The sequence below is a fragment of the Streptomyces sp. NPDC050842 genome (assembly GCF_044456565.1).
GTDB lineage: Bacteria > Actinomycetota > Actinomycetes > Streptomycetales > Streptomycetaceae > Streptomyces.
Window position 1 is genome coordinate 509,086 of the sequence record NZ_JBITGA010000007.1, and the last position, 50,269, is coordinate 559,354.

Sequence of the window (50,269 nt, forward strand, 5' to 3'; positions counted from 1 at the left end):
GCACCCCCTGCCCCTTGTGTCCCGCTCCGAACTCCACCCCCCTCTCTCCAGAAGGACGACATCACCATGGCCGCCAACCGCTCCTCCAACGCCGACCGCCGCGCCCGAATAGAGGAGATGCGCCGCGCCGAGCAGGCCCGCGAGCGCCGCAACCGCTTCCTCACCATCGGCGTCTCCGGAGTCGTCGTCCTCGGCCTCGTCGGCTTCGGCACCTTCGTGCTGATGAAGAAGTCCGACGAGCAGGACGCGAAGGAGGCCGCCGCCAAGGCCCCCATCAAGGCGGAGCAGACGTGGGACGCGAAGAAGCTCGGCCGCAACCACGTCGAGACCGCCGTGAAGTACGACATGAAGCCGCCGGTCGGCGGTGACCACCACCCGGTCTGGATGAACTGCGACGGCGTGGTCTACGACAAGGCCGTCAGCGAGGTGAACGCCGTGCACTCGCTGGAGCACGGCGCCGTCTGGGTGACGTACAACAAGAAGGCCGACAAGGCCGACGTGGCGAAGCTGTCCGAGAAGGTCGGCAAGACCAAGTACACGCTGATGAGCCCCGTGGACGACCAGGCCGGGGCGATCATGCTGTCCGCGTGGGGCAAGCAGGTGACCGTGGACAGTGCCACCGACCCGCGGATCGACGCCTTCTTCACGAAGTACGTGCAGGGTCCGCAGACCCCCGAGCCGGGCGCTGCCTGCACCGGCGGGGTCGGTCAGTGACCGAGGTGAGCGGGGAGGCCGAGGAGGAGTTCGTGCCGTCCGTGCGGCGCGGGCCCGGGCGGACGCAGTGGGCGGCGATCACCGCCGTCGCGCTCGCGCTGCTCTTCGCCGGGGGCGCCGTCACGGTCGCCTCCGCCGAGCGCGACGAGGCGCCGCGCACCCCGGCCACGGACTCCGCGGACGCCGGCTTCGCCCGGGACATGTCCGTCCACCACCAGCAGGCCGTCGAGATGTCGTTCGTCGTCCGGGACCGCACCGGGGACGAGTCGGTGCGCCGTCTCGCGTACGACATCGCCAACACCCAGGCCAACCAGCGGGGCATGATGCTCGGCTGGCTGGACATGTGGGGGCTGCCCAAGCTCCAGTCCGGGGTCGAGCCGATGACCTGGATGGGCATGGGTACGGGCGGTGGTGCGGACGGCGCGCTGATGCCCGGCATGGCGACCAACGCGCAGATGGACGCCTTGCGCAAGGCCAGTGGCCGGGAGGCCGAGGTCCTGTACCTGAAGCTCATGACCGAGCACCACAAGGGCGGGGTCCACATGGCGCAGGGCTGCGTGCAGAAGTGCGCCCCGGGCGTCGAGCGCGATCTCGCCCAGGGCATGGTCGACGCCCAGCAGTCCGAGATCCTGCTGATGGCGGACATGCTCAGGAAGCGCGGGGCCTGATCCCGCGGAGCGCGCGGGCTGATCCCGCCGAGCCGTGCGGGCTGATCCCGCCGAGCCGTGCGGGCTGATCCCGCACGGCCGTCCGGCCCCCGTGACCTGCTGCGGTCGCGGGGGCCGTGCCGTGCGCCGACAATGAGTGGGCTCGGGGACGTTCGTGTGACGACGTTCGACGAAAGGTACGCAGCTCATGACCACGGCGAAGGACATCATGCATCCCGGGGCCCAGTGGATCCCGGCACACGAGACGCTCGACCGCGCCGCGCAGATGATGCGCAACCTGAACGTGGGCGCGCTGCCCATCGCCGACGAGAACGAGCGGCTCTGCGGCATCATCACGGACCGCGACATCGTGATCGGCTGTGTGGCCATGGGCCACGATCCGGCCAAGATCACCTGCGGCGACATGGCGAAGGGCACGCCCCGCTGGGTCGAGGCCGGCGCCGACGTGGGCGCGGTCCTGGAGGAGATGCAGAGCCACCAGATCCGTCGGCTCCCCGTCATCGAGGGCAAGCGGCTCGTCGGCATGATCAGCGAGGCCGATCTGGCCCAGCATCTGTCGGACGAGCAGATCAAGGCGTTCTGCACGAGCGTCTACGCCGCGACCTGACCTGGGTGCAGCACCGCTCGGGCCACCGCGTCCGGGCGGTCCACCATGACCAGATGGCCCGACGGCACGACCGCCTCGTAGGAGGCGTCGAGCCGTCGGGCCAGCGCGCGTTGGCGGCGCTCCCAGCGGGCGGATCCTTCGGGGGCGGCGAGGACGGTGACGGGGAGGCCGGGCGGGAGGGGGAAGCGGTCCCGGAGGTCGAGGAGTCCGGCGGCGACGGCGCCGTAGTGGGCGTTCTCCAGGAGGATGCCCCGCAGGACGCGTGAGGTGCGGTAGACGCGGCGGATCAGTGCGTCGGGCGCCGGGTCCCTTCGTACGGCCGCGCGGCGGACCGCCGGGCCGAGTGCGGCCGGTGCCCCGGCGGCGGAGAGCGCCCTGCCGAGAGCCTGGGACACCGCGGTCGTACGGGAGGGGCGGGGGTGCTCCTCCACCGAGGAGTCGACGAGGACGAGTGCGGCGGTACGGGTGGGGTGGAGGCGCGCGAAGGCCTCCGCGTGGAAGCCGGCGAGGGAGTGGCCGACGACGGTGACGCGGTCCTGGTGGCCGTCGAGCGCGCCGAGCCGCCCGTCGCGTGCGCCCGGCGCGCCCAGTGCGTCCAGGATCGACGCGATCCGGTTCGCCTCGCCCGCCGCCGTCGGCGGGGCCGCCGCGGGGGCGGAGAGGCCGTGGCCGGGGCGGTCGAAGCGGACGACCGTGCGGTACGGGGCGAGCAGCGGCACGACCGGGTCCCAGTCGAACCAGCTCAGGCCGAGACCGGCGCTCAGGACGACGACGGGCCCCGAGCCCTCGACGACCACGTGGTGGGCCACTCCCCCGATCCGTACGAAGGTCATCGCGCCCGCCTCCTCGCGAGGGAGCCGGCGAGGACCGCGAGCCACACGGCCACCAGGAGGACCTGGAGCCGCTGGCCGACGCCGAGCGACCACGTGCCCCTGCCGGCCTCGAAGGCGGCGACGGCCGCCAGGGTCCAGACGGTGGCGGCGAGCTCCAGGACGACGAGGGCGGGGCCGGTACGGGCGAGGGGGCCCCAGTGGCCGTACCGGCGGGCGGCCACGGTCAGGGCGACCATCGCCGCGACGGCGCCGGTCATGGCGAGGCTCGAACTGACGGCGTGGGCCGTGTGGGTGGCGGGCACGAGGCCGGCGGTCTCGCGCGCCGCGCACTCCGGGTCGGCGGTGGGGGCGCAGCTGAGCGGGAGCTGCGAGTCGGCGGCCGTGGCGGCTCCGAAGACGGCGAGGGCGATCCATCCGCCGAGCGTCCAGGGGCCGTGTCTCCGGGTGACCGCGAGCCCGGTCAGCGCGCCCGCGAGGACGAGGAGGCCGGCCACCAGGTCGGTGGCGCGGAAGAGGCCGCCGAAGGGCTGGTCGGCGGCGGCGAGTTCGGAGACGTACGTCCGGACCGGGTCGAGCCCGGTCCGGACGAGGACTTCGAGGAGCCAGGCGGTGTACGCGAGCGCGCCGAGGCCCAGCAGGACCGCCGCCGCTCTCGTCGCCCTTCCGGGCACCTTTCCGGGCACGGTGGTTCGAACGTCAGGACGTACCGGAAGGTTCCCCGTGGTCGGCCCCTTGGTCGGCCCTGTGATCGGGGTGGACCCAGCTGGGCTTGCGGTACTTGAGGAGCGCGGCCGGGATGGCGATGCCGAGGACGAACAGACCGCCGCCGACGATGAGCAGGTAGCGCCAGAGCGGCTGGTCGCCGAACTGGTCCGGCGGGACGAAGCCGATGACGAGCGCGGCCACCGAGGCGACGAAGCCGATGCCGGCGACCCACTGGACGGCGGGGACGCGGAAGCCGCGTTCGACCTCCGGCCGGCTCCTGCGGAGCTTGACGACGGCCACGAACATCAGCAGGTACGCGATCAGGTAGATCTGCACGGTGATGACGGAGAACATCCAGTAGGCGCTGGAGACGTTGTCGCTGAAGGCGTACAGGACGCCGATCAGGGTGGTGACGACGCCCTGCGCGATCATGATGTTCTGCGGGACGCCGTTCCCGTTGAACTTCTGGAGCGCGGGCGGCAGGTAGCCCTCCTGCCGGGAGAGCAGGACGAGGCCCTTCGCGGGTCCGGCGAGCCAGGTGAGCATGCCGCCGAGGGCGGCGCAGACCAGCATGATGCCGACGACCTTGGTCATCCAGCCGATGGAGAAGTGGTCGAAGAAGGCCTGGAAGGCCTGCATGAGACCGGCGGTGAGGCTGAGCTGCGCGGAGGGCATGACCCAGGCGATGGCGAGGGCCGGAAGGATGAAGATCAGCAGGACGAGGCCGGTCGCCAGGAACATCGACTTCGGGTACTCGCGCTTGGGGTCGCGCAGCGAGGAGACGTGCACGCCGTTCATCTCCATGCCCGCGTAGGACAGGAAGTTGTTGACGATGAGGACCAGGCTCGCGAGGCCGGTCCACGGCGGGAGCCAGTGGTCTGCGGTCATGGGCTGCGCGGAGGGATTGCCCTGGCCGAGGAACACCATGCCGAGGACGACGAGCAGCACGCCGGGGATGAGGGTGCCGATGATCAGGCCGAAGGAGGAGAGGCCGGCGATCGTCTTCGTACCGCGCGAGGAGATCCAGACGCCGCTCCAGTAGATGACGATGATGACGATCGCGACGTAGACGCCGTTCTCGGCGAGGGACGGGTCGATGACGTACGCGAAGGTCGAGGCGACGTACGCGAGCAGGCTCGGGTAGTACGCGATGGTCATGGCGAACTGGCACCAGACCGCGAGGAAGCCCAGCGGCTTGCCGAGGGCCTCGCTGACCCAGCGGTAGATGCCGCCCGACCAGCCGGAGGCGAGCTCGGCGCCGACGAGGGCGGTGGGGAGCAGGAAGACGATGGCCGGGAGCAGATAGAGGAAGATCGCGGCGAGGCCGTAGATGGCCATCGACGGCGAGGGCCGCAGGCTCGCGACGGACGCGGTGGTCATGAAGGCGAGCGTCAGCCACGAGATGAACTGCCGCTTCGTGCCGTCGTCCTGGACCGTCACGGTGTCGCCGGCGGCGGGCCGCGCCGACTCCGCCGGGTCGTCAGTGGTCGTCATGGGCCCATGATCAGCGGGGCGGGGGCGGGCCGCATGTCGAGCGAGGGGCGAACGGATACCGGGCGCGGGGCGGGCGGATACCGAGGCGCGGGGCGAACGGATACCGGGCGCGGGGCGAACGGATACCGGGCGGGGGGCGGGTGGATACCGAGGTGCGGGGCGAACGGATACCTGGCGCGGGGCGGGCGGGTAGCGGGCGCGGGGCGGGCGGATACCGGGTGCGGGGCGGGTGGATAGCGAGCGCGGGGCGGGCGGATAGCGGGCGCGGGGCGGGTGGATACCGAGGCGCGGGGCGTTTTCCGGGACATCGCGTCGGTGTGACGATTACACTGGCCGGGTGCCTCAACTACGCCTCGCCCTGAATCAGATCGACTCGACCGTCGGAGACATCGCCGGGAACGCCGAGGCGATCGTCCACTGGACCCGGCACGCCGCCGGACAGGGCGCGCATCTCGTCGCGTTCCCCGAGATGGCGCTGACCGGCTACCCCGTCGAGGACCTGGCCCTGCGGCCCTCCTTCGTCGAGGCCTCCCGGGAGGCCCTGCGCGGGCTCGCCCGGCGGCTCGCGGACGAGGGCTTCGGCGAGCTGCCGGTCGTCGTCGGCTACCTCGACCGCTCCGAGCGGGCCGAGCCGAAGCTCGGCAGGCCCGCCGGCTCGCCGGAGAACGCCGCGGCCGTGCTGTACCGCGGCAAGGTGGCGCTGCGCTTCGCCAAGCACCACCTGCCCAACTACGGCGTCTTCGACGAGTACCGCTACTTCGTCCAGGGCGACACGCTGCCGGTCGTCCGCGTCCACGGCGTCGACGTGGCCCTGGCGATCTGCGAGGACCTCTGGCAGGAGGGCGGCCGCGTCCCGGCGGCGCGCGCCGCGCGGGCCGGGCTGCTCCTGTCGGTCAACGCCTCGCCGTACGAGCGGAACAAGAACGACACGCGGCTCGAACTGGTCCGCAGGCGGGCCCGCGAGGCCGGCTGCGTCACGGCGTACCTGGCGTCGACGGGCGGTCAGGACGAGCTGGTCTTCGACGGCGACTCGATCGTCGTGGACGCGGCGGGCGAAGTGATCGCGCGCGCCCCGCAGTTCGTCGAGGGCAGTGTGATCGTCGACCTGGAGCTGCCGGCGGCCGACCCCGAGGCCCCTGAGGGTGTCGTCGGCGACGTCGACGCGTTGCGGATCGACCGGGTCGTGCTCTCCGAGAAGCCGCTGCCCGCGTACGAGCCGGAGCTCGCGGGCGGGTACGCGCACCGGCTCGACGCCGACGAGGAGGTCTACTCGGCCCTGGTCGTGGGGCTGCGCGCGTACGTCGCGAAGAACGGTTTCCGCTCGGTCCTGATCGGTCTCTCCGGCGGCATCGACTCGGCGCTCGTCGCGGCGATCGCCTGCGACGCGGTCGGCGCGGGGAACGTGTACGGCGTGTCGATGCCGTCCAGGTACTCCTCCGACCACTCGCGCGGCGACGCCGCCGAGCTGGCCCGCCGCACCGGCCTGAACTACCGCACGGTGTCGATCGAGCCGATGTTCGACGCGTACATGGCGTCGCTGGGTCTCACCGGTCTCGCCGAGGAGAACCTCCAGTCCCGGCTGCGCGGCACGACGCTGATGGCGATCTCCAACCAGGAGGGTCACATCGTCCTCGCGCCGGGCAACAAGTCCGAGCTGGCGGTGGGCTACTCGACGCTGTACGGCGACTCCGTCGGCGCGTTCGGGCCCGTCAAGGACGTCTACAAGTCGACCGTCTTCCGGCTCGCGCGCTGGCGCAACCGGGCCGCCGAGGAGCGCGGCATGACCCCGCCGATCCCGGAGAGCTCGATCACCAAGCCGCCCAGCGCCGAGCTGCGCCCCGGCCAGGTGGACACGGACTCGCTGCCGGACTACGACGTCCTCGACGGGATCCTCGCGCTGTACGTGGACGCGGACCGCGGCAAGGACGAGATCGTGGCGGCCGGTTTCGACGAGGAGGTCGTCGCGCGCACGCTGCGGATGGTGGACGCGGCGGAGTACAAGCGGCGCCAGTACCCGCCGGGCACGAAGATCTCGGCGAAGGGCTTCGGCAAGGACCGGCGGCTGCCGATCACGAACCGCTGGCGGGAGACGACGCCGTCCCGCTGACCGCCCTGTCGGTGTCGAGGGGGCTTCCCGCCACGACGCGGGAGGCCCCCTCCGCCGTACCGGGGGCGCGGTCGAGGAGCCCCGCGACCGCCGCGATCGCCAGGCCGACGACGGTGAGGCCCGCGCCGACGAGCGCCGGGGAGGTCCAGCCCCAGCCGGCGGCGACGGCGGCCCCGCCCGCCCAGGCGCCGCCCGCGTTGGCGAGGTTGAAGGCGGAGTGGTTGGAGGCGGAGGCGAGCGTCGGGGCGTCCTTGGCCTTCCGCATGACCAGCATCTGGAGCGGGGTGGTGGTCATGAAGCCGACCGCGCCGAGCACGACGACCGTGACGAGGGCCAGCCACGGCACGTGGACGGTGAAGCGGAACGCGACCAGGGCGAGGACGAGGGCCGCGAGCGAGCCGTACAGGGTCGGGCGGAGCGCCCGGTCGGTCAGCGGGCCCGCGGCGAGCGCCCCGCCGGTCATGCCGAGGCCGAAGAGGGCGAGGACGATGGTGACGGTGGAGTCGCCGAAGCCCATCACCTCGGTGGTCATCGAGGCGAGGTACGAGTAGACCGCGAAGACGCCCGCGAAGCCGAAGACCGCGGTGAGCAGGCCGAGCAGCACCTGCGGGCGGCCGAGGGCGCGCATCTCGCGGCCGAGGCCCTGCCGCTCGTCCAGGGGGACGTACGGGATCAGGCGGGCGAGCGCCGCCATGGCGAGCAGGCCGATGACGGTGACGACGAGGAAGGTGGCCCGCCAGCCGAGGTGCTGGCCGAGGAGGGTCGCGGCCGGTACGCCGAGGATGTTGGCGACGGTGAGGCCGAGGAACATCGTGGCGACCGCCCGCGCCTGCCGGTCCTCGGGCACGAGGCGGGCGGCGACGACCGCGCCGACGCCGAAGAAGGCCCCGTGCGGGAGCCCGGCGAGGATCCGTCCCGCGACGAGCCAGCCGAAGCCGGGGGCGAGCGCGGAGGCGAGGTTGCCGACGACGAACAGGGCCATCAGCAGCAGCAGCATCCGCCTGCGCGGGATCCGGGAGCCGAGGGCCGTGAGCAGCGGGGCGCCGACGACCACGCCGATCGCGTACGCGGAGACGAGGTGCCCGGCGGTGGGGACGGAGGTGCCGAGGTCGTCGGCGACGTTGGGCAGGAGGCCCATCATCACGAACTCGGTGGTGCCGATGCCGAAGGCGGAGACGGCGAGCGCGAGCAGCGCCAGGGGCATGGGGAGAGCCTTTCCAGAATGTCCCGAAGATAGTTCTTCGTCGGAACAAAGACTCTCAGGTGGATTCTTCCCCGCGGCTTCCGGGGGATGAAGGGAAGGTTTCGACCGGGATCCCGGATCTCAGAGTTTCACGCGGGCGGCGATCGGGAGGTGGTCGCTGTCCGTCTCCGGCAGCGCCCAGGACGACATCGGTTCCACGCCCCTCACCATGATCTGGTCGATGCGGGCCATCGGGAACGAGGCCGGCCAGCTGAAGCCGAAGCCGTCGCCCGCGGCGCCCTGGGTGGAGCGCAGCTGCGAGGTGACGGCGTTGAGCGAGCGGTCGTTCATGGTGCCGTTGAGGTCGCCGAGGAGGACGATCCGCTCGTGCTTGTCGCGGGCGATGGCCTCGCCGAGCGCGTTGGCGCTGTTGTCGCGCTGATTGGCGGTGAAGCCGGCGTTCAGCTTGACCCGGACGGACGGCAGGTGGGCGACGTACACCGCGACCTCGCCCTGGGGGGTCACCACGTCGGCGCGCATGGCGCGGGTCCAGCCCATCCGGATGTCGACGGGCTGCGCGGCGCGCAGGGGGAGCTTGCTCCAGAGGCCGACCGTGCCCTGGACGGAGTGGTACGGGTACGCCTCCGCGAGGCCCCGCTCGTACGTCGGGACCATGTCGCCCTTGAGCTCCTCCAGGGCGAGCACGTCGGCGCCGGACGCGGCGAGCTTGCGGGCGGTGCCCTCGGGGTCCGGGTTGTCGGCGTTCACGTTGTGGGTGGCGACGGTCAGGTCGCCGCCGGGGGTCGACTTGTCGGCGACGAGGCCGCCGAAGAGATTCAGCCACACCACGGCCGGCAGCAGCAGGGCGATCAGGGCGGTGGCGGAGCGGCGCACCAGGGCGAGGACGAGGAGCAGGGGCACGAAGAGACCCAGCCACGGCAGGAACGTCTCGGTCAGGCTGCCGAGGTTGCCGATCGTGTTGGGGATCTCGGCGTGGAACACCATCAGGAGGGTCAGCGCCACCGCCGTGGCGGCGATCAGGATGCCCCGGCGCCAGATGCCGCGGTCGCGCCGGAGGCCGTCGAGGGCGGTCCGGAACCGGGATCCGGAACCGGGACGCCCGGTCCCGTCGCCGCCGTGTTCGGTCTCCGTCATGTCCACCCGCGCCATCGCACTGTCCTCACTGCTGCCTTGCCGTCTTGCGTGACCCGGTGCCGACACTAGGCGATCCCGGGTCCGTCGTACTCCCCCAGGGACGAGACTGGTGCGTGGCGGGTTCCTGCAGGTGGCACGGGTGGCGCCCCTGTGACAGAACGCGCACATTCGTACGGGCAGGGTGCGCGTGGGGTGAGGATCGGGTGAGGGTCCGGCCGGACGCGGGGCGGGGGTCCGGTCAGGTGCGGGGGCGGAGGCCTTCGAGGACGGTGTCGACGATCCGCTCGGCGAGGCCGGGCTCCAGGGTGCCGCCGGGGCGGATGACGGTACGGAGGAGCAGGGGGCCCGTGAAGAGGTCGTTGACGAGCTCGACGTCGAGGTCGTCGCGGATCTCACCCCGCTCCATCCCCCGCCGCACCGCGTCCAGGCCGAGGCGGCGGCGCGGTTCGATCACGGTGTGGTGGTACGTGTTCCACAGCTTCGGATAGAGCTGCATCTGCGAGAACACGTTGTGGAGGAGGGCGGAGGTCCGCTTGGCGAGGCCCCGCTGCCGGATCGACTCCAGGAGCGTGACGAGGTCGTCCCGGGCCGAGGTGCCGGGCAGCACCGGGTCCGGGAGCTCCACGGAGCGGAGCAGGTCGACGAAGAGCTCCTCCTTGCCCGGCCAGCGCCGGTAGATGGTGGCCTTGCCGACGCCGGCGGTGCGGGCGAGCTTCTCGATGGACAGCTCGGCGAGCGGGGTGCCGCCCTCCAGGAGCGCGATGGCCGCGTCGAAGATCGCCTGCTCGGCGGCCTCGCTCCGCGGCCGGCCGCGCCGGGCGGGCCCTGCCTCGGGGCCCGGGCCTCCGCAGCCCACGGGGCGCGGCCCGTCGTCGTGGGGTTCCGGGGTCCCGCCGTCCTGCAGCGACACGTGCGCTCCGCCTCTCCTCCGGTGACCGTCCGTCGGCCTGTCAGCCTGTCGGCCTGTCGGCCTGTCGCCTCGTCGACCTCCGGGCCTGTCGGCCTGTCGGTCTATCGACGGGCCGATTCTCCCGCCTCGGCGCCGGGCGCGGGTACGGAGGCCCGCCGGGCGCCGCCGTCCGGAGCCGCACGGTCCGGAGCCGCACGGCCCGGCGCGGCACTGTCGGACGCGACGCTGCCGGGCGCCGCACGGTCCGGCGCGGCACTGTCGGGCGCGACGCCCGGCGCGGCGCCGGCCGGCGCGGCGCCCTGTGGCGTACGGCCCGGGAGGAAGGCGGCCACCACGGCCGCGCCGAGGAGGGCGATGACCGCCGAGGCGATCGCCGTGACGTGCATGGCGTCGAGGAAGGCGTCGTACGCGGGGGCCACGAGGTTCCGGCCGGCCGGGCCGAGCTTCTCCGCGACCGCGAGCGTCGCCTCGATGGACTCGCCCGCCGTGTCGCGCAGGGCCGCCGGGACGCCGCCGAGGTGTCCCTCGATCTCCCCGCGGTACGTGGAGGAGAGCACCGAGCCGAGGACGGCCACGCCCATGGCGCCGCCGACCTGCCGGAAGGTGTTGTTGACGGCCGAGCCCGAGCCCGCCTTCTCGCGGGGCAGCGCCTGCATGATCGCGACCGTGACCGGCGGCATGATGTGCGCCATGCCGGCGCCCTGGAGGAAGAAGACGACCTCCAGCGCCCAGATCGGCGTCGAGGCGTCGAAGAGGGCGAAGGCGGCGAGGCCCGCGGCGACGAGCAGCATGCCGACGGCGCACACGGCCTTCGCGCCGAAGCGGTCCACGACGAGCCGCGCCCGGGGCGCGAACACCATCTGGGCGACGGCGAGCGGCAGAATGAGCAGCCCGGACTGCAGCGCGCTGTAGCCGCGCACGCTCTGCAGGTAGAAGGCGGAGAAGAAGGTCACGCCCATGAGGGCGAAGAAGACGAGCGCGATCGCGGCGACGGCCGCCGAGAACGCGGGCTTCCTGAAGTACGCCATGTCGATGGCCGGGTGGTCGCTGCGCCGCTCGTGCAGGACGAAGAGGGCGAGGACCCCGAGGCCGCCGAGGACCGGGGCGAGGACGGTGAGGTCGGTGAAGCTCGCCAGCTCGCCGCCGCGGATGATCCCGTACACGAGGAGGACGAGTCCGAGGACGGAGAGCAGCACGCCGGGTATGTCGATCCGGCCCGGCTTCGGGTCCCGGGAGTCGGGGACCAGCCACATCATGAGCGCGAGGGCGAGGAGCACGACGGGCACATTGACGAGGAAGATCGATCCCCACCAGAAGTGTTCGAGCAGGATGCCGCCGGTGATCGGTCCGATCGCGATGGCGAGGCCGACGCTGCCTGCCCAGATGCCGATGGCCTTGGGCTGCTCGTCCCGCTCGAAGACGTTCATGAGGACGGCGAGGGTCGCGGGCATGACGAACGCGGCGCCGAGGCCCATGACGGCCCGGTAGGCGATGAGCTCGCCCGGGGAGCCGGAGAAGGCGGCGAGGGCGGAGCCGATACCGAAGACGGTGATGCCGAAGAGCAGCACCTTCTTGCGGCCGAGGCGGTCGCCGAGCAGGCCGGAGGTGAAGAGGAGGCCGGCGAAGACGAGCGTGTAGGAGTTGATCGACCACTCCAGCTCGCTCTGGGTGGCGCCGATGCCGGTGGGCGCGGGGGCGGCGATCGTCTTGACCGCGACGTTCAGGATCGAGTTGTCGAGGACGACGATCAGCAGGCTGAGCATCAGGACGCCGAGGACGGCCCAGCGGCGCCGGTGGACGGCCTCGGGGACTCGGGGCGGGGCGAGGGCTGGGGAGGGACCGGGAGCAGGGGACGGCTGCGACATGCCGACCACCCTAGACCCATTTCGATACGAGACCGTCTCGTATCGAAAAACCTGGCAGAGGCTTTACGTTGCGCCGACACGTTGCACGCGTGTGAAGAGCGCCACTCCGGCCCACTTCCCCGCCCGCCCGGCGAAGTGCCACCATGGATGTGGTCCGGGGACGCCGTCAGGGCGCCTCGAGATGACGAAGGAGCCGTTTCCCATGACGCTTCAGGCTGCCCAGAAATCGCCCGCCGACAGCAGCAAGGCGCTGTACGGCGGCAAGGGCACGCGCCGCATCACCGTCCACGACATCGCCGCCGCCAAGGCCCGCGGCGAGAAGTGGCCCATGCTCACCGCCTACGACGCGATGACCGCCTCCGTCTTCGACGAGGCCGGCATCCCCGTGATCCTCGTCGGCGACTCGATGGGCAACTGTCACCTCGGCTACGAGACCACCGTGCCGGTCACGATGGACGAGATGACGTTCCTCTCCGCCGCCGTCGTCCGGGGCACGAAGCGCGCCCTCGTCGTCGGCGACCTCCCCTTCGGCTCGTACCAGGAAGGGCCCGTCCAGGCCCTGCGCAACGCCACCCGGCTGATCAAGGACGCGGGCGTCCACGCGGTCAAGCTGGAGGGCGGCGAGCGTTCCCTGGCCCAGACCGAGCTGCTCGTCCAGGCCGGCATCCCCGTCATGTCCCACCTCGGCCTCACGCCGCAGTCCGTCAACACCATGGGCTACCGGGTGCAGGGCCGTACCGACGAGGCCGCCCACCGGCTGCTCAGCGACGCCAAGGCGGCACAGGACGCGGGCGCCTTCGCGGTCGTCCTCGAACTCGTACCGGCCGAGCTGGCCGCCGAGGTCACCCGCTCGCTGCACATCCCGACCATCGGCATCGGCGCGGGCGCCGGCACCGACGCGCAGGTCCTCGTCTGGACCGACATGGCCGGCTTGACCGGCGGCAAGGTCCCGCGCTTCACCAAGCAGTACGCCAACCTCCGCGAGACGCTCGGCGACGCCGCGCGCGCCTTCGCGGAGGACGTCTCCGGCGGGGAGTTCCCCGCCGAGGAGCACACCTTCCACTAGATCCGAGGCGTGTCCGGATCCGAGACACGTCCCCCCGGAGCCACTGCGGCACCTCCGACAGCCCGCCGACATCCCCCATCGGCGGGCTGTCGGTCGTCTGTCGGGGGATTGTCGGTGGCGGCTGATGTAGTACCGCCATGACGCGATCACACACCAACGCCGTCGAGGTCCGGGGCCTCGTGAAGCACTTCGGCGCGACGAAGGCCCTCGACGGGGTCGACCTGGACGTCCGGGAGGGCACCGTCCTCGGGGTCCTCGGGCCGAACGGCGCCGGGAAGACCACCCTCGTCCGCTGCCTGTCCACCCTCCTCGTCCCGGACGCCGGGACCGCCACCGTCGCCGGCTACGACGTGGTGAAGCACCCCCGCCAGCTGCGCCGCACCATAGGCCTCACCGGCCAGTACGCCTCGGTCGACGAGAAGCTCTCCGGCTGGGAGAACCTCTACATGATCGGGCGGCTGCTCGACCTGTCCCGGCAGGACGCCCGCCGCCGGGCCGACGAGATGCTGGAGCGCTTCTCCCTCACCGACGCCGCCAAGCGCGCCGCGATGACCTACTCCGGCGGTATGCGCCGCCGGCTCGACCTCGCGGCCTCGATGATCGGGCAGCCGTCCGTCCTCTACCTGGACGAGCCGACGACCGGCCTCGACCCGCGCACCCGCAACGAGGTCTGGGACGAGGTCCACCGGATGGTCTCCGAGGGCGTCACCGTCCTGCTGACCACGCAGTACATGGAAGAGGCCGAGCAGCTCGCGAGCGAGCTGACCGTCGTCGACAAGGGCAAGGTCATCGCCAAGGGCGGGGTCGACGAGCTCAAGGCGAAGGTCGGCGGCCGGACCCTGAAGATCCGCCCGGTCGACCCGGACCAGCTGTCCGCCATGGCCGCCGCGCTCCGCGAGACCGGTCTCGACGGCGTCGCCGGCTCGACCGTCGTGCCCGACGAGGGCGCGCTGTACGTGCCGATCCTCACCGACCAGCAGCTGACCGCCGTCGTGGCGCTGCTCGGCGCGCGCGGCTTCGGCATCGCCCACATCGGGACCCATCTGCCCAGCCTGGACGAGGTGTTCCTCGCGATCACCGGCCAGAAGACCGACGTGTCCGACGCGATCAGCGAGGAGGTCGCCGCATGAGCACGACCACGACCACGACCACCGTCACCAAGTCCCCCGTCGACGGGCCGAAGACGGCTCCGGCGCGCCCCGCGCCGTCCGCCGAGGGCCGGATCGGACTGCGGGCCAATCTCCGCCACATCGGCGCGCTGGCCCGCCGCAACGCCCTCCAGATCAAGCAGGACCCGGAGTCGATGTTCGACGCCGTCCTGATGCCGATCATCTTCATCCTGCTGTTCGTGTACGTCTTCGGCGGCGCCATCTCGGGCAAGGGCAACAACGACGTCTACGTCAACTACGTGACGCCCGGCCTGATGGCGATGATGGGCATGAACATCGCCATGGCCGTCGGCGTGGGCATCAACGACGACTTCAAGAAGGGGGTCATGGACCGGTTCCGGACGATGCCGATCGCCCGGTCCTCCGTCCTGATCGCGAAGATCGTCGTCGAGGTCGGCCGGATGCTGATCGCCACCGCGATCCTGCTCGGCATGGGCTTCCTGCTCGGCATGGAGATCCAGACCTCGGTCCTCCACCTCTTCGCCGCCATCGGCCTCTCGATGGTCTTCGGCGCCTCGCTGATGTGGATCTTCATCCTGCTCGGGCTCACCCTCAAGACGGCCCAGGCCGTCCAGGGCATGGCCATGATCGTCCTGATGCCGCTCCAGTTCGGCTCCTCGATCTTCGCCCCGACGACGTCGATGCCGGGCTGGCTGGAGACCTTCACCGACTACAACCCGCTGTCGAACCTCGCCGACGCCGCCCGGAACCTGATCAACGGTGGTCCGGTCGCCCACTCTGTTTGGATGGTCCTCGGCTGGGCGCTGCTGATCACGGTCGTCACGGCGCCGCTCGCGGTCACCAAGTTCCGCAAGAAGACCTGAGCGGATCCCCGGGTCACGGGGGTACCGGGGTTCAGGACTCGGCGCGCTCACTGATCGCGTCGGCGGCGCGGCCGAGCAGGGCGGCGGTCTCTTCCAAGGAGAGACCGCCGCCTTCGGCGTGTGCCGCGGCGAACTCCTCCTCGCCGAGGACGGAGCGGGTCAGCTCCGTGGCCGTGGCCAGGTTCTCCTGCTCCAGCGGCGGCGGCAGGTGGCCGGGCGGGAGGAGGCTCTCGCCGGCCCCGAGGAGCGTGGCCGCGATACGCGTGCCGGGACCGCCGAGGCCGGCGAGCGCCCAGGCCGCGACGACGACGTGGACCGCCGGCATCTGCGGGGCGACCATCATCGACAGGGCGCCGAGGGAGCGCTCGTACGCCTGCGCGGCGAGGGCGAACGCGGGGTGGTACCGCCCCTCCAGGTTGTCCAGCCAGGCCAGGCTGCCGAGGGTGAAGCCCTCGAAGATGGAGAGGGTCTCGGAGCCGAACTCCGCTCGCAGCGCGTGCAGGTGCTCGCGGGCCTCTCCGGTGCGACCGCTGCGGCCGAGCGCCATGGCGAGGAAGATACGGGCGCCGAGCAGGGGTTCGTGGCCCCAGCCGTGGTGCCCCTCCACGATCTCGCGCAGGATCGCTTCCCCCTCGTCGAGCCGCCCGGTCTCGACGAGCGTCCCGGCGTAACGGGCCCGCAGCAGCGCCATCTGCGACTGGGCGCCGATCCGTTCCGCGTAGTCGATGGCGGCGGCGAAGTCCTCGGCCGCCGCAGCGAACTCGAGCCGCCGCTCGTGGGCCTCCGCGCGGGAGGAGAGCGCCTCGGCCGCACCCCAGGCGTCACCGAGCCGGGCGAAGATCTCCAGGCTCTCGTCGGCGTCGACGGCCGCCTGGCCGGCCAGGTCCGCCCGGTTGGCGGACATGTTGGCGCGCATCTGGAGGGCGTTGGCGAGCTCCCAGTCGTAGCCGTGCCGGCGACAGGCCGCCACCGTCGCGTCGAGGAGTTCGCGGAGCCGGCCGGCCTCTCCCATGATGAGGACCGCGAAGACGGCGAAGGAGCCGGGCAGCCGGCAGGTCTGAGGCAGCCCGGGCTCGTAGACGGCGGTCATCTCGCGGAGCCGGTGCACGCCCTCGGAGCTGGTCCAACGCCCGCTCTCGTGGTCCATGTTGAGGAGCTCCACCAGCCGCACCCCGCGCCGGGCCTCCCAGCGCTGCTCCTCGGAGAGCGGCGGAGGCGTGGCCGTGCACGGCTCGTGGAGGGGGACGACGGGGGCGGCGGGCGGTGTGAACGGGTCGGGTCCGAGGTCGGCGGCGGCCCGGGCCCAGTGCAGGGCGTCGGTGCGCAGGTCGCGCATCTGCCAGTACCAGAGCAGGGAGTGGACGAGGACGAGCGCCTCGTCCTCGTCGCGGGCGGCGACGGCCCGGCGCAGGGCGGTGCGGAGGTTGCCGTACTCGGTCCCGAACCGGGTGATGGCGGCGACCTGTCCGGAGCCGCGGAGCTCGGGATCGGTACGGCGGGCCAGCTCGCGGTAGTACGCCAGATGCCGCCGCTCGGTCGCCGACCGCTCCCCCGCCTCGTCCAGCCGCTCCCCCGCGTACTCCGCCACCGTCTCAAGCAACCGGAACCGCATCCCCGCACCCTCGGGACCCGGCCCCGCGACGACGAGCGACTTGTCGACAAGAGCACCCAGAACGTCCAAGACGTCCGCCCCCGCGCCCTCGTCGGCACAGACCGTCTCCGCCGCCACCAGATCACACCCGCCCGTGAACACCGCGAGCCGCCGCAACACCGCCCGCTCCGCCCCGTCCAGCAACTCCCACGACCAGTCCACCACCGCCCGCAACGTCTGCTGACGCGGCAACACCGTCCGCGCCCCCGACGTCAACAACCGGAAACGATCATCAAGACGGTCCGCGATCTGCCGCACCGACAACATCCGCAACCGCGCCGCCGCCAACTCGATCGCCAACGGCAACCCGTCCAGACGACGACACACCTCCCCCGCCGCCCCCACGTCGTCCGCCACCCGGAAACCCGGCCGCGCCGCCGCACCCCGCTCACCCAGGAGCCGCAACGCCATGTCCACCGGCAACGGCCCCAACGGACTCAGCACCTCCCCCGGCACCCCCAACGGCTCCCGGCTCGTCGCCAGGACCCGCAGTCCGGGGCAGCGGGCGAGAAGGGCCTCGGCGAGTTCGGCGGCGGCCGCGACGAGGTGCTCGCAGTTGTCGAGGAGCAGCAGCATCCGCCGCCCCGCGCAGTGCTCGACGAGCCGGTCGAGCGGGTCGGCCCCGCCGCGCAGCTCCTCGGCTCCCGCGCCGCGCAGCACGGTCTCCCGGGCGCCGACGGCCGCGAGTACGGCCTCGGGGACGGCCTCCGGGTCGGTGACGGCGGCGAGCTCGGCCACCCACACGCCGTCCGGCCAGGCCTCGGCCCCGCGCTCGGCCGCCTCCTGCGAGAGCCGGGTCTTCCCGGCGCCGCCGGGCCCGAGGAGGGTGACGAGCCGGGCCGTCCGCAGGGACTCCTGGAGGGCGGTGATGTCCTCGTCCCGCCCGACGAAGCTGGTGAGCCGGGCGCGGAGGTTCCCTGGCACGGGCGGCTTCGGCTGCTTCGGCGCCTCCGACTTCGCGGGCGGCGCGGGCGGCGCCGGGGCGAGCAGCTCCGCGTGGAGGGCGCGCAGGGCCGGGGAGGGGTCGGTGCCGAGGCGGTTGGCGAGGGCGCGGCGGACCGACTCGTACGCGGCGAGCGCCTCGGCCGCGCGGCCGGTGTCCCGCAGGGCCCGGATACGGAGGGCCTGGAGGGGCTCGTCGAGCGGGTGGGCGGCGCTGAGGGCGGTCAGTTCGGGGAGGGCGGCATCCGCCTCGCCCAGGGCCAGGGCGGCGCCGAGCCGGGCGCGGCGGGCGTCGAGGCGACGGGCCTCCCAGCGGCCGGCCTCGGCGTCCCGGTCCGGCAGGTCGGCGAGGGCGGGCCCGCGCCAGAGGCCGAGCGCCTCGTCGAGGAGCGCGGCGGCCCGCACGGCGTCCCCGCCGGACAGGGCGGCCGAGCCCTCGACGGCGAGCCGGTCGAAGCGGTGGGCGTCGACGTCCTCCGGCCGGGCGTCGAGCCGGTACCCGCCGTCGGCCGAGATCACCGCGGCACGGCCGAGGGCCCGGCGCAGCCGCCCGACGAGCGCCTGGAGCGCGGCGACCGCGTCGGCGGGCGGCTCGTCGCCGTACCAGACCTCGTCGACGAGGTCGGGCACGGGCACGGTGCGGCCGGCCCGCAGGGCGAGGACGGTCAGCAGCGCGCGCACCCGCGGGCCGCCGACGGTCACGTCGGCGCCGTCGGGCGTATGGGCGAGGGTCGGGCCGAGCAGGGAGTAACGCACGCCCCCATTCTCCGCGAGAAGCCCCCCGCCCCCGGAACCAGGGCGCGCGAACGGCGGGGCACGCGCCACGGGAACGGGCCGGGGGTCCGGGACCCGAACCCGTTCCCGTACCGGCACCCCCTCCCGTACCGGCACCCGTTCCCGTACCCGCACCGGAACCCGCGCGCCGGAACCCGGCCGGGACCCGGTACGTTTCCCGCACACCAGCCCTCCGGCCCACGGGAGTCTCCGCGATGAGCACGGCCACCACTCGGCGTCACGAACGGCGGATCAGTCCCGTCTTCCTGGCGATCCTCGCCGTCATGGCCGTCACCGGCTGGGCGGTGTGGACGGACTTCGCCGCCTCGCCCGGCCTGGCGGTGTTCCTCTTCGTGACCTCGGCGTGGGTGGTGTCGCTCTGCCTCCACGAGTACGCGCACGCCCGCACCGCCCTGCACGGCGGGGACATCACGGTCGGGGCCAAGGGCTATCTGACCCTGAACCCGCTCGCGTACACGCACGCGTGGTTGAGCATCATCCTGCCGGTGCTGTTCGTGATCATGGGCGGGATCGGTCTCCCGGGCGGGGCCGTCTTCATCGAGCACGGCCGCATCAAGGGGCGCTGGAAGCACAGCCTGATCTCGGCGGCGGGCCCGCTGGCGAACGTCCTGTTCGCGCTGGTCTGCACGGCGCCGTTCTGGCTGGACGCGCTGGACGGCGTGCCCGTGGCCTTCCGGTACGCGCTGGCGTTCCTGGCGTTCCTCCAGGTGACGGCGGCGCTCCTGAACTTCCTGCCGGTGCCGGGCCTCGACGGCTACGGGGTCGTGGAGCCCTGGCTCTCGTACAAGCTGAAGCGGCAGATCGAGCCGTACGCGCCGTACGGCTTCTTCATCGTGATCGCGCTGCTGTTCGTGCCGGCGGTCAACGGCGCCTTCTTCGACGCGATCGACGCGCTGATGCGGTCGCTCGGGGTGCCGGAACTCTCCCGCTACTGCGGCTCGCAGCTGTTCCGGTTCTGGCAGGAGACGCCGGAGTTCTGCCAGGTCTAGCTCTGCGCGGCTGCGGCTGCGGCTGCCTGCTTCTCGACCTTCGCGCGGCGGATGTAGTACCACGCCATGTTCGAGGAGAGGCCCGCGAGGAGGACCCAGATCACGCCCAGGAAGCTGCCCTGGACGAAGGAGACGACGGCCGCGGCGACGGCCAGGGCGCAGACCACGAGGGCGTAGAGGGCGAGGCGGGGCATGGGGGACGGCTCCTGTCCGGGTACGGCTGCTGGTGCCCGTCCAGTGTCCCCCATGCCGCGCGCCCGGCCGGGACCGGCTCAGATGTCGGTGACCCGGAGTCCCGCGTGGGCCTTGTAGCGGCGGTTGACCGAGATCAGGTTCGCGACGAGCGACTCGACCTGGTGGGCGTTGCGCAGGCGGCCGGCGAAGACGCCCCGCATGCCCGGGATGCGGCCGGCGAGGGCCTGGACGAGCTCGACGTCGGCGCGCTCCTCGCCGAGGACCATGACGTCCGTGTCGATCTCGTCGAGGGAGGCGTCCTGGAGGAGGACGGCGGAGAGGTGGTGGAAGGCGGCGGCCACCCGGGAGTCCGGCAGGAGCGCGGCGGCCTGCTCGGCGGCGGAGCCCTCCTCGGGCTTGAGGGCGTAGGCGCCCTTCTTGTCGAAGCCGAGGGGGTTGACGCAGTCCACGACGAGCTTGCCCGCGAGCTCCTCGCGCAGGGACTCCAGGGTCTTGGCGTGCCCGTCCCACGGCACCGCGACGATCACGATGTCGCTGCGGCGGGCGCACTCGGCGTTGTCGGCGCCCTCGACGCCGAAGCCGAGCTCGTCGGCGACGGCCTGCGCCCGGTCGGCGGCGCGGGAGCCGAGGATCACCTTCTGGCCGGCCTTGGCGAGCCGGTAGGCGAGGCCGCGGCCCTGCTCGCCGGTGCCGCCGAGGACGCCGACGACGAGCCCGGAGACGTCGGGGAGGTCCCACGGGTCCTTGGGGGCGGGCTTGGAGGCAGCGGCGGTGGAGTCGGTCGAGCCAGTCGAGGAAGTCATGGCCCCGACATTACCGACCGGTCGGGGCGCGGGGGCCCGTCCCGTACGGGTGGAACCGACCACAATCGGCCACGCTGCGGGCGCCGCTGGTGCAGGATGCCACCCCATGGATGCCGTACGGGTCGCGTTGCTGCGGGAAGTGCTCGCCGGGACGGAGTGGCCGCGGGCGGCCCGCCGCTTCGCGGGGGCGCTCCGCTCGTCGGTCGTGCCGCACCGGGGCGGGCTGCTGCTCGTCGGCACGGAGGAGTACGAACCGTGGCACCTGGCGGCGCACCTCGTCGACGAGGCGGCCTGGTCGGGGCTGCCGGAGCTGGCCCCCACGCTCGTACGCCACCGGGTGCGGGCGGGTGATCCGGCGCATCTGGCGGTCGGCCTCGGCCGTCTGGAGGCGGCGGGGCGCGGGGCGACGCTGCTGATGGTGGCGCCGGAGCGGCCGGACGCGGGGCTGCTCCAGCGGATGCACGACGCCCGGCGGGCGGGGGCGACGGTGCTCTCGCTCGACGGCGGCGACGCGGAGGTGCGGGGGCTCGCCCACGAGACGCTCACGGTGGCGGAGGGGGCGGAGGTCGACCTGGACACGGTGCAGCACCTGGTGAGCGCGGCGGCCGGGGAGAACAGCCTGCCGTCGCCGCGCGGGAGCCGCCGCTTCCGTGACCGGCTCTCCGACCTCGCCGACCGTCTGACGGCACCGCCGCCCAGCCGCTGGTAGCGGGAGCGCGGCTCCGGGCCCGGTGGGCCGCTGACCGGCTTATTCGGTTGCCCCGGGCGTCTTCCGGTCGGAACATGGCCCCTCGTGTCCTCTCCCTTCTCCAAGCTCTCCGCCCTCCTGCCCGACCTGGCGCCCTGGCGTACGTCGCGTGACTTCCGGCTCCTGTGGAGTCAGGGGCTCGTGACCTACTTCGCCAGCGCGATGGCGATGATCGCCCTGCCGCTCCAGATCAAGGAGCTGACGAACTCGCCGCTCGCCGTCGGGGCGATGGGCGCGGTCGAGCTGGTGCCGCTGATCGTCTTCGGGCTGTACGGCGGCGCGCTCGCCGACGCCGTGGACCGGCGGAAGGTGATCGTCGGGACCGAGGCGGGTCTCGGCGTGCTCGCCCTGCTCCTGCTGCTCAACGCGCTGCTGCCGGAGCCTCTGCTGTGGCCGCTGTACGTGGTCGCGGCCGGCGTCTCCGCGCTCGCGGGGCTCCAGCGCCCCGCGCTCGACTCGCTGCTCGCCCGGATCGTGCCGCACGAGCACCAGACCGCCGCCGCGGCCCTCAACTCGCTGCGCTGGCAGATCGGCTCGATCGCGGGCCCGTCGATCGCGGGTCTCGTCGTCGCGTTCGCGGGTCACGCCCCGGCGTACGCGGTGACGATCGTCGGCTTCGCCGCCTCGGTGCTGATGTGCCGCCGGCTCTCCCCCGCGCCGCCCGCGCACGACGCGGAGAAGCCCTCGCTGCGGGGCATCGCGGAGGGCGCGCGGTACGCCTGGTCGCGGCCGGTGCTGCTCGGCACGTACGCGATCGACCTCGCGGCGATGTTCTTCGCCTTCCCGAACACGATCTTCCCGTTCCTCGCGGACGAGCTGGACGCGGACTGGTCCCTCGGCCTGATGTACGCGGCGGGCTCGGTCGGCTCGCTCGTGCTCGGCCTGACCAGCGGCTGGACGTCGAAGGTGCGGCGGCACGGGCTGCTCGTGGTCGGCGGCGCGGCGGGCTGGGGCCTGGCGATCGCGGCGGCCGGCTGGTTCGGGAACATCTGGCTCGTCCTGCTCTGCCTGGCCTTCGCGGGCGCCGGCGACATGCTGAGCGGTCTCGGCCGGGCCACCATCTGGAACCAGACGATCCCGGAGGAGCTGCGCGGGCGGCTCGCCGGCATCGAGGTGCTCTCCTACAGCGTCGGCCCGCAGCTGGGCCAGGTCCGGGCGGGCGTGATGGCCGGGTGGACCGGCACCAGGGCGGCCGTCTGGTCGGGCGGTGTCGCCTGTGTCGCCTCGGTGGGGCTGCTCTGCCTGGCGCTGCCGAAGCTGCTCACGTACGACTCCGAGACGGACGAGGACTCGCTGCGCCGCAAGGCCCAGCAGGAGGCCGCCGCGGCCAAGGAGGAGGCCGGGGCCGCCTGAGCGGTCCCGGCCTCCTGCCGAGGCCACGCCTCGGGGTCACGCCTCGGGGTCACGCCTCGCGGCTATGCCTCGGGGTTCTCGTCCGGGCGGCCGCCCTCGTGCCAGCGCGGGTCCGTCTCCCACTCCAGGTTCCGCTCGCGGGCGGTCTCCATGGCGTGGGAGGCCTCCTCACGGCTGGCGTACGGGCCGAATCGGTTCTTCGCCGGACACTCGGGACCCTCCTCGACCTTCTTGTGCTCCAGGCAGTAGTACCACTCGCCCGGTTTGCCCGCGGTGCGCTTCTTGAACAGGGCCATCGTCGTCGGCTCCTTCCTCCGAGACCATGCTGCCCCAGACGCGGTCGTTAGACTCGCTGACATGTCTGGCCAGTCGCTTCTCGTTCCGGGGGAGCTCTCCCCCCACCGCTCCGTCCCGGGCTCCATCCGCCGCCCCGAGTACGTCGGGAAGCCCGCCCCGGCCCCGTACAGCGGGCCCGAGGTGCAGGATTCCGACACCATCGAGCGGATGCGGATCGCCGGCCGCATCGCCGCACAGGCGATGGAGGAGGCCGCCAAGCTCATCGCTCCGGGTGTCACCACCGACGAGCTCGACCGGGTCGCCCATGAGTACATGTGCGACCACGGCGCCTATCCCTCGACCCTCGGCTACCGCGGGTTCCCGAAGTCGCTCTGCGCCTCGATCAACGAGGTCATCTGCCACGGCATCCCGGACTCCACGGTGCTGCGCGACGGCGACATCGTGAACCTGGACGTCACGGCGTACATCAACGGCGTCCACGGCGACAACAACGCCACCTACCTCTGCGGCGACGTCGACGAGGAGTCGCGGCTGCTCGTCGAGCGGACCCGGGAGTCCCTGAACCGGGCCATCAAGGCCGTGCGGCCGGGCCGCCAGATCAACATCATCGGGCGGGTCATCGAGTCGTACGCCAAGCGCTTCGGCTACGGGGTCGTCCGCGACTTCACCGGGCACGGCATCAACTCGTCGTTCCACTCCGGCCTGATCGTCCCGCACTACGACTCCCCCCACCACACCACCGAGATCAAGACCGGCATGACCTTCACGATCGAGCCGATGCTGACCCTCGGTACGCACGACTACGACATGTGGGACGACGGCTGGACCGTGGTGACCAAGGACAGGAAGCGGACGGCGCAGTTCGAGCACACGCTCGTCGTGACCGAGAACGGGGCCGAAATCCTTACGTTGCCCTGACCTCTCGAACGGGTACGTTTTTACCGACAGGACGTCGGGAACCAGTTGACTTAGGTATGCCTAACTTGGCAGTATCAGCACTGGTTCCCGTCCCATCGGTCCCGGAGGCACGCCTTGGACACGCCCTTCTCCACGCTCATCCGTACGGCCTCGCACGAGCAGCACACGGAGGCGGAGACGTCGTCCTTCATGGGCGACCTCCTGGGCGGACGTCTGGCCGTCGACGCCTACGCCCGCTACACGGAGCAGCTCTGGTTCGTCTACCGCGCTCTGGAGGAGGGGGCGGAGGCGCTGCGCGAGGACCCGGTCGCCGGGCCGTTCATACAGGCCGAGCTGTTCCGCACGGCCGCCCTGGAGCAGGACCTGGCCCACCTGCGGGGCCCCGACTGGCGCGCCGGGGTCTCCCCGCTGCCCGCCACCGTCGCGTACGCCGAGCGGGTCGCGGAGTGCGCCCGTGACTGGCCCGCGGGGTACGTGGCCCACCACTACACGCGCTACCTGGGCGACCTGTCGGGCGGTCAGATCATCCGTGACAAGGCGGAGCGGACCTGGGGCTTCGCGCGCAAGGGCGACGGCGTGCGCTTCTACGTCTTCGACGAGATCTCCAACCCGGCCGCGTTCAAGCGGACCTACCGGGAGCTGCTCGACGCGGTGAACGCCGACGACCTGGAGAAGCAGCGGATCGTCGACGAGTGCAAGCGCGCCTTCGACTTCAACAGCGCGGTCTTCCACCAGCTGGGCGGCGAGTTCCCGCTCAGCGCGTGAGCCGTAAGCCGTAAGCCTTCGGGACCCCCGCGCGCGAGTGATCAGCGCGTGAGGGTTCCCTCCAGGCGGACTCGTCCGCCCAACTCCACGATGCCGTCAGGGCCGGGGGCGGTGAGCAGCTGCGAACCCCGGCCCTGCGTGATGTTCAGGGCCCGGCCCAACTGCGCCGTCAGGAGCAGCGCCGCCGCGCCGGTCGCCTCGTCCTCGTCGATGCCGTCGCCGCGCCCGGGGAACGCCCGCGCCCTGACGCGGCCCGCGGCCTCCTCCTGCCAGGCCCAGGCGTAGATCCACTCGCCGGGCTCGGGGACCTGCAGGGCGTCCACCTCGGCGGCCGAGCCGTACCGGCGCAGGGTCCGCGGCGGCGCCCACTCGGCGCGCGCCTCGATCCAGGTGAACTCCCCGTCGCCGCGCACCCACACCTCGCCGGCCGGCGGGTGGACGACCTCCAGGTCGAGCAGCCAGGCGGCGCCGACGAGCGGGTGTCCGGCGAACGGCAGGCGCAGGCCGGGGGTGTAGATGTCGACGTGACCGCGCTCGGGGTCGTCCACGAACACCGTCTCGCTGAAGCCGAGCTCCTTGGCGAGCGCCTGCCGGGAGGCCTCGTCGGGGTGGTGACGGGGGTCCCGTACGACTCCGAGGGCGTTGCCGTGGCGGCCGTCGCCCGCACAGAAGACCCGGAGGACGTCGACGTCAGTGGCGGTCGTGTTCATGGCGGAATTGAAGCATCCGAAGCCGGGTTAGTGTGCCGACCGCGCGTGTTCCGTCGGGGAACACCACGGAGGGGGATTTGTCATGCCCAGGTGGGGACGTGGCGGTCACGTCACGGGAGTGCTGGCGGCGGGGTTGCTGCTCGTCGGTCTGGTGCCGCAGCAGGCAGCGGCGGCGACCGTACCGAACGGCGAGGTCGTCGCCGCGACGATCGTGAACCGGCCGGTCGACGCCCGCTGGTCGGCGCGGCTGACGGAGACGGACGGGACGACGCACTACACGCGGGACGCGGCCACTGTCGAGAACGGTACGAGCGGGGTGCCGAAGGTCGGCATCGGCACCGTGCTGAACGGTCTGAACCGGACCGGACGCCCCCTGTGCCACGCGACCAACGCGGCGGGCGCGCAGGGCTTCTGCTGGGACGCCGCCGACGACGTGGCCACCGGGTACACCCACGTCGCCCAGGGCCTCACGGGCTCCGGCGAGGCGCCGGAGAACGCCGCGCTGGTGAGCGGGCGGCGGATCGTCGTCACCAGTTGGTACCCGAAGACGGCCGGAGGGACGATCCGGGTCACCTTCGCGGACGTGACCGATCCCGCGCAGGTGAAGTACCGGCATGTCGCGCTCGTGAAGCCGACCGCCACGGGCTACACCGCGCTGACCGGCCACGCCCACTCGGTGACCTGGTACAAGAACCGCCTGTACGTCTCCACCGGCGCCGGCATGGCGCTCTTCGACCTCACCCGGTTCTGGGACACCAACGCGGGCGGCACCGCCTTCGGCGTCTCGAACGGCACGTACTACACCCCCGGGTACGAGTACGCGCTGCCGCAGCTCGACGAGTTCCGGTACGCGGACTACACGTCCGGCAGTTGCGGCACCTACGCGACGCCGACCCCCGCGCCGCCGTGCTTCACCGGCGCCTCGCTCGACCTGAGCGGCCCCGAGCCGGCCCTCGTCACCGTCGAGTTGTACGGGGTGAAGAAGGACCAGCAGCAGCAGTTCCTGGACCCGGGGGTGATCCTGCGCTGGCCGCTGGACGCCACGGGACTGCCCCGGATGGTGAAGGAGCAGACCGGCCAGGACCCCGTGGTCGAGGTCGAGAGGTCCCGGCCGTCCGCCGCGTACACCTCCACCGTCAGTGGGGCGCAGGGCATCGCGATGAACCGGGGACGGTTCGTCGTCTCCGCGCCGTGCCCCGAGTTCATCGAGGGGAAGGTGAACATCCCCAGCTGCCTCTACCACGCCTGGCCCGGTGAGCCGGTGCGCCTGTGGACCCGTACCGGCATCAACAACGAGAACGTCTCGTACTGGCCCGCGACCGACGAGCTGTGGACCGTCAACGAGGCCCCGGGGAACCTGACCGTCTTCCACATCCGGTGGCCCAGGCCCGAACTGCCGGTGCGCTCCCTCACCGGCCTCGGCGGGAGCCTGACCGGAAGCACCCTGCCGGACGTGATCGCGATCCGGCCGAAGGCGTCGGCAGCGGCGGGCGCGGGTTCCGGCAACCTCGTCCTGTATCCCGGGGCCGCGGGGGGCGTGGCCGCCCGCTCGTCCATCGGCACCAGCTGGGACTCCATGCGCCTCGTGGCCGGCGTCGGCAACCTCGACGCCGACCCCCGCCCGGACGTCCTCTCCGTGGACGAGGGCGGGGCCCTGTGGTTCTACCCGGGCGCCGCCAACGGTCTCGGCAGCCGCACGTCGGCCTCGCCCTCGGGCTGGGGCGTCGTGACGCGGATGACGGGGGTCGGCAACATGACCGGCGACGCGAACCCGGATCTCATGGCGATCTGGGAGAACGGCGACGCCTACCTCTATGAGGGCCGGTCTGGCGGTCTCGGTACGAGTCACAGGATCGGGACGAGCTGGCACACCATGCGCCTGGTGACGGGCGCGGGCGACCTGACCGGCGACGGCCGGCCCGACGTCCTCGCGGTGGACGCCGCCGACGGAAAGTTGTGGCTGTACCCGGGCAACACGTCCGGGGGCCTCGGCGCTCGCACGGAGCTGTCGACCGGCTGGGGCGTCGTGCGGACGATGGCCGGTGTCGGCGACCTGACCGGTGACGGCCGGCCGGACGTCCTCGCCGTCTGGGAGGACGGCACGGCCCGGCTCTACCCGGGCCGCCTCGACGGCCTGGGCGCCGGCAGCCCGGTCGATCTGGGCTGGGGCGCCCGCTAGACAGGGGCTGACGGACGGCAGGGCCGCACCCGAACGATCGGGTGCGGCCCTGCCTTTTTTTGGGGGGTGGCGGTAGAGGGGTGTCGGTCAGGACTCCATGGCGCGGCGGCGGACGGCGATGACGACGGCCGCGCCCGCGCCGGCGATCAGGCCGGAGGCGCCGAGGAGGAGGCCGGTCGGGGTGCCCGAGCCGGTGGCGGCGAGGGCGCCGGAGCCGCCCGTCGCGGACGAGCCTCCGACGGTGCCCGCGCCCCCGACCGTGCCGGAACCGCCGACCGTGCCGGAACCGCCGACGGTGCCGGCGCCGCCCGTGGTGGACGAGCCGCCGGCCGAACCCGAGCCTCCGGTGCTGCCGGAGCCGCCCGTCGTCGAGGAGCCGCCGGTGGTCGACGGCAGCGAGGCGTCCTTGTCGGCCGCGAGGGTCACGGTCACCGGGTCCATCTCGGTGCCCGCCGGGTAGCCGCCCTGGCCGCCCGGGGCGCTGAACGTGGCGGAGCCGGCCGCGGTGAGCTTCGCCGGGATGTCGGCGAGGGTGACGAGCCCCTTGGTCACGGTCCAGTCGGCCTTGGACAGGTCCAGGTCGACCAGGGCCACGTCGTTCTTGGTGCCGGTGGCGCTGGTGACGTCGGCGGTGAGGGTGCCGGTGGTGCCGGTCGCGTTGACCTTCAGGTCGGCGACGGTCCAGTCGATGCCGTGCGCGTCGCAGACGAAGGCGAGCTTGCCGGAGAAGGCGGCCTCGGCCTTGCGGGCGTCGGCGTCCAGGTCGGCCTTGCCGAAGCCGAAGTCGTAGGCGGAGCCCCGCTTCACGGCGCCGCCGGAGGCGGTGACGGAGCCGCCGCACATCTCGCCGACGTACCGCTGCCAGCTCTGCTTGACGCCCCAGGTCAGCCTGCCGTCGACGACGCCGGCGGGGTCGGTCGGCGGCTGCGTCGCGGGAGCGGTGGTGGGGGCGGTGGTCGTCGGGGCCGGGGACGTCGGGGCCGTCGTGGTGGGGGTCGGGGACGTCGGGGCCGTCGTGGTGGGGGCCGGGGACGTCGGCGCCGTGGTGGTGGGGGCGGGGGACGCCGGCGCCGTCGTCGTCGGTGTGACGGGCGGGGTCGTCGGGGGCGCGGTGGTCGGCGGCGGCGTGGTCGGGGGCGCGGTGGTCGGCCGGGCGCCCGCCTTCACGGTGAGCGTGGCGGCGTCGAGCTGGTCGCCCTCCTTGTAGAAGCCCGCGAAGGCCTCCGCGCCGCCCTTCGTCAGCTTCGCCGGTATGTCCTTGAACACCATGGCGCCGCCGGCGCCCTGGGCCGGCCGGACGCCGGTCATGTCGAGCGCGGCGAAGGAGACGTCGTCGCGGGTGCTGACCGTGCCGTCCTTCTCCTTGGTGACGACGTCGGCGGTGATCTCGCCGGTCGGCGCGGCCGTGCCCTTCGTCGTCAGCCTGACGTCCGAGATCCGGATGTCGAGGGCGCCCGAGTGGGCCTCGAAGCGGACGCCGCCCTTGAAGGAGTTGGCGGTGCCGTGGGTCCCCATGTCGTAGGTGCCGGTGCCGTCGACGAAGGTGAAGACGCCGTTGTTCGCGGCCTGCTCGGCGCCTCCCTCGAGCGTGGTCTTCCCGTGCGCGAAGGGCTGGGCGAGGTACGAGCGGAAGGACTGCTTGATGCCCCAGTCCAGGGTGCCGTCGCTCAGCGTCATCGGGGGCGGGGCGTCGGCCGCCGAGGCGGGCAGCGCGAGGGCGACGGCGCCCGTGCCGAGGGCGGCGGCCGTGGCGACGGCGGCGGCCAGGGTGACGGATCGGCGCAAGGGGGTGGCCATGTCGGGGGCTCTCCTAGGTGGTGCGCGGGGGCGGCGCAGGGGGTGCGCGCGGGGCGGGGCGTGGGGGTCAGTCCGTGGAAGTGCCGGTGCCGGTGCCGGTGCCGGTGCCTGTACGGCGACGGCGTACGGCGACGAGGACCGCGAGCGCGGCGGCGAGGAACACGCCCGCGCCGATCGCGACGTACGTGCCGGTGGAGCTCGTGGAGGCCGTGGAGGCCACGGCCGGGGAGGGCGCGGACGAGGCGGCCGGTGCGGGCGCCTTCGTCGGGGCGGCGGAGGACGTGACCCCGCTGCCGAGGTCCGGGAGCGCGGGCAGCTTCGCCGTGGCGTCGACCGTGACGGCGAGCGACACGGGGTCCATCGCGGTCCCCGCCTTGTACATCCCGCCGAAGGCCTTGGCGCCGCCCTCGGTGAGGGTGGCGGGGGCCTCGGCGACGGCGGCGAGTCCGTTCTTCGGGGTGAAGTCCGGGGCGGTGAAGGTGACCAGGGGGACGGCCTTCGTGGTGGTCCCGGCGCTGGTGACGTCGGCGGTCAGCGTGCCCTTGCCGTCGGTCACCTTCGCGGTGACCTCGGCGAGCGTGAGGTCGAGGTGGGCGCCGGTGAAGCGGACGCTGCCCGCGAAGGCCGCGTCGAGGGTCTGCTTCCTCGCGTCGTACGTGCCCTTGCCGCTCGGGAAGCGGAAGAGCGCACCCCCGTCCTGGGCGCCGTCGGCGAGGGTCCACTTGCCCTGGGCGGTGGCCCCGGTGACGTACTCGCGGAACGTGCGGCGGACACCCCAGTCCACGGCGGCGGTCCTGAGGGTGCCGGTGCTCGCCGGCGCGTTGGGGGAACTCGCCGTGGGCGACGAGCCCGTGGGGGTTGCCGTCGCCTGCTTGCCCGTCGGCGCGGTGCTCGGTGCGGTGGTCGGTGTCGTGCTCGGCGTGGCCTGCTTCGGGTTCTGGACGTCGACGGTGAGGCTGACGGGGTCGAGCGGCGTACCGGCCGGGTAGTAGCCGGCGAAGGCCGCCGCGCCCTGCGTGGTGAGCGTGGCGGGCACGCCGTCGAGGGCGACGGGGCTGCCGCCGCCGCGCATGTCGATGCCGCCGAGGTTCAGGGCGGCCAGCGGCACCTGGGCCGTGACGCTCATGCGGCCGCTGCCCTTGGCCTTGCTCGCCATGTCGGCGTAGAGGGTGCCGCGGCCCCCCTGGATGACGACGCGGGGGCGGCTGATGGTGAGGTCCAGCTCGTTCGTGCCGTCCGCCTTCCGGTGGCCCGTGAAGCGGACGCCGCCGGAGAAGGCCGCCTCGAAGGCGCCGGTCCCGGGGTCGTACGAGCCCTGCGCGGAGTGAAAGCGGAACTGGCTGCCGCCGACCGTGGCGGCGCCGCCGGTGAGCTCCCAACCGCCGTGCGCGATGGGTCCGGTGACGTAGCTCTGGAAGGAGGACTTGATGGCCCAGTCGAGCCGTCCGCCCTGCACCGTGCGGCTGTCCGCGTGGGCGGCGGAGGCCGGGATCAGGGCGGCGAGCAGGGCCGTGAAGAGGCTCACGGCGAGCGCGCGGGTGGGTCTGGACAGCAGCATGGAACCCCTCCGAGGGCTAGCAAGTGAGGTAAGGCTAACCTAAGCTGCATCGAGCCTCGGCCGGAACCCCTCCGACCCGAGAGCACGGCAGAACGCAACAGAACGTCACAGAACGACCGACAGGACGGTGTCCGGTGCGCAGAACTCGCCTCGCGGGAGCGCTGACAGCAGTGCTCGCCCTCGCCCTCGCGGCGACCGGCTGCGGTGACGGAAGCGGCGACGCAAGCGGCGGTGCGGGCGGCGGTGCGGGCGCCCCGGCCTCCGCCGAGGCCGCCACAGCCCCCGACCGGGTCGAGCCGCTCGCCGACCCGGCCGGGCCCCGACTGCCCGTCACCGTCCCCTCGGCGGACGGGCGCACCGTCACCGTCGCCTCCACCGAGCGGATCGTGCCGCTCAGCGGCTCCCTCAACGAGATCGTCTTCACCCTCGGTCTCGGCGGGAAGGTCGTCGCCCGCGACATCACCGCCACCTTCGAACAGGCCGCGAAGCTCCCGGTGGTGACCCGCGCCCATGACGTCTCCGCCGAGAGCGTGCTCTCGCTGCGGCCCACCGTCGTCCTCGCCGAGTCCACCACCGGACCGGCCGAGGCCGTCGCCCAGATCCGGGACGCGGGCATCCCCCTCGTCGTCGTGAAGCCCGCCAAGGACCTCGCGGACGTCGGCACCCGCATCGACGCGGTCGCCGCCGCCCTCGGCGTACGCGACTCCGGCACCGCGCTCAAGAAGCGCACCCAGGAGCGGATCGACGCCGTACGGAAGGGGATCCCGGCCCGCGAGGAGAAGCCGCGGGTGGCCTTCCTCTACGTCCGCGGCTCGGCCGCCGTCTATCTGCTCGGCGGCGCCGAGTCCGGCGCGAGCTCCCTGCTCGAAGCGACCGGCGCGATCGACGCGGGCAAGGAGTCCGGACTGAAGAAGGACTTCACCCCCATCACCAGCGAGGCCCTGGCGCAGGCCGCGCCCGACGCGATCCTCGTCATGCGCAAGGGGCTCGACTCGGTCGGCGGGGTCGACGGCCTGGTGAAGATCCCGGGCGTCGCACAGACCCCGGCCGGCGCCGACAAGCGGGTCGTCACCGTCGACGACGGCGTGCTCCTCAACTACGGCCCGCGCACCGACCAGGTCCTGCAGTCCCTCGTCGGCCAGCTGTACGGGGAGAAGAGGTGACGGCGCTCCAGGATTCCCCGCCGCACACGGAGAAGCACACAGGGAAGGCGGTCAAGGCGGGGAAGGAGGATCCCGCCTCCGCCCCGCGTCCGCGGCGCGGCCGGTCCACCGTCCTCACCGTCTCCCTCCTCGCCGTCCTGCTCCTCCTCTCCCTCCTCTCCGCGGGGATCGGGGCGTACGAGATCCCGCTCGGCGACGTCCTCGCCTCCGTTCAGCACCGGATCGGGCTGGGCGGGCGCGCGCTCGACCGCACGGCCGAGAGCGTCCTGTGGAACATCCGGCTCCCCCGCGTCGTCCTCGCCGTCCTCGTCGGCGCGTCGCTCGGCTGCGCGGGCGCCCTCATGCAGGGCGTGTTCGGCAACCCCCTCGCCGAGCCGGGCGTCATCGGCATCTCGGCGGGCGCGGCCGTCGGCGCGGTCGGCGCGATCGCGCTCGGGCTCACCTTCCTCGGGAACTGGACGGTGACCGTCTGCGCGTTCGTCGCCGGCCTGGTGACCGTGTTCCTCGTGTACGCGATGTCCCGCTCGGGCGGCCGCACGGAGGTGGTGACCCTGATCCTCACCGGCATCGCGGTGAACGCCTTCGCGGGCGCGCTGATCGGCCTCTTCATCTTCTTCGCCGACAACGCGCAGATCACCCAGATCACCTTCTGGCAGCTCGGCTCGCTCGCCCAGGCCACCTGGCCCAAGGTCCTCGCCGTGCTGCCCTGCGCGCTCCTCGGTCTGGCCGTCGCCCCCTTCCACTCCCGCCGGCTCGATCTGCTCGCGCTCGGCGAACGGCCCGCCCGGCACCTGGGCGTGGACGTGGAGCGGCTGCGGATCGCGCTGATCCTGGTGGTGGCGCTGCTCACCGCGGCGGCGGTCGCGGTCGCCGGGATCATCACCTTCGTCGGCCTGCTCGTCCCGCACCTGCTGCGGATGGCGAACGGCCCCGGCCACCGCTTCCTGGTGCCGGGCAGCGCGCTCGGCGGCGCGGTCGTCCTGGCGGCCGGCGATCTGGCGGCCCGGACGGTCGCCGCCCCGGCCGAACTCCCCCTGGGCGTCCTCACCGCCCTCCTGGGCAGCCCCTTCTTCTTCTGGCTGCTGCGCAGGACCCGTCGTCGGCAAGGTGGTTGGGCATGACATCCATGGCATCCGTACGCTGGAAGGCCCTGCTCCCGACCCGGAGCACGCGCGCCCTCCCCTCCCCCGCCGCGCGCGGCGAGCTCGTCGCCGAGGCGCTCGGGCTGCGGGTCTCGCTCGGCGGCCGGGCGGTGCTCGACGGCGTCGGGATCGGGGTGCGGGCCGGGGAGGTCCTGGCCCTGGTGGGACCCAACGGCGCCGGGAAGTCGACGCTGCTCGCCGCGCTCGCGGCCGATCTCGCCCCGAGCGACGGGGAGATACGGATCGGGGGGCGGCCCGCCCATGACTGGTCGGCCGGTGAACTCGCCCTGCGCCGGGCGGTGCTGCCGCAGGCCGCCGCGCTCTCCTTCCCCTTCCCCGTCGCCGAGGTCGTCCGGATGGGCCGGGCGCCCTGGGCCGGGACCGAGCGGGAGGACGAGGACGAGGCGGCCGTCGCGCTCGCGATGGCCGCGACCGAGGTCGAGGCCTTCGCCGGGCGCCCGTTCTCCGCGCTGTCGGGCGGCGAGCGGGCCCGGGTCGCCCTGGCCCGCGTCCTGGCCCAGCGGACCGGGCTCCTGCTGCTCGACGAGCCGACCGCCGCGCTCGACCTGCGCCACCAGGAACTGGTGCTCCGGGTCTGCCGGGAGCGCGCGGCGGCCGGGGACGCGGTGGTCGTCGTGCTGCACGACCTGGGGCTCGCCGCCGCCCACGCGGACCGGGTCGCGGTGCTGCACTGCGGCCGGATCGAGGCGGACGGCCCTCCCTCGGAGGTGCTCGACGCGGAGGTCCTGAGCCGGGTCTACCGGCAGCCGGTGGAGGTCTTCCCGCACCCGCGGACCGGGGTCCCCCTCGTCGTGCCGGTCCGCGGGGACTCCTGACCCGCCAAACGGACAATTCACCTTCCTTGACTGGCTCTTGACCCTGCCATGAGGACTCCATAGGGAGCCCGTGACTCGCCTGTGTCCGTCGTGTCGGAGCTGAGAGCCGAATCACCGAACGAGCGGGTATGGCTGAGGTAAGCCTCGGTTAAGTTAGGTCCGCCTCACCCCGCTTCACCGCGCGTCCCACCCCTTGTCCCCGCGTTCCTGGAGTCCCCATGCGAGCCGTCCGCCTCTCCGTCGTCACCGCCGCCGCGACCGCGGCCGCCCTGACCGCCGTCACGGGCTGCGCCGAGAAGAGCGACGCCAAGGGAGCGGACGGCGCGGTCACCGTGATCGCCAAGGACGACTCCTGCGAGGTGTCGAAGAAGGAGTTCCCGGCCGGTCACGTGACGCTCGCCGTCGAGAACCGCGGCTCCAAGGTCACCGAGGTCTACGTCCTCCACCCGGACGACCGGATCGTCACCGAGCGCGAGAACATCGGCCCCGGCACCAAGGCCACGATCACCGCCGAGATCAAGGCAGGCGACTACACGATCGCCTGCAAGCCCGGCATGGTCGGCGACGGCATCCGCCAGCAGGTCACGCTCACCGGCGCCGGTGCCGCGACCGCCAAGCGCTCCCCGGAGATGGACGCCGCCGTCGCCGCCTACCGCCAGTACGTCCAGGCGCAGGCCGACGCGACCCTCCCCAAGGTGAAGGTCTTCACCGACGCCGTCCGCGCCGGTGACATCGAGGCCGCGAAGAAGGCGTACGCCGAGTCCCGCATCGGCTGGGAGCGCACCGAGCCCGTCGCCGAGTCCTTCGGCGACATCGACCCCAAGGTCGACGTCCGCGAGGACGGCCTGGAGGAGGGCCAGGACCCGGCGAAGGACTGGACCGGCTGGCACCGCCTGGAGAAGGCGCTCTGGAAGGACAAGAAGCTCGGCGCCGCCGAGAAGCAGCTCGCGGACACCCTGGACAAGGACCTCGCGGACTGGGTGAAGCGCGTCGGCAAGGCCGAGATCACCCCGACCTCGATGGCCAACGGCGCCAAGGAGCTCCTGGACGAGGTCGCCACCGGCAAGGTCACCGGCGAGGAGGAGCGCTACTCCCACACCGACCTCGTCGACTTCAAGGCGAACGTCGAGGGCGCGCAGAAGTCCTTCGACCTGCTCAAGCCGGTCGCCACGAAGAACGACCCGAAGCTCGTCGCCGAACTCGACAAGCGGTTCGCCGCGCTGAACACGCTGCTCGACAAGTACCGCACGGACAAGACGAGCTACGTCTTCACCTCCTACGAGAAGGTCGGCCCGGCCGAGCGCAAGGAGCTGTCGGACGGCGTCAACGCGCTGGCCGAGCCGCTCTCCAAGCTCGCCGCCGCGGTCGTCAAGTAGCGGGACGGGGGCAGAGGACATGTCCGAGGAGCAGGATCTCCCGGTGCGGGGCGCCTCCCGCCGTACGGTCATCGGCTGGGGTGGTGCCGGGCTCGCGCTCGGTGCCGCCGCGGCGGGCGGCGCCGTGGCCCTGGCCCGGGGCGGGGACGGCACCGCGCCGGTCGCCGACTCCGGCGCCGCCGTGCCGTTCCACGGCGCGCACCAGGCCGGTATCGCGACCGCCGTCCAGGACCGGCTGCACTTCGCCGCCTTCGACGTGAAGACGACGGACCGCGCGGAGCTGGTCCAGCTCCTCAAGGACTGGACGCGGGCCGCCGAGCGGATGACGGCCGGCGCCGAGGTCGGCGACGGCGCGTACGGCGGGCCGGCGGAGGCGCCGCCGGACGACACGGGCGAGGCCCTCGGCCTCAAGCCGTCCCGTCTGACCCTCACGATCGGCTTCGGCCCCACGCTCTTCGACGGGCGTTTCGGGCTGAAGGGCAAGCGGCCCGGGGCCTTGGTGGAGCTGCCCAAGTTCCCGGGCGACAACCTGGATCCGGCGCGCAGCGGCGGCGACCTCTGCGTCCAGGCGTGCGCGGACGACCCGCAGGTCGCCGTGCACGCCATCCGGAACCTCGCGCGGATCGGTTTCGGCACGGTCGCGGTGCGCTGGTCGCAGCTGGGCTTCGGCAAGACGTCCTCGACGACCCCGGACGCCCAGACCCCGCGCAATCTCTTCGGCTTCAAGGACGGCACCCGCAACATCGCGGGCACCGAGACCGAGCGGCTCGCGCAGCACGTGTGGGTCTCCGGCAAGGACGCGGAGGGTCCGGCGGCGTGGATGGACGGCGGTTCGTACCTCGTCGCCCGCCGCATCCGCATGAACGTCGAGACCTGGGACCGCACCTCGCTCGGCGAGCAGGAGGACATCTTCGGCCGCGACAAGCGCGAGGGCGCCCCGGTCGGCAAGGCCAAGGAGCACGACGAGCCGTTCCTGAAGGCGATGAAGCCGGACTCGCACGTCCGGCTCGCGCATCCGGACACCAACGCCGGGGCGACGATCCTGCGGCGCGGCTACTCCTTCACGGACGGTACGGACGGCCTCGGCCGGCTGGAGGCGGGCCTGTTCTTCCTCGCGTACCAGAAGGACGTCCGGACCGGCTTCATCCCCGTACAGACCTCGCTCGGCCGCGCCGACGCCCTCAACGAGTACATCCAGCACGTGGGTTCGGCGCTGTTCGCGATCCCGCCGGGCGTCCGGGACAAGGACGACTGGTGGGGCCGGGCGCTGTTCTCGTGACGCTCCACGCAACCCCGGGAGGGAACCGACGTGTTCGGTAACTATCTGATCGGCCTGCGCGAGGGCCTGGAGGCGAGCCTCGTCGTCTGCATCCTCATCGCGTACCTGGTGAAGACCGGGCGCAGGGACGCGCTGAAGCCGATCTGGATCGGCATCGGCGTGGCCGTGGGGGTGGCGCTGGCCTTCGGCGCGGGCCTCGAGTTCGGCTCCCAGGAGCTGACCTTCGAGGCGCAGGAGCTGCTCGGCGGCACGCTGTCGATCGTCGCGGTCGTCCTGGTGACCTGGATGGTCTTCTGGATGCGGCGCACGGCCCGGCATCTGAGGGCCGAGCTGCACGGACGCCTCGACGCGGCCCTGCAGATGGGTACGGGCGCGCTGGTCGCGACCGCGTTCCTGGCGGTGGGGCGCGAGGGCCTGGAGACGGCGCTCTTCGTGTGGGCGTCGGTCCGGGCCTCCTCCGACGGGTCGTACGCGCCGCTGGCCGGCGTCGTCCTCGGCCTGCTCACGGCGGTGCTGCTGGGCCGGCTGTTCTACCAGGGCGCGGTCAGGATCAACCTGGCGAAGTTCTTCACCTGGACCGGCGGGATGCTGGTCGTGGTGGCGGCGGGCGTCCTCGCGTACGGCGTGCACGACCTCCAGGAGGCACGCTTCCTCGACGGCCTCGCGGACAAGGCCTTCGACGTCTCGGCGACGATCCCGCCGGACAGCTGGTACGGCACGCTCCTCAAGGGCGTCTTCAACTTCCAGCCGGACCCGACGGTCCTTCAGGTCACGGTGTGGGCGCTGTATCTGATCCCGACGCTCGCGCTGTTCCTGGCCCCGATAGGGTCGGGTCCGTCCGTGCGGGTGGAGAAGCAGAAGGCGACCGATGAGCAGGCTGAGGCTGAGGCGAGCGCCGAGACGACCGGTTGAGCGCTTCGCGGCGCGACCGGTGAGGGCGCTGGCGGCCACCGCGGCGACGACCGTGCTGGCGCTGACCGCGAGCGGCTGCGTGACGGTCCACGGTGAGACGGCGCTGCTCCCGGCGGTGACGACGTCCGAGGCCGCGCAGGCCCTCGCCGACTTCACCGCCGCCTACAACCGGGCCGACAAGGCCAACGACCCCGCGCTCGACTCGGACCGGGTCACCGGTCCGCTCGGGGCGATCAACCAGGCGGGCCTGCGCTCGCGGGCGGTCACGAGCCCCGGCGGCAACCCGGACCACCGGGCCCTCGAACTGAGCGACGCGCGGTTCGTCGTGCCCCGCAAGGCGGGCTGGCCGCGCTGGTTCGTCGCGGACACCGACTCGAACCACGACGTCGACGAGGGCCGCGCCGACCAGCGCTGGGTCCTCGCCTTCGTACGCAACGGGCCCGACGAGCTGTGGGAGGTCGCCCACCTGGTGGTCCTCAGCGCGCGGGCGGTGCCCGTGTTCGCCGAGGAGGAGGGGTACGCGGTGCCGGTCGCCGCGGATACCGACGCCCTCGCGGTCGCGCCCGGGGACCTCGGGGCGGAGTACGTGGCGTATCTGCAGGAGGGGAAGCCGGGGCCGTACGCGGCGGGGCCGCACACCTCGCTGTGGCGCGAGGAGCGGCAGAAGACCGCGAAGCGGCCGGGGCTCGCCACCCAGTACATCGACCGCGTCGCGGACCAGGGGGACTTCGCCCCGCTGGGGCTGCGGACGAAGGACGGCGGCGCGTTCGTCTTCTTCGCGACCCGGTACTTCGAGCGGCAGACGGCGGCGCAGGGCTACCGGCCGAAGGTCGGCCCGGACGTCAAGGCGCTGCTGACCGGCGAGGTGAAGAACACCGTCACCAAGGAGTGGGTGTCGAACCTGGCGGTCCTGGTGAAGCCGGCGGGCACGGACCGCGACGGCGTCACGATCGCGGGCCGGCTCCAGGGCGTGGTGGGCGCGGAGGGCTCGTAACCGGTCCCCCGCGACAGGCCGGGGGCTCGGCGGGTCGGGGACTCTGCGGGTCGGGGACTCGGCGGGTCAGGGACTCGGCGGGTCGGGGGCTCGTCGGGTCAGCGGGTCAGCGGGTCAGCGGCCAGGCGATCTCGTGGGCCGTGTGCTCCCCGTCGCTCTCGGCCTCCCGTGCGGCCGCGTGGCGCGCGCAGGCGTCCTGGAGGGTCTCCAGGAGGTTCAGCGGGTCCGGCAGCGGGTGCTCGGGGCCGCGGACCCAGGCGACCACCGGATGGGCGTCCTCGTCCCCGGGCAGCCGGGCCGGCGGTACGAGGACGTAGCTGCCGCGGCAGTGCCAGCGCAGCCCCGGGTGCTCGTCCATCGTCTCCGGGTGGCAGTCGAGCTCACACGGCCACCACTCGTCCTCGTCCTCGGGGGTGCCGCGGGTGGCGGTGAAGAAGAGCATGCGCCCGCCGACCGTGTCGACGTCGGCGGACTCGGCGACCGGTCCGACCTCGACGCCCTCGGCGAGCAGCCGCTCCAGGGCGGCGCGGCCGGCGGCCATCGGCACGTCGAGGACGTCGTGGACCATGCCGGTGGCGGTGACGAAGTTCGCCTCGGGCTCGTTCCGCGCCCAGCGCTCGATCTGCGCGCGGTCGGTGGTCGACTGGGTCTGCCAGGCGAAGGAGACGGGGTGCCGGGCGGGGGTGGGACAGCCGATCCGCTCACAGGAACAGCTGTAGCCGACGGGATACGCGGCGGGGGCCAGGGGCAGCCCGGCGGCGGCGGTGGCCAGGAGCAGCTTCTCGCGGTCGTTCTCGTCCTCGGCCGCGGTGCGTTTCGGGCGCCTGCGCAGCCACTGTGCGAGTTTGCTCTCCGTGCCGCGGTAGCGGCCGATGCCGTCGCCCATCTATCCCCTCACAGCTCATGCTCGCCCGTTCGGCTCTGCCCATGGTCCCACCATCCTGCGCCTCGGGTGACCGGAGTGTGGAACCGGGGTGCGGAAACGGGGTGCGCGGGGTGGTGGTGCGGGTGGGGCGTGCGAACCACCCGAACGGTCCACAGCGCGCGACGCGCCCAGGGCGGACCATGGGTCCACCGATCTTCGGTTCTTCCGTCCGCCCGTTCGTGAGGAGCCCACATTGCGCCCCACTCCGCGCACGTCCTCGCCCCGCCGCTACCTGATGTGCCCACCCACGCACTTCACGGTGACGTACTCGATCAATCCCTGGATGGACCCCACGAAACCGGTCGACCTGCCGCTGGCCCTCGCCCAGTGGGAGGACCTGCGCGATCGCTACCGTGCGCTGGGCCACACCGTGGAGCTCCTGGCTCCCGACCCGGCGCTGCCGGACATGGTCTTCGCGGCGAACGGCGCGACCGTCGTCGACGGCCGGGTCCTCGGCGCGAAGTTCGCCCATGCCGAGCGGGCCGACGAGGCCGCCGCGCACCTGTCCTGGTTCCGCGGGAACGGTTGGCCTGGTGAGGCGCTCCGGCTCCCGGAGCACGTGAACGAGGGCGAGGGCGACTTCGCCGTCACCGCCTCGTGGATCCTCGCGGGGCGCGGTTTCCGCGCCAGCCCGCTCTCCCACGGGGAGGCGCAGGAGTTCTTCGGCCGGCCCGTGATCGGTCTGGAGCTCGTGGACCCGCGCTACTACCACCTGGACACGGCGCTGTGCGTCCTGGACGACGCCCGGGACGAGGTCATGTACTACCCGGCCGCCTTCTCACCGGGCAGTCGCGCGGTGCTCGCCCGGCTCTTCCCGGACGCGCTGATCGCGACGGAGGAGGACGCGGCGGCGCTCGGGCTGAACGCGGTGAGCGACGGTCTGCACGTGCTGCTGCCGCAGGCGGCGGTGGGCCTCTTGGAGCCGCTGCGGGAGCGGGGCTTCGAGCCGGTCGGGATGGACCTGAGCGAGCTCCTCAAGGGCGGCGGCAGCGTGAAGTGCTGCACGCAGGAGCTCAGGCCCTAGCGCTCAGTCGGTGTCCGGCGGCCAGGAGTCGCCCCACTCGGTGTCGCGGGCCTGCTTGTAGAGGGGCCCGTGGCGCTTGGTGACCGTCTCCCGGGCGAGCCCGTCGGGGCCGCACAGGTCGAGCTGGACCAGGCCCTTGCGGATCTGCGGCCTGCGGGTGACGCGGGACACGACCGGGGTCACCGGGAACCTGGTGGCCGCGACGTAGCTGTACTTCTCGTCCTCGTACGGCAGGGAGCCGCCCTTCACCTGGCGGTGCAGCGAGGAGCGGCTGACGCGGGCCGAGAAGTGGCACCAGTCGGTGCCCGGCACGATCGGGCAGGCGCCGCTGTGCGGGCAGGGCGCGGCGACGGTGAATCCGGCGTCGATCAGCAGGGTGCGGGCGGCGATGATCCGCTCGTAGCCGTCGGGGGTGCCGGGCTCGACGATGACGACCGCCCGAGCGGCGCGCGCCGCCTCGGTCACGAGCGCCGTGCGGTCGGGCGCGGTCAGTTCCTTGAGGACGTACGAGACGGTGACGAGGTCGGTGTCCGCGAGCTTCAGCGCGGTGCCGATCCGTTCGCGCCGCCATTCGGCGTCGAGGGTGCCGGCCGCCAGCTCGCGGCCGAGGGCGAGGGCGGGCTCGGCCCAGTCGAGGACGGTGGTCCGGGGCGGCGCCTCGTCCCAGGCCTCGGCGACGGCCCAGCTCGCCGCGCCGGTGCCGCCGCCGACGTCGGTGTGCGTGGCGGGCGCCCAGTCGGGCGCGGCCTCCCGTAGGGCGTCGAGGACGCCCCGTACCGCCTCGAAGGTCGCCGGCATCCGGTACGCGGCGTACGCGGCGACGTCGGAGCGGTCGCGCAGCACGGGGGTGTCCGTCGGGGTGGTGCCCCGGTAGTTGGCGATCAGCCGCTCGACGGCCTTGGTCGCCTGGGTGGGCGGCAGCCCGTCGAGGAGCCCGGCGAGGGCGGCGCGCAGGGACTCGGCGGAGGGAGGGGTGGCGGCGTTCACCGCAGCATTCTAGGCGGCCGGGCCTCGGCCCTCGGCAGCACGGAGGTGCTGGTCACGAGCGTCCCGGCGGGGCACCGGAGTTGGTCGACGGAGCGCCGATGATGTTGAGTGCTCATGCCAAGTCTTGGCAGGCAATCGGTCGATCGAGGAGTTCATGTGAAGGCTGTCGTACGGGGGACTGCCGTGGCAGCGGCGCTGGTGCTGGCGCTGACGGGATGCGAGGAGAGCGTCCCGGCGAAGGGGAACGAGAAGGCGCCGGCCGCTCCCGGGGAGGCGCAGCCGGGGGCCGAGGCGGGGGCGGACGCGCCGAAGGTCGTGTGGCTGGACCCGACCGGTCTGATGAACGCGCTGCCGGTCGAGTCCGCCGTGGGCGACATCTTCGTCGGGGGTGATCCCTTCATGGCCCAGGGGCCCGAGGCCGTCGAGCACTGCGCCGAGGAGACGGGGGTGGCCTGTGACGGGCTCGTCGCCGTCGGCGGGAAGGACATGGAGGCCCGCGGCGACGCGGACGACACGCGCGTGGAGTTCCGGCTCTACTCGTTCGGGACGGAGGACCAGGCGCGCGCCGCCATGAAGGGTCTGGCCGCCGAGCAGCGGAAGAAGTCCGCCGAGTACGGAGAGCCGTCGAAGCCGGTGACCCTGGCCACCGTGGCCGACGAGACCGACGCGTACGCGGACGACGCCACCGCCGATGTGGTCCTGCGCATCGGCACCGTCGTCGCGCACATCGACGTGAACGACACCGAGCCCGCGGGCCTGGAGCACGTCTCGAACGTCCAGGTCGAGCGGGTCAGGATCGTCGCGGCGGGCAAGAACCCGGGGTACTGACCCGCCCGACACCCTCAGATGCCCGTGGCCGTCCTGCCGGACTGCCACGGGCGGCACAGGCCCAGGAAGCAGGCCAGGGACAGGGCGGCGCAGGCGAGCTGGACGACGGCCATCGGGACGGCCGTGTGCTCGCCCGCGATGCCGACGAGCGGGGAGGCGACGGCGCCGACGAGGAACGACGAGGTGCCGAGGAGCGCGGAGGCGGAGCCGGCCGCGTGCGGGGTCCGCATGAGGGCCTGGGCGTTGGTGTTGGGCAGGGCCAGGCCCATCGCGGACATGAGGACGAAGAGTCCGGCGGCGATCGGCACGAGCCCGACCTCGCCGAAGACGCCGGCCGTCATGAGGAGCAGGGCGAGGGAGGCGAGCAGGATGGCCCCGACGCCCCAGCCGAGCACCTTGTCGAGGCGGACGCGGCCGACGAGGAGCTTGCCGTTGATCTGGCCGACGATGACGAGGCCGATCGAGTTGACGCCGAAGAGCAGGCTGAAGGTCTGCGGCGAGGCCCCGTAGATCTCCTGGACGACGAACGGCGAGGCCGAGATGTACGCGAAGAGGGCCGCGAAGGCGAGCCCGCCGGTCAGCATGTAGCCGGTGAAGACCCGGTCGGCGAGGAGTCCGCGCATGGTGCGCAGGGCGTCGCCGACGCCGCCCTCGTGGCGCCGCTCGGGCGGGAGCGTCTCGCCGAGGAAGCGCCAGACGACGAGGGTGAGCAGGATGCCGATCACGGTGAGGACGTGGAAGACGCCCCGCCAGTCGGTGATCCGGAGGATCTGGCCGCCGATGAGGGGCGCGACGATCGGGGCGGCGCCGGAGATCAGCATCAGGGTGGAGAAGAAGCGGGCCATCTCGACGCCGTCGTAGAGGTCGCGGACGACGGCGCGGGCGATGACGATGCCGGCGGCGCCCGCGAGGCCCTGGAGCAGCCGGAAGCCGATGAGGAGTTCGGCGGTGGGCGCGAGGGCGCAGACGGCGGTGGCGAGGACGTACACGACCATGCCGACGAGCAGCGGGCGGCGGCGGCCCCACTTGTCGCTCATGGGGCCGACGACGAGCTGGCCGAGGGCCATGCCGGCGAGGCAGGCGGTGAGCGTGAGCTGGACGGTGGCGGCCGGGGCGTTCAGCGCGCCGGTGACCTCCGGCAGCGCCGGCAGGTACATGTCCATGGAGAGCGGGGGCAGGGCGGTGAGTCCGCCCAGGACGAGGGTGACGAGCAGTCCCACGCTCCGGGCGGCGGGGGCGCCGCCGGCGACCGGAGCGACCGGAGCGCTCTCGGTTATGTGCCCTTGTGTTGTTTTCTGGCCGCTCTCCGGCATCGACTGCTCCATTTCGTTGAATCCTTGCCTATGCTCTCAGCTCGACCGGCATGGTCGAGACCTCTGTGGGACGGGTGGGGACGGGTGCGGAACATGAAGGAAACGGTGCGCTGGGGAATCCTGGCGACGGGCGGCATCGCGGAGCGCTTCACGGCGGACCTGCTGACGCTCGAAGGCGCCGAGGTCGTGGCGGTGGCGTCCCGTACGGAGGCGTCCGCGAAGGCCTTCGCGGACCGGTTCGGGATCCCGCGGGCGTACGGCGAGTGGGCGGGGCTCTTCGCCGACGAGGACGTCGACGTCGTGTACGTGGCGACGCCGCACCACGCGCACCGGGAGGCGGCCGGCCGCGCCCTGGAGGCGGGAAAGGCGGTGCTCTGCGAGAAGGCTCTCACGCTCAACGCCCGCGAGGCGGAGGAATTGGTCACCGTCGCGCGGGACCGCGGCCTCTTCTTGATGGAGGCCATGTGGATGTACTGCAACCCGCTGGTCCTGCGGCTCGCGGAGCTCGTGCGGGACGGGGCGATCGGCGAGGTCCGGACCGTCCAGGCGGACTTCGGGCTCGCGGGCCCCTTCGCCGCCGACCACCGGCTGCGGGACCCGGCGGTGGGCGGCGGGGCGCTGCTCGACCTGGGGGTGTACCCGGTGTCGTTCGCGCAGCTGCTGCTCGGCGAGCCGGACACCGTCCAGGCGCACGCGCTGATCTCGCCGGAGGGCGTCGACCTGAACACGGGGATGCTGCTGGGCTGGGACTCGGGCGCCTCGGCGCTGCTGTCCTGCTCGCTGGTCGCGGACACCCCGCTGACGGCGTCCGTGACGGGCACGCTCGGCCGGATCGACGTGCCGCGCGGCTTCTTCTTCCCCGAGCGGTTCACGCTGCACCGGAACGGCCGGGAGCCGGAGGAGTTCGTGTCGACGGACGACCCGCACTCGTTCCGGCACGAGGCCTCCGAGGTGATGCGCTGCCTGCGGGCGGGCGCGACGGAGTCGCCGCTCGTGCCGCTGGAGGGTTCGCTCGCGGTGATGCGGACGCTCGACGCCGTACGGGAGCGCGTCGGCGTCCGCTATCCCTCCGAGGTGGTGGCTACGCGGGTGTGAGGCCCGGGTTGCCCGCCTCCGTCACGTAGGAGGCGGCGGTGGTGACGGGGGCGCCCGGGGTCGTGACGTACGGGACCGTACGGAAGTCGGCGCGGGCGCCGCCCTCGTCGAGCGCCACCGTCACATAGCCGCGCCGCCCGTTGTAGAACCTCATGTGCGGGTTGGCCTGGGTGAGCTTGTCGTAGTTGGCCGGGCGGTCGGCGCCGTCCTTGCCGCTGCTGATCGAGGTGGCGACGATCTCGGTGCCGAGGGTCCGGGAGCCCGGGTCGCGGAAGTCGGCCTTGATGTCGAGGCCGTAGCCGACGTGGACGTCGCCGGTGAGCACCATGAGGTTCTCGACGCCGGCGGCCTCCGCCCCCGCGAGGATCCGCTGCCGGGAGGCCGGGTAGCCGTCCCAGGAGTCCATGGAGACCTTGAAGTCGGCGGTGGGGCGGTCGCGGCGCTCGGCGAACACGACCTGCTGCGGCAGGACGTTCCAGCGGGTGCGGGCGGAGTGCCAGCCGTCGAGCAGCCACCGCTCCTGCGCGGCGCCGGTCATCGTGCGGGCCGGGTTCTCGGACTCGGGGCCCGGGACCTGCCAGCCGTCCCCGTACGCCTGGTCCGAGCGGTACTGGCGGGTGTCGAGGATGTCGAACTGCGCGAGGCGCCCGAACCGCAGCCGCCGGTAGAGCCGCATGTCCGGGCCCTCCGGCTGCTGGGGGCGGCGCAGCGGCTGGTGCTCCCAGTACGCGCGGTAGGCGGCGGCGCGGCGGAGCAGGAACTCCTCCGGCGGGACGCCGTTCTCGGGGGTGCCGCCCGCGTAGTTGTTCTCGGTCTCGTGGTCGTCCCAGGTGACGACGAAGGGGTGCGCGGCGTGCGCGGCGCGCAGGTCGGGGTCCGACTTGTAGAGGCCGTAGCGCAGCCGGTAGTCCTCCAGGGTGATCGTCTCGCGGTTGAAGACGGCCGGGAGGGTGCGGTCGGTGTAGGCGCGGGCGCCGCCGGTGGCGTTGACGGCGTACTCGTACAGGTAGTCGCCGAGGTGGAAGACGACGTCCACGTCCTCCTGCGCGAGGTGGCGGTAGGGCGTGAAGTACCCGTCGTGGTAGGCCTGGCAGGAGACGGCGGCGATCTTCAGTCCGGAGTTCCGGGCGACGGGCGACGGGGCGGTGCGGGTGCGGCCGACGGGGCTGATCCAGTCGCCGACGCGGAAGCGGTAGAAGAAGACGCGGTCGGGGTCGAGGTGGTCGACCCCGACGTGGACGGTGTGGCTGAACTCCGGGTGCGCGGTGGCCCGGCCGCGCCGGACGGTGCGGGTGAAGCGCTCGTCGCGGGCGATCTCCCAGTGGACGGAGACGCGGGACGCGGGCAGGCCGCCGCCGGGCTCGAAGGGGCGGGGCGCGAGCCGGGTCCAGAGCAGGACGGAGCCGGGCAGCGGGTCGCCGGATGCCACCCCCAGGGTGAACGGGTCCTCGGTGACGCGCCGGCCGTCGAGCTCGGCGGCGGCCGCCGCGCCGGCGGCGGGCAGCTGGGTGGCGAAGGCGAGCGCGGCGGCGGCCCCGGTGACGGTGAGGAACCGGCGGCGGCCGAAGTGACCTGCGGCGGCGCGGAGTTCCTCGGAATGGCCCTCTGTGCGGCCCTGTGCGTGATCCATGTGCCCCTCCCCGGACGGATGTTGCGCTTCCGCCATTCGAGGAGGACAGGACGACGCCGCGTTGTCGGGTACAGAACATCCACGTGTCGGACGGATGAGTTCATGGGGCACGCGTCTCGCGTACGCTGCGCGCCCATGAGCATCGCAGTGGTGACGGGAGCGGGATCGGGCATCGGCCGGAGCGTGGCGCTGGCCCTCGCGGAGGCCGGCTGGTCGGTGGCCCTGGCCGGCCGCAGGGCCACGGCCCTGGAGGAGACGGCCGCGGCCCTCCCGGCCGGCGACTTCCTGACGGTCCCGACGGACGTGACCTCGGCGGAGGAGGTCGCGGCGCTCTTCGCGGCCGTACGGGACCGGTACGGGCGGGTCGACCTGCTCTTCAACAACGCCGGTACGTTCGCGGGCGGCGGCGTCCCCGTCGAGGACCTGGCCCCGGAGACCTGGCGCGCGGTCGTCGACGTCAACCTGACGGGCGCGTTCCTGTGCGCTCAGGCGGCCTTCCGGACCATGAAGGAGCAGGACCCGCAGGGCGGCCGGATCATCAACAACGGCTCGATCTCCGCGCACGTGCCGCGCCCGCACTCGATCGCGTACACGGCGACGAAGCACGCCATGACGGGCCTGACGAAGTCGCTGTCGCTCGACGGGCGCCCGTACCGGATCGCCTGCGGCCAGCTCGACATCGGCAACGCGGCCACCGAGATGACGGCCCGCATGCAGACCGGCATCCTCCAGGCCAACGGGGAGCTGGCCGCGGAGCCGGTGATGGACGCGGCGGACGTGGCGACGACGGTGGTGCACATGGCGGCGCTGCCGCTGGAGGCGAACGTCCAGTTCGCGACGGTGATGGCCACGGCGATGCCGTACATCGGCCGAGGCTAGGCGGTGTCCGGCCGGCCCCGGCCGATGGCCGGGTGGGGAGTTACGCCTGGCCGGTCTCGAAGCGGGAGATCTTCCCTCCCTCGACGGTGAACTGCCACTTGGTCCGCATCTCGCCCCAGGTGTCGTTGCGGTAGGTGGCGACGAGCACCCGCCCGTCGTCCGCCTCGGACTCGACGCCCATGTGCCCGCGGGAGGAGAAGACCTCCCGGTCGAGCCACTCGCGGAGATCGCGGTCGGAGCCGTCGTCGGACATGGTCGCGTCGGGGGTCAGGAGCCCGTGGAGGGCCTGCTCGTCGTTGGCGTTGAGAGCCGTGACGAAGGCACGCACGGTGGGGTCGGTGAGGTGGCTCGCGGGGATCGTCATGCCCCTACCCGTACACCCGACGACCCGCCCGCCCCGAGGACCACGGCCGTGCCGCGGGCCGTGTGTCGCTCGGACGCACCTGCGTGTTCACTGGCCCGCGCCACGTCCGGCCGGGCAGGATCGGGACAACTGCCGCACTCAGCACAGGAGGCTCGATGTCGGACATCTTCAAGGTCGTCAAGCTGTACGCGAAGGAGGCCCCGGTCGGCGTCCTGGACGGACACCTGGTGGGCCTGCTCGTCGAGCGGCAGCAGGCCGCCGAGTGGGCCGTCAGCCCGGCGGGCGGCGGGTTCCGGTTCACCGTGAAGGGCACGGAGGACACCGTCGTCGCCGAGGGAAGCGAGCGGGCACCGGTCGCCGTCCGGCCCGACGACTCCCCCGCCTCCGTCTGGCGCCTCCAGCACGTCACCGAGGACGGTGTCACCACGGTCACCCGCCTCGACGAGGTCCGGGACGGGGTCTACGCCATCGACCAGAACGGCTTCGCGCTCGGCCGCGACCTCTTCGAGGACCGCTCGCTGCTCCCCAAGCGCGTGTTCGCCCGGACGGACGACCGCGACCCCCAGTGGAGGATCGAGGTCCTCGCCTGAGGCGAGTTCACCCGCCGTGTCGTTCCTGGGCGGCCATGACCTCGTCGCCGTGCTCGAAGGCCCAGGCCCCGAACGCCTCGATCGGGTCGAGCAACGACCGCCCCAGAGCGGTGAGTTCGTACTCGACCCGGGGCGGCGCCTCGGCGTAGGCCTTCCGTTCCACCAGCCCGTTGAACTCCAGCCGCCGCAGCGTCTCGGTCAAGACCTTCGGGCTGATGCCGCCGATGCGCTCGCGCAGTTGGCCGGGGCGCCTGGGACCGTCCCGCAGGACCCAGATCAGCACGGCGTTCCACGTGTGGGAGAGAAGGTCGAAGGCGAGGCGGGCACGGCAGTCGGCGAGATAGGCGTCGGTCGTCACGTACCGAATGGTGCCTGACGGGCTTCCTAGTGTCGTCCCGAAAGCCGTTGGGGCCGACACGAGGGGAACAGATCGTTGAAGATCGGTGTGCTGGGAACGGGGAACATGGCGGACGCACTGGCCACGCACTGGGCGCGGGCCGGGCACGAGGTGCTGGTCGGAGGCCGGGACGAGCGGAAGGCCCGGCGGCTCGCGACCCGCATCGGGGGCGGGGCGGGGCACGGGACCCTGCGGGCGGCGGCCGGCTTCGGCGAGGTCGTGCTGGCCGCGCTGCCGTACGCGGCGGGCGCGGAGGTCGTCGGGGAGCTCCGGGCGCCGCTGACCGGGAAGGCCCTGCTCGACTGCGCCAATCCGGTCGGGCCCGGTTTCCGCCTGCTGACGGAGGGCGGCCCCTCGGCGGCGCGCCGACTGGCCTCGGCGGCACCCGGCGCACACGTCGTCAAGGCGTTCAACCTCTGCCACGAGGACGTGTGGCGGATGACCCCGCCGGTCTTCGACGGCCGCCCCCTGGCGGTTCCGGTCTGCGGGGACGACGAGACGGCACTCGCGCGGGTGCACGAGCTGGTGCGGGACACGGGCTGCGAGCCGGTGCCCGGGGGCGGCCTCGACCGGGCCGGACTGCTGGAGGCGACCGCCGCGCTGTTCATCGGCCTGTGGGTGGCGGAACAGGCGGACGTCCAGGCGATCGCGCCGCCGCTGGCCTACGCGTCCGGTCCGCGTGCCGGGAGCGCGTGAGGGAGGTACGGCGGGCCCCGCGCTCTCCGACGGAGAGGCGGGGCCACCGTCCGCGGTTCCTAGAACGCGTCGGTGGGGACGTACGTGCCCCACACCTCGCGTAGGGCGTTGCAGACCTCGCCGACCGTCGCGCGCGCCTTGAGGGCGTCCTTCATCGGGTAGAGGACGTTGTCCGTGCCCTCCGCCGCCTTCTTCAGCTCGACGAGGGCGACGTCGACGGCCGCCTGGTCGCGCTCGGCGCGCAACGTCGCGAGGCGCGCCGCCTGTTCCTCCTCGATGACCGGGTCGACGCGGAGGGGCTCGTAGGGCTCCTCGACGTCGATCGTGTAGCGGTTGACGCCGACGACGACCCGCTCGCCACTGTCCGTCTCCTGCGCGATCCGATAGGCCGAGCGCTCGATCTCGCCCTTCTGGAAACCGCGCTCGATCGCCGCGACCGCACCGCCCATGTCCTCGACCTTGGCCATCAGCTCCAGCGCCGCGGCCTCCACGTCGTCCGTCATCTTCTCGACCACGTACGAACCCGCGAACGGGTCCACCGTCGCCGTCACGTCCGTCTCGTACGCGAGGACCTGCTGCGTACGCAGAGCCAGACGGGCCGACTTGTCCGTCGGGAGCGCGATCGCCTCGTCGAAGGAGTTCGTGTGCAGGGACTGCGTGCCGCCGAGGACCGCCGCCAGGCCCTGGATCGCCACCCGGACCAGGTTCACCTCCGGCTGCTGGGCCGTGAGGGCCACTCCCGCCGTCTGGGTGTGGAAGCGGAGCATCAGCGACTTGGGGTTCTTCGCACCGAACTCCTCCTTCATCACCCGCGCCCAGATCCGACGCGCCGCACGGAA

At 72.8% G+C, this 50,269-nt stretch carries 47 protein-coding genes; 26 read left to right on the top strand and 21 right to left on the bottom strand.

The window, feature by feature from the left end; translation table 11 throughout:
- Positions 1-66: 66 nt before the first annotated feature.
- The 3 genes from ACIBG6_RS25980 (at position 67) to ACIBG6_RS25990 (ending at position 1,989) form a co-directional block, all read left to right on the top strand.
- Entirely contained in the window at positions 67-714 is a 648-nt protein-coding gene (locus tag ACIBG6_RS25980; protein ID WP_399224972.1) for a DUF3105 domain-containing protein, read from the top strand.
- A gap of 41 nt (positions 715-755) precedes the next feature.
- On the top strand, positions 756-1,382 hold the full coding sequence (locus tag ACIBG6_RS25985) for a DUF305 domain-containing protein (RefSeq protein WP_399225039.1): 627 nt from the start codon (positions 756-758) through the stop codon (positions 1,380-1,382).
- A gap of 187 nt (positions 1,383-1,569) precedes the next feature.
- Positions 1,570-1,989 carry a CBS domain-containing protein gene (locus ACIBG6_RS25990; protein ID WP_399224973.1) on the top strand — a complete coding sequence of 140 codons (420 nt, stop codon included), beginning with the start codon at positions 1,570-1,572 and terminating at the stop codon, positions 1,987-1,989.
- Here ACIBG6_RS25990 and ACIBG6_RS25995 read toward each other — a convergent pair.
- Genes ACIBG6_RS25995 through ACIBG6_RS26005 form a run of 3 tightly spaced genes read right to left on the bottom strand, consistent with a single transcriptional unit; the run spans position 1,974 to position 5,021 of the window.
- A complete protein-coding gene (locus ACIBG6_RS25995; RefSeq protein ID WP_399224975.1) occupies positions 1,974-2,822 on the bottom strand; it encodes an alpha/beta fold hydrolase in 849 nt (282 codons plus the stop codon). The genes ACIBG6_RS25990 and ACIBG6_RS25995 overlap by 16 nt on opposite strands.
- Entirely contained in the window at positions 2,819-3,493 is a 675-nt protein-coding gene (locus ACIBG6_RS26000) for a DUF998 domain-containing protein (protein ID WP_399224976.1), read from the bottom strand. The genes ACIBG6_RS25995 and ACIBG6_RS26000 overlap by 4 nt, the downstream gene beginning before the upstream one ends.
- Before the next feature lie 25 nt (positions 3,494-3,518).
- Positions 3,519-5,021: an APC family permease gene (locus ACIBG6_RS26005; protein ID WP_399224977.1), complete on the bottom strand. Its 1,503-nt coding sequence runs from the start codon at positions 5,019-5,021 to the stop codon at positions 3,519-3,521.
- Between the two features lie 337 nt (positions 5,022-5,358).
- Here ACIBG6_RS26005 and ACIBG6_RS26010 point away from each other — a divergent pair, with 337 nt between their 5' ends.
- On the top strand, positions 5,359-7,128 hold the full coding sequence (locus ACIBG6_RS26010; RefSeq protein WP_399224978.1) for an NAD+ synthase: 1,770 nt from the start codon (positions 5,359-5,361) through the stop codon (positions 7,126-7,128).
- On the opposite strand, the gene ACIBG6_RS26015 is transcribed toward ACIBG6_RS26010, so the two are convergent.
- The 4 genes from ACIBG6_RS26015 to ACIBG6_RS26030 all read right to left on the bottom strand — a co-directional run bounded on the left by ACIBG6_RS26015 (position 7,091) and on the right by ACIBG6_RS26030 (position 12,241).
- Positions 7,091-8,332 carry an MFS transporter gene (locus ACIBG6_RS26015; RefSeq protein WP_399224979.1) on the bottom strand — a complete coding sequence of 414 codons (1,242 nt, stop codon included), beginning with the start codon at positions 8,330-8,332 and terminating at the stop codon, positions 7,091-7,093. The genes ACIBG6_RS26010 and ACIBG6_RS26015 overlap by 38 nt on opposite strands.
- Before the next feature lie 120 nt (positions 8,333-8,452).
- Positions 8,453-9,481, bottom strand: coding sequence for an endonuclease/exonuclease/phosphatase family protein (locus tag ACIBG6_RS26020; protein ID WP_399224980.1), 1,029 nt, complete (start codon positions 9,479-9,481; stop codon positions 8,453-8,455).
- 223 nt (positions 9,482-9,704) lie between these two features.
- Positions 9,705-10,376 carry a TetR/AcrR family transcriptional regulator gene (locus tag ACIBG6_RS26025; protein ID WP_399224981.1) on the bottom strand — a complete coding sequence of 224 codons (672 nt, stop codon included), beginning with the start codon at positions 10,374-10,376 and terminating at the stop codon, positions 9,705-9,707.
- A 101-nt stretch (positions 10,377-10,477) separates the two neighbouring features.
- A complete protein-coding gene (locus tag ACIBG6_RS26030; RefSeq protein ID WP_399224983.1) occupies positions 10,478-12,241 on the bottom strand; it encodes an MFS transporter in 1,764 nt (587 codons plus the stop codon).
- Positions 12,242-12,443: 202 nt separating this feature from the next.
- Between ACIBG6_RS26030 and panB the strand changes: the two genes are divergently transcribed.
- The 3 genes from panB to ACIBG6_RS26045 all read left to right on the top strand — a co-directional run bounded on the left by panB (position 12,444) and on the right by ACIBG6_RS26045 (position 15,300).
- Positions 12,444-13,307, top strand: coding sequence for a 3-methyl-2-oxobutanoate hydroxymethyltransferase (panB, locus tag ACIBG6_RS26035; RefSeq protein ID WP_399224984.1), 864 nt, complete (start codon positions 12,444-12,446; stop codon positions 13,305-13,307).
- Between the two features lie 137 nt (positions 13,308-13,444).
- Entirely contained in the window at positions 13,445-14,437 is a 993-nt protein-coding gene (locus ACIBG6_RS26040) for an ATP-binding cassette domain-containing protein (protein WP_399224985.1), read from the top strand.
- Entirely contained in the window at positions 14,434-15,300 is an 867-nt protein-coding gene (locus tag ACIBG6_RS26045; protein WP_399224986.1) for an ABC transporter permease, read from the top strand. Before ACIBG6_RS26040 ends, ACIBG6_RS26045 begins: the two co-directional genes overlap by 4 nt.
- A gap of 31 nt (positions 15,301-15,331) precedes the next feature.
- Here the strand turns inward: ACIBG6_RS26045 and ACIBG6_RS26050 are convergent, their stop codons facing one another.
- Positions 15,332-18,649: a BTAD domain-containing putative transcriptional regulator gene (locus ACIBG6_RS26050; protein ID WP_399224987.1), complete on the bottom strand. Its 3,318-nt coding sequence runs from the start codon at positions 18,647-18,649 to the stop codon at positions 15,332-15,334.
- 233 nt (positions 18,650-18,882) lie between these two features.
- On the opposite strand from ACIBG6_RS26050, the gene ACIBG6_RS26055 reads away from it, so the two are divergent.
- Positions 18,883-19,677, top strand: coding sequence for a site-2 protease family protein (locus ACIBG6_RS26055; RefSeq protein ID WP_384151644.1), 795 nt, complete (start codon positions 18,883-18,885; stop codon positions 19,675-19,677).
- Here the strand turns inward: ACIBG6_RS26055 and ACIBG6_RS26060 are convergent.
- Both ACIBG6_RS26060 and npdG read right to left on the bottom strand, forming a co-directional pair.
- Positions 19,674-19,925, bottom strand: coding sequence for a hypothetical protein (locus ACIBG6_RS26060; protein WP_399224988.1), 252 nt, complete (start codon positions 19,923-19,925; stop codon positions 19,674-19,676). The two genes, ACIBG6_RS26055 and ACIBG6_RS26060, sit on opposite strands and share 4 nt — an antisense overlap.
- 24 nt (positions 19,926-19,949) lie before the next feature.
- Positions 19,950-20,675, bottom strand: coding sequence for an NADPH-dependent F420 reductase (gene npdG, locus ACIBG6_RS26065; RefSeq protein WP_317594462.1), 726 nt, complete (start codon positions 20,673-20,675; stop codon positions 19,950-19,952).
- A gap of 106 nt (positions 20,676-20,781) precedes the next feature.
- Here npdG and ACIBG6_RS26070 point away from each other — a divergent pair, with 106 nt between their 5' ends.
- Together ACIBG6_RS26070 and ACIBG6_RS26075 are read left to right on the top strand one after the other, a co-directional pair.
- Positions 20,782-21,384, top strand: coding sequence for a hypothetical protein (locus ACIBG6_RS26070; RefSeq protein ID WP_399224989.1), 603 nt, complete (start codon positions 20,782-20,784; stop codon positions 21,382-21,384).
- Between the two features lie 84 nt (positions 21,385-21,468).
- On the top strand, positions 21,469-22,776 hold the full coding sequence (locus ACIBG6_RS26075; protein ID WP_399224991.1) for an MFS transporter: 1,308 nt from the start codon (positions 21,469-21,471) through the stop codon (positions 22,774-22,776).
- A gap of 62 nt (positions 22,777-22,838) precedes the next feature.
- Here ACIBG6_RS26075 and ACIBG6_RS26080 read toward each other — a convergent pair whose 3' ends face one another.
- Positions 22,839-23,072 (bottom strand): hypothetical protein, encoded by a 234-nt coding sequence (locus ACIBG6_RS26080; protein ID WP_399224992.1) that lies wholly within the window; start codon positions 23,070-23,072, stop codon positions 22,839-22,841.
- A gap of 61 nt (positions 23,073-23,133) precedes the next feature.
- Between ACIBG6_RS26080 and map the strand changes: the two genes are divergently transcribed.
- Together map and ACIBG6_RS26090 are read left to right on the top strand one after the other, a co-directional pair.
- A complete protein-coding gene (gene map / locus ACIBG6_RS26085) occupies positions 23,134-23,991 on the top strand; it encodes a type I methionyl aminopeptidase (RefSeq protein WP_329623848.1) in 858 nt (285 codons plus the stop codon).
- Positions 23,992-24,105: 114 nt separating this feature from the next.
- A complete protein-coding gene (locus ACIBG6_RS26090; protein WP_317594467.1) occupies positions 24,106-24,756 on the top strand; it encodes a biliverdin-producing heme oxygenase in 651 nt (216 codons plus the stop codon).
- 41 nt (positions 24,757-24,797) lie between these two features.
- Here the strand turns inward: ACIBG6_RS26090 and ACIBG6_RS26095 are convergent, their stop codons facing one another.
- The gene (locus ACIBG6_RS26095) at positions 24,798-25,466 is read right to left on the bottom strand and encodes a PhzF family phenazine biosynthesis protein (RefSeq protein ID WP_399224993.1); all 669 of its coding nucleotides are present in this window, start codon (positions 25,464-25,466) and stop codon (positions 24,798-24,800) included.
- Between the two features lie 82 nt (positions 25,467-25,548).
- Between ACIBG6_RS26095 and ACIBG6_RS26100 the strand changes: the two genes are divergently transcribed.
- Positions 25,549-27,645, top strand: coding sequence for an FG-GAP repeat domain-containing protein (locus ACIBG6_RS26100; RefSeq protein WP_399224994.1), 2,097 nt, complete (start codon positions 25,549-25,551; stop codon positions 27,643-27,645).
- Positions 27,646-27,732: 87 nt separating this feature from the next.
- On the opposite strand, the gene ACIBG6_RS26105 is transcribed toward ACIBG6_RS26100, so the two are convergent.
- Together ACIBG6_RS26105 and ACIBG6_RS26110 are read right to left on the bottom strand one after the other, a co-directional pair.
- Positions 27,733-29,442 (bottom strand): HtaA domain-containing protein, encoded by a 1,710-nt coding sequence (locus ACIBG6_RS26105; RefSeq protein ID WP_399224995.1) that lies wholly within the window; start codon positions 29,440-29,442, stop codon positions 27,733-27,735.
- 67 nt (positions 29,443-29,509) lie between these two features.
- Positions 29,510-31,000, bottom strand: coding sequence for an HtaA domain-containing protein (locus ACIBG6_RS26110; protein WP_399224996.1), 1,491 nt, complete (start codon positions 30,998-31,000; stop codon positions 29,510-29,512).
- Between the two features lie 134 nt (positions 31,001-31,134).
- Here ACIBG6_RS26110 and ACIBG6_RS26115 point away from each other — a divergent pair, with 134 nt between their 5' ends.
- The 7 genes from ACIBG6_RS26115 to ACIBG6_RS26145 all read left to right on the top strand — a co-directional run bounded on the left by ACIBG6_RS26115 (position 31,135) and on the right by ACIBG6_RS26145 (position 38,702).
- Complete coding sequence (locus tag ACIBG6_RS26115) at positions 31,135-32,163, top strand: hemin ABC transporter substrate-binding protein (protein WP_399224997.1); 1,029 nt, start codon at positions 31,135-31,137, stop codon at positions 32,161-32,163.
- The gene (locus ACIBG6_RS26120) at positions 32,160-33,284 is read left to right on the top strand and encodes a FecCD family ABC transporter permease (RefSeq protein WP_399224998.1); all 1,125 of its coding nucleotides are present in this window, start codon (positions 32,160-32,162) and stop codon (positions 33,282-33,284) included. Before ACIBG6_RS26115 ends, ACIBG6_RS26120 begins: the two co-directional genes overlap by 4 nt.
- Complete coding sequence (locus ACIBG6_RS26125) at positions 33,281-34,141, top strand: heme ABC transporter ATP-binding protein (protein ID WP_399224999.1); 861 nt, start codon at positions 33,281-33,283, stop codon at positions 34,139-34,141. Before ACIBG6_RS26120 ends, ACIBG6_RS26125 begins: the two co-directional genes overlap by 4 nt.
- 218 nt (positions 34,142-34,359) lie before the next feature.
- On the top strand, positions 34,360-35,517 hold the full coding sequence (gene efeO / locus ACIBG6_RS26130) for an iron uptake system protein EfeO (RefSeq protein WP_399225001.1): 1,158 nt from the start codon (positions 34,360-34,362) through the stop codon (positions 35,515-35,517).
- A gap of 19 nt (positions 35,518-35,536) precedes the next feature.
- Complete coding sequence (gene efeB, locus ACIBG6_RS26135; protein WP_399225002.1) at positions 35,537-36,796, top strand: iron uptake transporter deferrochelatase/peroxidase subunit; 1,260 nt, start codon at positions 35,537-35,539, stop codon at positions 36,794-36,796.
- Between the two features lie 30 nt (positions 36,797-36,826).
- The gene (gene efeU, locus ACIBG6_RS26140) at positions 36,827-37,708 is read left to right on the top strand and encodes an iron uptake transporter permease EfeU (RefSeq protein WP_399225003.1); all 882 of its coding nucleotides are present in this window, start codon (positions 36,827-36,829) and stop codon (positions 37,706-37,708) included.
- Positions 37,665-38,702, top strand: coding sequence for a hypothetical protein (locus ACIBG6_RS26145; RefSeq protein ID WP_399225006.1), 1,038 nt, complete (start codon positions 37,665-37,667; stop codon positions 38,700-38,702). Before efeU ends, ACIBG6_RS26145 begins: the two co-directional genes overlap by 44 nt.
- A gap of 106 nt (positions 38,703-38,808) precedes the next feature.
- Here ACIBG6_RS26145 and ACIBG6_RS26150 read toward each other — a convergent pair whose 3' ends face one another.
- Positions 38,809-39,588, bottom strand: a complete 780-nt coding sequence (locus tag ACIBG6_RS26150) for a bifunctional DNA primase/polymerase (RefSeq protein WP_399225007.1) — start codon at positions 39,586-39,588, stop codon at positions 38,809-38,811.
- 232 nt (positions 39,589-39,820) lie between these two features.
- Here ACIBG6_RS26150 and ddaH point away from each other — a divergent pair, with 232 nt between their 5' ends.
- A complete protein-coding gene (ddaH, locus tag ACIBG6_RS26155) occupies positions 39,821-40,651 on the top strand; it encodes a dimethylargininase (protein ID WP_399225008.1) in 831 nt (276 codons plus the stop codon).
- A gap of 3 nt (positions 40,652-40,654) precedes the next feature.
- Here ddaH and ACIBG6_RS26160 read toward each other — a convergent pair whose 3' ends face one another.
- A complete protein-coding gene (locus ACIBG6_RS26160) occupies positions 40,655-41,638 on the bottom strand; it encodes a small ribosomal subunit Rsm22 family protein (protein WP_399225009.1) in 984 nt (327 codons plus the stop codon).
- Between the two features lie 156 nt (positions 41,639-41,794).
- Between ACIBG6_RS26160 and ACIBG6_RS26165 the strand changes: the two genes are divergently transcribed.
- Entirely contained in the window at positions 41,795-42,466 is a 672-nt protein-coding gene (locus tag ACIBG6_RS26165; protein WP_399225010.1) for a hypothetical protein, read from the top strand.
- A gap of 14 nt (positions 42,467-42,480) precedes the next feature.
- Here ACIBG6_RS26165 and ACIBG6_RS26170 read toward each other — a convergent pair whose 3' ends face one another.
- Positions 42,481-43,791: a multidrug effflux MFS transporter gene (locus ACIBG6_RS26170; RefSeq protein ID WP_399225011.1), complete on the bottom strand. Its 1,311-nt coding sequence runs from the start codon at positions 43,789-43,791 to the stop codon at positions 42,481-42,483.
- Positions 43,792-43,872: 81 nt separating this feature from the next.
- Here ACIBG6_RS26170 and ACIBG6_RS26175 point away from each other — a divergent pair, with 81 nt between their 5' ends.
- Entirely contained in the window at positions 43,873-44,874 is a 1,002-nt protein-coding gene (locus ACIBG6_RS26175; protein ID WP_399225012.1) for a Gfo/Idh/MocA family protein, read from the top strand.
- Here ACIBG6_RS26175 and ACIBG6_RS26180 read toward each other — a convergent pair.
- Positions 44,861-46,504 carry an alkaline phosphatase D family protein gene (locus tag ACIBG6_RS26180; RefSeq protein WP_399225013.1) on the bottom strand — a complete coding sequence of 548 codons (1,644 nt, stop codon included), beginning with the start codon at positions 46,502-46,504 and terminating at the stop codon, positions 44,861-44,863. The genes ACIBG6_RS26175 and ACIBG6_RS26180 overlap by 14 nt on opposite strands.
- Positions 46,505-46,606: 102 nt before the next feature.
- Between ACIBG6_RS26180 and ACIBG6_RS26185 the strand changes: the two genes are divergently transcribed.
- Positions 46,607-47,383 (top strand): SDR family oxidoreductase, encoded by a 777-nt coding sequence (locus tag ACIBG6_RS26185; RefSeq protein WP_399225014.1) that lies wholly within the window; start codon positions 46,607-46,609, stop codon positions 47,381-47,383.
- Positions 47,384-47,423: 40 nt separating this feature from the next.
- Here ACIBG6_RS26185 and ACIBG6_RS26190 read toward each other — a convergent pair whose 3' ends face one another.
- The gene (locus ACIBG6_RS26190; protein WP_399225015.1) at positions 47,424-47,747 is read right to left on the bottom strand and encodes a nuclear transport factor 2 family protein; all 324 of its coding nucleotides are present in this window, start codon (positions 47,745-47,747) and stop codon (positions 47,424-47,426) included.
- A gap of 155 nt (positions 47,748-47,902) precedes the next feature.
- On the opposite strand from ACIBG6_RS26190, the gene ACIBG6_RS26195 reads away from it, so the two are divergent.
- On the top strand, positions 47,903-48,337 hold the full coding sequence (locus tag ACIBG6_RS26195) for a hypothetical protein (RefSeq protein WP_399225016.1): 435 nt from the start codon (positions 47,903-47,905) through the stop codon (positions 48,335-48,337).
- Between the two features lie 7 nt (positions 48,338-48,344).
- On the opposite strand, the gene ACIBG6_RS26200 is transcribed toward ACIBG6_RS26195, so the two are convergent.
- Positions 48,345-48,695: a winged helix-turn-helix transcriptional regulator gene (locus ACIBG6_RS26200; RefSeq protein WP_399225017.1), complete on the bottom strand. Its 351-nt coding sequence runs from the start codon at positions 48,693-48,695 to the stop codon at positions 48,345-48,347.
- A gap of 75 nt (positions 48,696-48,770) precedes the next feature.
- Here ACIBG6_RS26200 and ACIBG6_RS26205 point away from each other — a divergent pair, with 75 nt between their 5' ends.
- Positions 48,771-49,430 (top strand): NADPH-dependent F420 reductase, encoded by a 660-nt coding sequence (locus ACIBG6_RS26205; protein WP_399225018.1) that lies wholly within the window; start codon positions 48,771-48,773, stop codon positions 49,428-49,430.
- Between the two features lie 59 nt (positions 49,431-49,489).
- Here the strand turns inward: ACIBG6_RS26205 and ACIBG6_RS26210 are convergent.
- Positions 49,490-50,269: methylmalonyl-CoA mutase family protein (locus ACIBG6_RS26210; RefSeq protein WP_399225020.1), on the bottom strand; the 780-nt coding region annotated here is incomplete at its 5' end.

What these genes read in the sequence shown, in the direction of transcription:
- ACIBG6_RS25980 (WP_399224972.1), top strand. Translation starts at nt 67, where the DNA reads ATGGCCGCCAACCGCTCCTCCAACGCCGACCGCCGCGCCCGAATAGAG.
- ACIBG6_RS25990 (WP_399224973.1), top strand. Translation starts at nt 1,570, where the DNA reads ATGACCACGGCGAAGGACATCATGCATCCCGGGGCCCAGTGGATCCCG.
- ACIBG6_RS25995 (WP_399224975.1), bottom strand. Translation starts at nt 2,822, where the DNA reads ATGACCTTCGTACGGATCGGGGGAGTGGCCCACCACGTGGTCGTCGAG.
- ACIBG6_RS26005 (WP_399224977.1), bottom strand. Translation starts at nt 5,021, where the DNA reads ATGACGACCACTGACGACCCGGCGGAGTCGGCGCGGCCCGCCGCCGGC.
- ACIBG6_RS26015 (WP_399224979.1), bottom strand. Translation starts at nt 8,332, where the DNA reads ATGCCCCTGGCGCTGCTCGCGCTCGCCGTCTCCGCCTTCGGCATCGGC.
- ACIBG6_RS26020 (WP_399224980.1), bottom strand. Translation starts at nt 9,481, where the DNA reads ATGGCGCGGGTGGACATGACGGAGACCGAACACGGCGGCGACGGGACC.
- ACIBG6_RS26030 (WP_399224983.1), bottom strand. Translation starts at nt 12,241, where the DNA reads ATGTCGCAGCCGTCCCCTGCTCCCGGTCCCTCCCCAGCCCTCGCCCCG.
- panB (WP_399224984.1), top strand. Translation starts at nt 12,444, where the DNA reads ATGACGCTTCAGGCTGCCCAGAAATCGCCCGCCGACAGCAGCAAGGCG.
- ACIBG6_RS26040 (WP_399224985.1), top strand. Translation starts at nt 13,445, where the DNA reads ATGACGCGATCACACACCAACGCCGTCGAGGTCCGGGGCCTCGTGAAG.
- ACIBG6_RS26045 (WP_399224986.1), top strand. Translation starts at nt 14,434, where the DNA reads ATGAGCACGACCACGACCACGACCACCGTCACCAAGTCCCCCGTCGAC.
- ACIBG6_RS26055 (WP_384151644.1), top strand. Translation starts at nt 18,883, where the DNA reads ATGAGCACGGCCACCACTCGGCGTCACGAACGGCGGATCAGTCCCGTC.
- ACIBG6_RS26060 (WP_399224988.1), bottom strand. Translation starts at nt 19,925, where the DNA reads ATGGGGGACACTGGACGGGCACCAGCAGCCGTACCCGGACAGGAGCCG.
- npdG (WP_317594462.1), bottom strand. Translation starts at nt 20,675, where the DNA reads ATGACTTCCTCGACTGGCTCGACCGACTCCACCGCCGCTGCCTCCAAG.
- ACIBG6_RS26070 (WP_399224989.1), top strand. Translation starts at nt 20,782, where the DNA reads ATGGATGCCGTACGGGTCGCGTTGCTGCGGGAAGTGCTCGCCGGGACG.
- ACIBG6_RS26080 (WP_399224992.1), bottom strand. Translation starts at nt 23,072, where the DNA reads ATGGCCCTGTTCAAGAAGCGCACCGCGGGCAAACCGGGCGAGTGGTAC.
- map (WP_329623848.1), top strand. Translation starts at nt 23,134, where the DNA reads ATGTCTGGCCAGTCGCTTCTCGTTCCGGGGGAGCTCTCCCCCCACCGC.
- ACIBG6_RS26095 (WP_399224993.1), bottom strand. Translation starts at nt 25,466, where the DNA reads ATGAACACGACCGCCACTGACGTCGACGTCCTCCGGGTCTTCTGTGCG.
- ACIBG6_RS26100 (WP_399224994.1), top strand. Translation starts at nt 25,549, where the DNA reads ATGCCCAGGTGGGGACGTGGCGGTCACGTCACGGGAGTGCTGGCGGCG.
- ACIBG6_RS26105 (WP_399224995.1), bottom strand. Translation starts at nt 29,442, where the DNA reads ATGGCCACCCCCTTGCGCCGATCCGTCACCCTGGCCGCCGCCGTCGCC.
- ACIBG6_RS26110 (WP_399224996.1), bottom strand. Translation starts at nt 31,000, where the DNA reads ATGCTGCTGTCCAGACCCACCCGCGCGCTCGCCGTGAGCCTCTTCACG.
- ACIBG6_RS26125 (WP_399224999.1), top strand. Translation starts at nt 33,281, where the DNA reads ATGACATCCATGGCATCCGTACGCTGGAAGGCCCTGCTCCCGACCCGG.
- efeO (WP_399225001.1), top strand. Translation starts at nt 34,360, where the DNA reads ATGCGAGCCGTCCGCCTCTCCGTCGTCACCGCCGCCGCGACCGCGGCC.
- efeB (WP_399225002.1), top strand. Translation starts at nt 35,537, where the DNA reads ATGTCCGAGGAGCAGGATCTCCCGGTGCGGGGCGCCTCCCGCCGTACG.
- ACIBG6_RS26145 (WP_399225006.1), top strand. Translation starts at nt 37,665, where the DNA reads ATGAGCAGGCTGAGGCTGAGGCGAGCGCCGAGACGACCGGTTGAGCGC.
- ACIBG6_RS26150 (WP_399225007.1), bottom strand. Translation starts at nt 39,588, where the DNA reads ATGGGCGACGGCATCGGCCGCTACCGCGGCACGGAGAGCAAACTCGCA.
- ACIBG6_RS26170 (WP_399225011.1), bottom strand. Translation starts at nt 43,791, where the DNA reads ATGGAGCAGTCGATGCCGGAGAGCGGCCAGAAAACAACACAAGGGCAC.
- ACIBG6_RS26175 (WP_399225012.1), top strand. Translation starts at nt 43,873, where the DNA reads ATGAAGGAAACGGTGCGCTGGGGAATCCTGGCGACGGGCGGCATCGCG.
- ACIBG6_RS26180 (WP_399225013.1), bottom strand. Translation starts at nt 46,504, where the DNA reads ATGGATCACGCACAGGGCCGCACAGAGGGCCATTCCGAGGAACTCCGC.
- ACIBG6_RS26185 (WP_399225014.1), top strand. Translation starts at nt 46,607, where the DNA reads ATGGGGCACGCGTCTCGCGTACGCTGCGCGCCCATGAGCATCGCAGTG.
- ACIBG6_RS26190 (WP_399225015.1), bottom strand. Translation starts at nt 47,747, where the DNA reads ATGACGATCCCCGCGAGCCACCTCACCGACCCCACCGTGCGTGCCTTC.
- ACIBG6_RS26195 (WP_399225016.1), top strand. Translation starts at nt 47,903, where the DNA reads ATGTCGGACATCTTCAAGGTCGTCAAGCTGTACGCGAAGGAGGCCCCG.